This is a genomic window from Sphingomonas sp. IC081, from assembly GCF_006874585.1.
Classification (GTDB): Bacteria; Pseudomonadota; Alphaproteobacteria; order Sphingomonadales; family Sphingomonadaceae; genus Novosphingobium.
Window position 1 is genome coordinate 472,094 of sequence record NZ_CP029761.1, and the last position, 54,520, is coordinate 526,613.

General features: G+C 62.0%; 62 protein-coding genes and 1 pseudogene (1 of these 63 only partly in view). 24 read left to right on the forward strand and 39 right to left on the reverse strand.

Annotated features, from left to right (window positions below; all coding sequences use genetic code 11):
* Positions 1–161: 161 nt before the first annotated feature.
* The 4 genes from DM450_RS02350 (at position 162) to DM450_RS02365 (ending at position 2,888) form a co-directional block, all read left to right on the forward strand.
* Positions 162–1,115, forward strand: coding sequence for a DUF2493 domain-containing protein (locus DM450_RS02350; RefSeq protein WP_142632419.1), 954 nt, complete (start codon positions 162–164; stop codon positions 1,113–1,115).
* Between the two features lie 122 nt (positions 1,116–1,237).
* Positions 1,238–1,699 carry a DUF6878 family protein gene (locus DM450_RS02355; protein WP_046766053.1) on the forward strand — a complete coding sequence of 154 codons (462 nt, stop codon included), beginning with the start codon at positions 1,238–1,240 and terminating at the stop codon, positions 1,697–1,699.
* A gap of 10 nt (positions 1,700–1,709) precedes the next feature.
* Positions 1,710–2,138: a DUF6915 family protein gene (locus DM450_RS02360; protein ID WP_142632420.1), complete on the forward strand. Its 429-nt coding sequence runs from the start codon at positions 1,710–1,712 to the stop codon at positions 2,136–2,138.
* 360 nt (positions 2,139–2,498) lie between these two features.
* The gene (locus DM450_RS02365; RefSeq protein WP_007688363.1) at positions 2,499–2,888 is read left to right on the forward strand and encodes a single-stranded DNA-binding protein; all 390 of its coding nucleotides are present in this window, start codon (positions 2,499–2,501) and stop codon (positions 2,886–2,888) included.
* A gap of 115 nt (positions 2,889–3,003) precedes the next feature.
* On the opposite strand, the gene DM450_RS26105 is transcribed toward DM450_RS02365, so the two are convergent.
* The gene (locus tag DM450_RS26105) at positions 3,004–3,234 is read right to left on the reverse strand and encodes a DUF6437 family protein (RefSeq protein WP_260610096.1); all 231 of its coding nucleotides are present in this window, start codon (positions 3,232–3,234) and stop codon (positions 3,004–3,006) included.
* 323 nt (positions 3,235–3,557) lie between these two features.
* Here DM450_RS26105 and DM450_RS02375 point away from each other — a divergent pair, with 323 nt between their 5' ends.
* On the forward strand, positions 3,558–3,794 hold the full coding sequence (locus tag DM450_RS02375; protein ID WP_007688359.1) for a hypothetical protein: 237 nt from the start codon (positions 3,558–3,560) through the stop codon (positions 3,792–3,794).
* A gap of 102 nt (positions 3,795–3,896) precedes the next feature.
* On the opposite strand, the gene DM450_RS02380 is transcribed toward DM450_RS02375, so the two are convergent.
* The gene (locus DM450_RS02380; protein WP_142632422.1) at positions 3,897–4,091 is read right to left on the reverse strand and encodes a hypothetical protein; all 195 of its coding nucleotides are present in this window, start codon (positions 4,089–4,091) and stop codon (positions 3,897–3,899) included.
* Between the two features lie 439 nt (positions 4,092–4,530).
* Between DM450_RS02380 and DM450_RS02385 the strand changes: the two genes are divergently transcribed.
* From DM450_RS02385 to DM450_RS02400, 4 genes are all read left to right on the forward strand, one after another.
* The gene (locus tag DM450_RS02385; protein WP_066275457.1) at positions 4,531–4,863 is read left to right on the forward strand and encodes a hypothetical protein; all 333 of its coding nucleotides are present in this window, start codon (positions 4,531–4,533) and stop codon (positions 4,861–4,863) included.
* Complete coding sequence (locus DM450_RS02390) at positions 4,853–7,249, forward strand: type IV secretion system DNA-binding domain-containing protein (RefSeq protein ID WP_142632423.1); 2,397 nt, start codon at positions 4,853–4,855, stop codon at positions 7,247–7,249. The genes DM450_RS02385 and DM450_RS02390 overlap by 11 nt, the downstream gene beginning before the upstream one ends.
* A gap of 37 nt (positions 7,250–7,286) precedes the next feature.
* Complete coding sequence (gene mobF, locus DM450_RS02395; protein ID WP_142632424.1) at positions 7,287–10,214, forward strand: MobF family relaxase; 2,928 nt, start codon at positions 7,287–7,289, stop codon at positions 10,212–10,214.
* 70 nt (positions 10,215–10,284) lie between these two features.
* The gene (locus DM450_RS02400; RefSeq protein WP_142632425.1) at positions 10,285–10,524 is read left to right on the forward strand and encodes a hypothetical protein; all 240 of its coding nucleotides are present in this window, start codon (positions 10,285–10,287) and stop codon (positions 10,522–10,524) included.
* 24 nt (positions 10,525–10,548) lie between these two features.
* Here the strand turns inward: DM450_RS02400 and DM450_RS26110 are convergent, their stop codons facing one another.
* The 8 genes from DM450_RS26110 to DM450_RS02445 form a co-directional block, all read right to left on the reverse strand.
* On the reverse strand, positions 10,549–10,746 hold the full coding sequence (locus DM450_RS26110; RefSeq protein WP_142632426.1) for a DUF6961 family protein: 198 nt from the start codon (positions 10,744–10,746) through the stop codon (positions 10,549–10,551).
* Positions 10,746–11,051 (reverse strand): DUF5818 domain-containing protein, encoded by a 306-nt coding sequence (locus DM450_RS02410; RefSeq protein WP_142632427.1) that lies wholly within the window; start codon positions 11,049–11,051, stop codon positions 10,746–10,748. Before DM450_RS02410 ends, DM450_RS26110 begins: the two co-directional genes overlap by 1 nt.
* Positions 11,048–11,473, reverse strand: a complete 426-nt coding sequence (locus DM450_RS02415; protein ID WP_142632428.1) for a thermonuclease family protein — start codon at positions 11,471–11,473, stop codon at positions 11,048–11,050. Before DM450_RS02415 ends, DM450_RS02410 begins: the two co-directional genes overlap by 4 nt.
* Positions 11,474–11,485: 12 nt before the next feature.
* A complete protein-coding gene (locus tag DM450_RS02420) occupies positions 11,486–12,127 on the reverse strand; it encodes a S24 family peptidase (RefSeq protein ID WP_142632429.1) in 642 nt (213 codons plus the stop codon).
* 348 nt (positions 12,128–12,475) lie between these two features.
* A complete protein-coding gene (locus DM450_RS02430) occupies positions 12,476–12,736 on the reverse strand; it encodes a DUF3489 domain-containing protein (RefSeq protein WP_142632431.1) in 261 nt (86 codons plus the stop codon).
* A 4-nt stretch (positions 12,737–12,740) separates the two neighbouring features.
* The gene (locus tag DM450_RS02435) at positions 12,741–13,805 is read right to left on the reverse strand and encodes a BsuBI/PstI family type II restriction endonuclease (RefSeq protein WP_142632432.1); all 1,065 of its coding nucleotides are present in this window, start codon (positions 13,803–13,805) and stop codon (positions 12,741–12,743) included.
* The gene (locus DM450_RS02440) at positions 13,802–15,601 is read right to left on the reverse strand and encodes a class I SAM-dependent DNA methyltransferase (RefSeq protein ID WP_142632433.1); all 1,800 of its coding nucleotides are present in this window, start codon (positions 15,599–15,601) and stop codon (positions 13,802–13,804) included. The genes DM450_RS02435 and DM450_RS02440 overlap by 4 nt, the downstream gene beginning before the upstream one ends.
* Positions 15,598–15,900, reverse strand: a complete 303-nt coding sequence (locus DM450_RS02445; protein ID WP_142632434.1) for a HigA family addiction module antitoxin — start codon at positions 15,898–15,900, stop codon at positions 15,598–15,600. Before DM450_RS02445 ends, DM450_RS02440 begins: the two co-directional genes overlap by 4 nt.
* Positions 15,901–16,123: 223 nt before the next feature.
* On the opposite strand from DM450_RS02445, the gene DM450_RS02450 reads away from it, so the two are divergent.
* Complete coding sequence (locus DM450_RS02450; RefSeq protein WP_142632435.1) at positions 16,124–16,354, forward strand: hypothetical protein; 231 nt, start codon at positions 16,124–16,126, stop codon at positions 16,352–16,354.
* 3 nt (positions 16,355–16,357) lie between these two features.
* On the opposite strand, the gene DM450_RS02455 is transcribed toward DM450_RS02450, so the two are convergent.
* The 18 genes from DM450_RS02455 to DM450_RS02540 are packed head-to-tail and all read right to left on the reverse strand — an operon-like array spanning position 16,358 to position 34,326.
* Positions 16,358–19,060 (reverse strand): conjugal transfer protein TraG N-terminal domain-containing protein, encoded by a 2,703-nt coding sequence (locus DM450_RS02455; RefSeq protein WP_142632436.1) that lies wholly within the window; start codon positions 19,058–19,060, stop codon positions 16,358–16,360.
* A gap of 39 nt (positions 19,061–19,099) precedes the next feature.
* Positions 19,100–20,524, reverse strand: coding sequence for a conjugal transfer protein TraH (locus tag DM450_RS02460; RefSeq protein ID WP_142632437.1), 1,425 nt, complete (start codon positions 20,522–20,524; stop codon positions 19,100–19,102).
* A 1-nt stretch (position 20,525) separates the two neighbouring features.
* Positions 20,526–21,362 carry a conjugal transfer protein TraF gene (locus DM450_RS02465; protein WP_142632438.1) on the reverse strand — a complete coding sequence of 279 codons (837 nt, stop codon included), beginning with the start codon at positions 21,360–21,362 and terminating at the stop codon, positions 20,526–20,528.
* Positions 21,343–23,046, reverse strand: a complete 1,704-nt coding sequence (locus DM450_RS02470) for a conjugal transfer protein TraN (protein ID WP_142632439.1) — start codon at positions 23,044–23,046, stop codon at positions 21,343–21,345. The genes DM450_RS02465 and DM450_RS02470 overlap by 20 nt, the downstream gene beginning before the upstream one ends.
* On the reverse strand, positions 23,043–23,753 hold the full coding sequence (trbC, locus tag DM450_RS02475) for a type-F conjugative transfer system pilin assembly protein TrbC (RefSeq protein ID WP_260610098.1): 711 nt from the start codon (positions 23,751–23,753) through the stop codon (positions 23,043–23,045). Before trbC ends, DM450_RS02470 begins: the two co-directional genes overlap by 4 nt.
* 50 nt (positions 23,754–23,803) lie before the next feature.
* A complete protein-coding gene (gene traU, locus DM450_RS02480) occupies positions 23,804–24,832 on the reverse strand; it encodes a conjugal transfer pilus assembly protein TraU (RefSeq protein WP_013832768.1) in 1,029 nt (342 codons plus the stop codon).
* Complete coding sequence (gene traW, locus DM450_RS02485; RefSeq protein WP_142632441.1) at positions 24,829–25,473, reverse strand: type-F conjugative transfer system protein TraW; 645 nt, start codon at positions 25,471–25,473, stop codon at positions 24,829–24,831. Before traW ends, traU begins: the two co-directional genes overlap by 4 nt.
* Positions 25,470–25,994, reverse strand: coding sequence for a S26 family signal peptidase (locus DM450_RS02490; RefSeq protein ID WP_142632442.1), 525 nt, complete (start codon positions 25,992–25,994; stop codon positions 25,470–25,472). The genes traW and DM450_RS02490 overlap by 4 nt, the downstream gene beginning before the upstream one ends.
* Complete coding sequence (locus DM450_RS02495) at positions 25,981–26,376, reverse strand: type-F conjugative transfer system protein TrbI (RefSeq protein ID WP_260610099.1); 396 nt, start codon at positions 26,374–26,376, stop codon at positions 25,981–25,983. Before DM450_RS02495 ends, DM450_RS02490 begins: the two co-directional genes overlap by 14 nt.
* An 8-nt stretch (positions 26,377–26,384) precedes the next feature.
* On the reverse strand, positions 26,385–26,780 hold the full coding sequence (locus DM450_RS02500) for a hypothetical protein (protein WP_142632444.1): 396 nt from the start codon (positions 26,778–26,780) through the stop codon (positions 26,385–26,387).
* A gap of 32 nt (positions 26,781–26,812) precedes the next feature.
* Positions 26,813–29,359 (reverse strand): type IV secretion system protein TraC, encoded by a 2,547-nt coding sequence (traC, locus tag DM450_RS02505; protein WP_142632445.1) that lies wholly within the window; start codon positions 29,357–29,359, stop codon positions 26,813–26,815.
* Entirely contained in the window at positions 29,359–30,105 is a 747-nt protein-coding gene (locus DM450_RS02510; protein WP_142632446.1) for a conjugal transfer protein TraV, read from the reverse strand. Before DM450_RS02510 ends, traC begins: the two co-directional genes overlap by 1 nt.
* Before the next feature lie 5 nt (positions 30,106–30,110).
* Positions 30,111–31,001 (reverse strand): DsbC family protein, encoded by an 891-nt coding sequence (locus DM450_RS02515; RefSeq protein WP_142632447.1) that lies wholly within the window; start codon positions 30,999–31,001, stop codon positions 30,111–30,113.
* Positions 30,998–32,332 carry a TrbI/VirB10 family protein gene (locus tag DM450_RS02520; RefSeq protein ID WP_142632448.1) on the reverse strand — a complete coding sequence of 445 codons (1,335 nt, stop codon included), beginning with the start codon at positions 32,330–32,332 and terminating at the stop codon, positions 30,998–31,000. The genes DM450_RS02515 and DM450_RS02520 overlap by 4 nt, the downstream gene beginning before the upstream one ends.
* Positions 32,325–33,083, reverse strand: coding sequence for a type-F conjugative transfer system secretin TraK (locus DM450_RS02525; RefSeq protein WP_142632449.1), 759 nt, complete (start codon positions 33,081–33,083; stop codon positions 32,325–32,327). The genes DM450_RS02520 and DM450_RS02525 overlap by 8 nt, the downstream gene beginning before the upstream one ends.
* The gene (locus DM450_RS02530; protein ID WP_142632450.1) at positions 33,083–33,655 is read right to left on the reverse strand and encodes a type IV conjugative transfer system protein TraE; all 573 of its coding nucleotides are present in this window, start codon (positions 33,653–33,655) and stop codon (positions 33,083–33,085) included. Before DM450_RS02530 ends, DM450_RS02525 begins: the two co-directional genes overlap by 1 nt.
* 12 nt (positions 33,656–33,667) lie before the next feature.
* A complete protein-coding gene (gene traL, locus DM450_RS02535; RefSeq protein ID WP_007013892.1) occupies positions 33,668–33,955 on the reverse strand; it encodes a type IV conjugative transfer system protein TraL in 288 nt (95 codons plus the stop codon).
* A 26-nt stretch (positions 33,956–33,981) separates the two neighbouring features.
* The gene (locus DM450_RS02540; protein WP_109807671.1) at positions 33,982–34,326 is read right to left on the reverse strand and encodes a TrbC/VirB2 family protein; all 345 of its coding nucleotides are present in this window, start codon (positions 34,324–34,326) and stop codon (positions 33,982–33,984) included.
* 348 nt (positions 34,327–34,674) lie between these two features.
* Here DM450_RS02540 and DM450_RS02545 point away from each other — a divergent pair, with 348 nt between their 5' ends.
* The 6 genes and pseudogenes from DM450_RS02545 (at position 34,675) to DM450_RS02570 (ending at position 38,483) form a co-directional block, all read left to right on the forward strand.
* On the forward strand, positions 34,675–35,136 hold the full coding sequence (locus DM450_RS02545) for a transcriptional regulator (RefSeq protein ID WP_054529585.1): 462 nt from the start codon (positions 34,675–34,677) through the stop codon (positions 35,134–35,136).
* A gap of 49 nt (positions 35,137–35,185) precedes the next feature.
* Entirely contained in the window at positions 35,186–35,437 is a 252-nt protein-coding gene (locus DM450_RS02550) for an AlpA family transcriptional regulator (protein WP_142632451.1), read from the forward strand.
* A gap of 378 nt (positions 35,438–35,815) precedes the next feature.
* Positions 35,816–36,337 (forward strand): annotated as a pseudogene (locus DM450_RS02555) (cytochrome P460 family protein).
* 45 nt (positions 36,338–36,382) lie between these two features.
* Positions 36,383–37,372 (forward strand): cytochrome P460 family protein, encoded by a 990-nt coding sequence (locus DM450_RS02560; RefSeq protein ID WP_142632452.1) that lies wholly within the window; start codon positions 36,383–36,385, stop codon positions 37,370–37,372.
* A 2-nt stretch (positions 37,373–37,374) separates the two neighbouring features.
* Positions 37,375–37,926 carry a cytochrome b/b6 domain-containing protein gene (locus tag DM450_RS26515; RefSeq protein ID WP_409529350.1) on the forward strand — a complete coding sequence of 184 codons (552 nt, stop codon included), beginning with the start codon at positions 37,375–37,377 and terminating at the stop codon, positions 37,924–37,926.
* A complete protein-coding gene (locus DM450_RS02570) occupies positions 37,923–38,483 on the forward strand; it encodes an anthranilate synthase component II (protein WP_142632454.1) in 561 nt (186 codons plus the stop codon). Before DM450_RS26515 ends, DM450_RS02570 begins: the two co-directional genes overlap by 4 nt.
* Positions 38,484–38,487: 4 nt before the next feature.
* Here the strand turns inward: DM450_RS02570 and DM450_RS02575 are convergent, their stop codons facing one another.
* The 11 genes from DM450_RS02575 to egtB all read right to left on the reverse strand — a co-directional run bounded on the left by DM450_RS02575 (position 38,488) and on the right by egtB (position 49,479).
* Complete coding sequence (locus DM450_RS02575; protein ID WP_142632455.1) at positions 38,488–39,087, reverse strand: sulfite oxidase-like oxidoreductase; 600 nt, start codon at positions 39,085–39,087, stop codon at positions 38,488–38,490.
* Between the two features lie 107 nt (positions 39,088–39,194).
* Positions 39,195–39,896, reverse strand: coding sequence for an aquaporin Z (aqpZ, locus tag DM450_RS02580; RefSeq protein ID WP_142632456.1), 702 nt, complete (start codon positions 39,894–39,896; stop codon positions 39,195–39,197).
* A 64-nt stretch (positions 39,897–39,960) separates the two neighbouring features.
* A complete protein-coding gene (locus tag DM450_RS02585; protein ID WP_142632457.1) occupies positions 39,961–40,923 on the reverse strand; it encodes a CorA family divalent cation transporter in 963 nt (320 codons plus the stop codon).
* Entirely contained in the window at positions 40,920–41,555 is a 636-nt protein-coding gene (locus DM450_RS02590) for a uracil-DNA glycosylase family protein (RefSeq protein WP_260610105.1), read from the reverse strand. Before DM450_RS02590 ends, DM450_RS02585 begins: the two co-directional genes overlap by 4 nt.
* On the reverse strand, positions 41,543–42,667 hold the full coding sequence (locus DM450_RS02595; RefSeq protein ID WP_142632458.1) for a DUF4331 family protein: 1,125 nt from the start codon (positions 42,665–42,667) through the stop codon (positions 41,543–41,545). Before DM450_RS02595 ends, DM450_RS02590 begins: the two co-directional genes overlap by 13 nt.
* Before the next feature lie 42 nt (positions 42,668–42,709).
* On the reverse strand, positions 42,710–43,345 hold the full coding sequence (locus DM450_RS02600) for a hypothetical protein (protein ID WP_142632459.1): 636 nt from the start codon (positions 43,343–43,345) through the stop codon (positions 42,710–42,712).
* Positions 43,346–43,479: 134 nt separating this feature from the next.
* On the reverse strand, positions 43,480–44,622 hold the full coding sequence (locus DM450_RS02605; protein ID WP_142632460.1) for a hypothetical protein: 1,143 nt from the start codon (positions 44,620–44,622) through the stop codon (positions 43,480–43,482).
* A gap of 31 nt (positions 44,623–44,653) precedes the next feature.
* On the reverse strand, positions 44,654–46,042 hold the full coding sequence (locus DM450_RS02610) for a mercuric reductase (RefSeq protein WP_185928686.1): 1,389 nt from the start codon (positions 46,040–46,042) through the stop codon (positions 44,654–44,656).
* Positions 46,043–46,061: 19 nt separating this feature from the next.
* Positions 46,062–47,237 (reverse strand): acetyl-CoA C-acyltransferase, encoded by a 1,176-nt coding sequence (locus DM450_RS02615; protein ID WP_142632461.1) that lies wholly within the window; start codon positions 47,235–47,237, stop codon positions 46,062–46,064.
* Between the two features lie 15 nt (positions 47,238–47,252).
* The gene (egtD, locus tag DM450_RS02620) at positions 47,253–48,227 is read right to left on the reverse strand and encodes an L-histidine N(alpha)-methyltransferase (protein WP_142632462.1); all 975 of its coding nucleotides are present in this window, start codon (positions 48,225–48,227) and stop codon (positions 47,253–47,255) included.
* Between the two features lie 4 nt (positions 48,228–48,231).
* Positions 48,232–49,479, reverse strand: coding sequence for an ergothioneine biosynthesis protein EgtB (egtB, locus tag DM450_RS02625; RefSeq protein ID WP_142632463.1), 1,248 nt, complete (start codon positions 49,477–49,479; stop codon positions 48,232–48,234).
* 230 nt (positions 49,480–49,709) lie between these two features.
* Between egtB and msrB (DM450_RS02630) the strand changes: the two genes are divergently transcribed.
* The 8 genes from msrB (DM450_RS02630) to DM450_RS02665 form a co-directional block, all read left to right on the forward strand.
* Positions 49,710–50,162: a peptide-methionine (R)-S-oxide reductase MsrB gene (gene msrB, locus DM450_RS02630; RefSeq protein WP_142632464.1), complete on the forward strand. Its 453-nt coding sequence runs from the start codon at positions 49,710–49,712 to the stop codon at positions 50,160–50,162.
* Positions 50,159–51,379 carry an alpha/beta fold hydrolase gene (locus DM450_RS02635; RefSeq protein ID WP_142632465.1) on the forward strand — a complete coding sequence of 407 codons (1,221 nt, stop codon included), beginning with the start codon at positions 50,159–50,161 and terminating at the stop codon, positions 51,377–51,379. Before msrB (DM450_RS02630) ends, DM450_RS02635 begins: the two co-directional genes overlap by 4 nt.
* A 10-nt stretch (positions 51,380–51,389) precedes the next feature.
* Entirely contained in the window at positions 51,390–51,698 is a 309-nt protein-coding gene (locus DM450_RS02640; protein ID WP_142632466.1) for an antibiotic biosynthesis monooxygenase, read from the forward strand.
* Between the two features lie 12 nt (positions 51,699–51,710).
* Positions 51,711–52,592, forward strand: coding sequence for a LysR family transcriptional regulator (locus tag DM450_RS02645; protein WP_142632467.1), 882 nt, complete (start codon positions 51,711–51,713; stop codon positions 52,590–52,592).
* Between the two features lie 107 nt (positions 52,593–52,699).
* A complete protein-coding gene (gene msrB, locus DM450_RS02650) occupies positions 52,700–53,161 on the forward strand; it encodes a peptide-methionine (R)-S-oxide reductase MsrB (protein WP_185928687.1) in 462 nt (153 codons plus the stop codon).
* 1 nt (position 53,162) lies between these two features.
* Positions 53,163–53,678: a peptide-methionine (S)-S-oxide reductase MsrA gene (gene msrA / locus DM450_RS02655; RefSeq protein ID WP_142632469.1), complete on the forward strand. Its 516-nt coding sequence runs from the start codon at positions 53,163–53,165 to the stop codon at positions 53,676–53,678.
* 90 nt (positions 53,679–53,768) lie between these two features.
* Positions 53,769–54,266 (forward strand): peroxiredoxin family protein, encoded by a 498-nt coding sequence (locus DM450_RS02660; protein WP_142632470.1) that lies wholly within the window; start codon positions 53,769–53,771, stop codon positions 54,264–54,266.
* Between the two features lie 103 nt (positions 54,267–54,369).
* Positions 54,370–54,520, forward strand: partial view of a protein adenylyltransferase SelO gene (locus DM450_RS02665; protein ID WP_142632471.1) — the beginning only. It continues 1,307 nt past the right edge of the window; the window shows 151 of its 1,458 coding nt (coding positions 1–151); it begins with the start codon at positions 54,370–54,372; the stop codon falls past the right edge of the window.

The following is a 54,520-nucleotide window of genomic DNA, read 5'->3' on the forward strand; positions in this document are numbered from 1 at the left end:
GGCCTTGCCCCTTCGGGCTCAAGGCCTGCCCGCGCCAGCCCGCCAAGCCGGGTTCCCCCTGACGGGTGCGCAATCCTGCCTGAATGCTGGCCCTGACGGGCTCTCGCTGGCGCAGCCATGAACGGATGCGCCGGTGTCACGTCAGTCAGGAGGACTTACCCATGCACACGTCATTTGCCGACCAACTCGCCGGGCTCGATCTTGCCGGTTTCTCGATCGGACCCGCTCCCGTATCGACAAGCGATTTTCCGGTCCGGGAGGCGGTCGTCCAAACGCTCGAAGCGGTCTGGTCCGATCTTTTCGCCATGGTGTCCGGGACCGCTCTTGAAGCCGACGCCGAGGATCTTGGCTGGGCCTTCGTCAACATCTTCCATCGCTCGGCGGAACGCAAATCGAATGCCCTCGACCGGGCGACCGACGAGGTCCGCGCGCTGATTGCTACGGCCGATGGATCCGAGGTCCACACCCATGACCTTGAGACCCAGGTTGAGCGGGCGCAATGCGCAGAAAGCGCGATGCTGGCACTCGAAGAGATGCGCGAAGTCGCAGCAGGCCTATACCTCAACGAGTTCGGTTCCTCCTGGAAGCCAGTCTCCAGTTCTCGCTTCAATCACAGTGCAATGCTGACCTCGGCGCTCGTCGAAGGTCGCGACTTCCTGCGCGCCCGCGCCGAGGCCAAACGCCGTGCGGCCGTGCCCGAAGGAACCCCGGTCGTGTTCGCCGGAGGGCGCACCCGTCATGCTACCGAAGACGATGCGCTGACCTTCGGCAACAATGTCTGGGCCACGCTCGACAAGGTCCGCGACCGCGTGCCGGATATGGTCTTGATCCATGGCGGCGACACCAAGGGCGTCGACCGTCTGGCTTCGAGCTGGGCTGAACGTCGCGGCATCCCGCAGGTGACATTCTCGCTGGATATGCGCCTGGGCGCCCGTGCCGGCTTCAAGCGCAACGAGCGGATGCTTTCCCTCGATCCGCGCTACGTCATTGCGTTCCCGGGTAATGGCGTACTCGAACGCCTGGTGATCGAGGCCAAGGCTCGGCGGATCACCGTTGTCGATCGCCGCGGGCCGCTCGGTACCAATCCGAAGAACACTTCGGCCAGGACCGACTAGGGCCCTGACGGTCTTCGCGCCAGCGCCGGATCGGCGCTGGCGTCGCTCATCAGAGGAAAGGCGTGCGCCTGTCGGTTGGAGCCAGCAAATGGTCGTTGGCTCCTTTCTACAGGAGGTATTCCATGATCGATATCGAGGCCGTGATGGCCGACTTTGCCGTTCTTCAGGCCCAGCGGCAGGCCCAGGTGGTCGCAGAGATTCAGCAGCTCAAGACCGTCATTCTCCCGCGCTTGCAGGAAGCCGGAATCGCCCGCGTCGAGATCCGCTTTGACGGCTGCGGCGACAGCGGTGCTGTTGAGGAATGCGCGTGCCTCGATGCCGCTGGTGCCGCGATCGCGTGCCCCGATGTCACCATTCTGGAAGACGAAGCAGGCAACTCGGATGGTGACGGTTCCGCGGAGCTGCACTCACTCGGCCAAGCTCTCGAGCAGCTGACCTATCTGGCGCTCGAACGTCACCATCCTGGCTGGGAGATCAACGACGGTGCCTGCGGCGAACTGGTGATCGATGTGGCTGAAGCGACCTTCGTGCTCGACTGCAGTCTGCGCTTCACCGCGACCGATGATCACAGGACCGAGCTCTAGGAGACCTGGCATGGCACATTGCTACTACCACGCCCTCTCATCGGTCCGAAAATGGGGCGGCACGGTCGATGACTATCTCCCGCTGCACCAGTGGTTCGACCAGTCGAAGGCTATTCTCGCAGACCCCCGTCATCGCGCGCTGCGGCACCATGCCGAGGGGATATTCATGCTCGAAACACTCTTCGGCGAGACCCTCGTCAATGCCGATGGCCGGGTCGTTCCGGTGCGTCTGGTCGGCGAACAGCACGTACGCGAAGACCTGGGCTCGATCCCCTCCTTTGCGGACTGGGCGCGCTTGATCACGCCGCAGTCTTGGATGCTTCGAGGCAACCCTCTGGACGGCGCTGAAGGGGTGACGATCGATATGCCTCTCCCCGGCGAAGCAGTTTCGTCCAGGAATGAGCCACCGGTTGGAGGAGCGGTTAGTACCGTGATCTAGGAAGGGGTTCTCCGGTGGAAGGTGGGGAGGGAATGATCCGGCCAAGACCGGAGGGAAACGAGGCAGGGCAAACCTGTTCAAGGCATCCAGCTCCACCCGACTTCGATGCAAACCTGTCCCTGAATCACCCCCCGTCGAGACGCGCAACCCGGATCAGGTCCGGCCGAGTTGCCGGGCACGATTTTGCGCATCGCTGGTGCCGAAAACCGGTTCCCACTTTTCGGCGCGATGCTGCGTGCCCGACTGCCCGCACCACCCGAACCAGTTCCGGGTTTCCCTTCGGTGCGCTTCGCCGCGGGGCGCTTCTGCTCGGGTTTTGCAGCCGGGATGGCCCCGGATTGCTCGATCAGGAGAAAGCCCATGACCAATCTCGTTATCCTCGTTGGCCGCATCGCTCGCGACCCCGAAACCCGCACCACCCAGGGTGGAACCAGCATCACATCGATCTCGGTCGTGACCGACCGTCCCGCCCGCAAGGATGGCAAGACCTACAAGGACGAAAACGGCTACACCGCCAAGGACAGCGAATTCCACCGGATCACCTGCTTCAACGGCCTGGGCCAGAATGTCGCCAAGTATTGCACCAAGGGCCAGCTCGTGACGGTCGAAGGACGCATCCACTACACCCAGTGGGAGGATCAGAGCGGCACCAAGCGCTACGGCTGCGAGATCATCGCCGACAAGGTCGACTTCCTCACCAAAGGCCGTTCGGGCAGCAACGAGGGAGCACCCGACATCGACGAGGACTGAATGTTCTTACCCCACGACAAGGCCCCGGTGGCACACGCCATCGGGGCCTTTTCTTTTGCTCTGGGGCTATGCGGCGGCGCGGGGCATCGAACCCCTTGCCGCCGCGGAGCGGACTTTACGCGGGAGCAATTCGCTTCAGTGTTTCCTCGATCCCGAGCACCATCGATGCGCGAACGATCTGGCGCAACTGTGCCGGTTCGATCGTCTCCGCGCCGCACTCGATCAGCAGCTTTCCGAGTTCGGTCGCTGCCTCTTCGCGGAGACGAGCCTCCTCGTTCTCGAGTTGAGCACGCTGTTCACGCAGCTTCCTCAGCGCATCGCGTGCAGTAGGTTTGGACCTGGCCATAGTGCTTCCTTCTTGCAGGCCGTTGGTCCCCTCCGCTCCCGATCTTGGCACTGCGGGGGCATGTAGGAAAATGGTTTGTGGGGCAGGCGTCTCGCTTCTGCGCAGGCGTTGGAGAGGTCTCTCTCGCAGAAAGACCAAGTCTGATGCGGGCTTTGGGGCTGCGTCAAGGACGACGGGGCCCCACCATTTTTACCGGGCAAGCCCGGCAAAAATCGTTGCCCCCATCGCCGCTTCGCGGCCGCTATCGCGGTCCCTGACCCAGCCCGTCACCCACATCCTTCGCAGCTCCTGATGCGACGCATCAAACATCAGGAGGAAAGATCATGTACGCTTCACTGAACATTGCCGCTGCTGGTCCCGCCGCCGATCAGGCAGCCTTCGTTGCAGCCCTGGATCAGGCCCATGCCCGGTCCTTTCACAGCTACTTCACACAGTACGTCCTGACCGATGACGAGGCAGGATACATCGCGGTCGATGAAGGAGATTACGGTGCCTTGCCCAAGGCCATGCTGGACCGTGTCATCGACACCGTGCCGGGCCGTCTCAGCGATGAATTCTGATCCGCCGGTTTGGGAGGAAGTCCGTCAGGGCTTCCTCCTTTCTTTTTGCTCGCAGACCGTTTCGGCATCACTCAGCCGGGACGGGAAGGCGGGTCGCAAGCGTCAGTCGGGGGTATCGGGACGGTCGAGATCGGTTAGCCGCTCTGGCATATCCAGGACCTTCAACGCCGCCGCCTCGATTGCCTCTGCCTGCGTCGGGAAAGCCTCCGAAGAACTGATCGACACCCCGTTCGAGTAAGTGACTGTCGCCTGGAAGCCGTTGCCCTTCGGTGTCGCACTCAATGTGACCTGGCCCATGCTGCGCTTCCTTGCTGCCCTCAACAATGCCCCCATCATAGGCATCGATCCCGTCTGTGCCTATCGCGATCCGAGGGGCGGCAACCTACCCAGCGCCCCAGAGATTGGGGTTTGCAAACCGCATCATCCGTTACAGGCTCAATGGCTGGTTCCTGTCCTTGCAGTTAGGGACGATTGAGCACACCCTACGCGACGGATCGCGGGAAAGGAGACGGAAAAATCACTTAATTACATTGGCATAGATCGAATTTTGTGAAATGGCAGCTTCTCCGTCAAAAGTGACGGGAGCAAGCGGAGTCACGTGGATTTGACCAAGGCCAGGTTGGAAATGGCGGAATTCCGCAGTCCTCGATGTTCTTGACATGTTCTTGAATCTGACTTAGCTTCGATGTTGCCTTTCGCAGTGTGAACCGGGCTCCTGACCACAAGGAGTCCGTGCATGACACGGCCAATCTGTCTCCAGGTTTACATCTCCAGCGAGCTCAGCTCGATGATCCGCAAGGCTGCCAAGGCCAAAGGGATCAGCATGAGCGAGTGGGTTCGCGCCTTGCTCGCCAATGCCTGCACCGAGGACGAGCTTGCCTCGCGGCTCGACGCTTCCATTGAGCGAATTTCCCGCCGCTCGGTGTTCCTCATGGTCGGGGTTGATGCGCTGCTGGCAGGGCACCCCGACCACGCGCTGCGCGGTCGGGCTCACCAGGCGTACGTGCGCAAATGTAAGGAACTCGGTCTTTCCACAGCCGCTGGCGAGGGAGGCTCCGATGAAGCGTAATCTCGTCAACTTCACGCGTGGCAGCCAGCTGCTCGGACACTTCAGCTTCATGTTCGCGGCGGGTCTCAAGGGCCCATTGATTGTCGCCGCGCTCGTAATCTCATGGACCTCTTGGTGGACCATTTCGGCAGGCCTCACCGACCATGAAGTCTACCTCGTCTGGATGCGGATCTATGCTGCCATCTACGGCTTCATGGAGTTCGATCCCGCCAAGCGGATCACCCTGGAAACTGCCTTTGGCGCGACCATCCAGTTTCCGATTGCCCAGCTCGAAAGCTACCCCCCGGTGGCCCATGCGTGGCAGAAGCTGATGGCGCTTCTGACCAGTGCCTTGTGGCGTTCCGGGTTCCTGCTGGTCCCCGCGTTTGCCATCTTCTACTGGTTCGCCGAGCGGTTCGGTGGCCGCTCCAAGGAGCGCAAACATGAGCGCGGCGCGATGCTCGTCACGCTCCCCGAGCTTGTCGATGAACTGACCGCGCACAACCGGCGCGAGCGCACCCGTGAGCTCGATTCCGCGCTGGGCTGGAAATGGCGGCTCAGCCTGCCGCGAGAGATCGCCCGGGTCTTTCCCTATCGGCCATCGCAGATCGCCACGGTCTCCTATCCCTGGCGGCTCGAACAAAGCCATGCGATGCTCATTGGCACCACCGGTATGGGCAAGACCGTGGCAATCTCCGACATGATTGCGGAAGCCAGAGCAAAGCGCCAGCGCTGTGTGGTCTTCGATTTGACCGGCGCCTTTATCGAGCACTTCCATGCGGCCCATTGCGACATCATCCTGAACCCGCTCGATGCGCGTTGCCCCCAGTGGAGCCTGTTTGACGAATGCCGTTCTGAAGGCGAGTTCTGGGCCGCGGCGGACGCCCTCGTCCCCCATGACGGGGGCGGAGAAGCCCAGTTCTGGGTGATCGCTGCCCGGGCCCTGTTCGTCGAATTCTGCCTCAAACTTGTGGCCGAAGGCAGAGCGACCAACGACGCCCTGGCGCGGGAGCTGATGACCGCGGACCTCTCGCGCGTTCATGCCATGATGCGCGGAACGATCGCCGATCCGCTGACCGCGCCGGAAGCCGCACGCATGGCGGAATCGATCCGCGCCGTCTTCAACGTGAACGCCAAGGCGCTCAAGCTGCTGCCCACTGCCGGACCTCGTTTCTCGGTTCGCCAATGGATCGAGGACGGGACCGCTAGCGCCCGAAGTGAAGGCTCGATCCTGTTCATTTCGGCCCGCTATGTCGACATGAGCGTCTGCGCGCAGTTGCTCACGCTCTGGCTCGACACGGCCATGAACACGCTGATGACGATGCCCCGCACCCGCGATCTCAAGTGCTGGTTCTTCGTCGATGAGCTGGGTGCATTGCACCGCCTGCCGGCGCTCGAGAAAGGCTTGCAGACAGCGCGCAATTTCGGCGGCGCGATTGTCCTTGGCCTTCACGCCTATGCCAAGCTCAAGGAGGTCTACGGCGAGAACATGGCGATGACGCTGGCATCGCTCGCCCGGACCAAACTGATCCTTGGAACCGCCGACCGCGAGACGGCCACCTGGTGCTCCGACTTCATCGGCCATCGCCAGGTCAGGGACATGGAAGAGGGTTACACCTATGGCTACAACAATGCCCGCGATGCGGTCAGCCTCACCCCGCGCAAGCACATCGAGCCGCTCCTGTTGCCCGACCAGTTGATGAACCTGCCGCGCCTGTCAGGGTACATCAAGTTCCCCGACGGCTTTCCCGCTGCACCGGTCAAGCTGAAACCCGTCGACCGACCCAAGCGGGCGGAGACCTTCATCGCGAGGGTCAAGGACAGCCCGAAGGCAAGCGTCACGGAGATCCATCCGGCGGCGGAGCGGGCAGAGCAGAAGGCAGCGCCGACAGGAGGTGAGCATCCTTCGTCGAACGACGACGGCGCCGGCAAGCCGGTCGTCCCGAAGCAGGGCGAGCTCGCCTTCGACCAGGGTGCGCGAGCTGCCTCGAAAAAGGAGCCTGAAGCGCCTGCCAAGGATCTTGGGCAAGCAGTGGAACGCACACCCGGCAAGACGTCGAAGGAGCGAGAACCGGCAACTCGTTCCGGGCAAGATAAGGCGGGCAAGGCCAAGAAGGACCGGTCGAATACCAGAACCGATGCTCCGTTGCGAAAGGCTGGACCTTCTGCCCGCCCACTTCTCCCGACAGGCGAAGCCGCAGCGGCGCGGGATCAGTCGGCTTCGCCTAAGGGCACGCCTCAGGCCAGCACGCCGGGAACGGAAGGGCTGCAACAGGGCAAGCCAGATAACCCGAAGAGCCAAAGCTCGAGTGATGCCGCCGCGCGCAAGCTGATGATCGAGGATGGTTTGCGGGAGCACGAGCCTCCGCCGATCACTGGTCCGGATCTTGGCGACATGGAGATGTGAGCATGTCGCCAACTGCCTTAGCGTTGGGGACCGATCGATGCTGTCGGTAGCCAATGTCCGCACCGCTGGCGGCGCGGCCAACTACTTCGCTGCCGACAATTACTACACGCGGGCTGATGCCGATCGCTCGGGTGAATGGCTGGGCAAGGGCGCTGCGGCGCTCGGGCTCAAAGGGGCCGTCGACGCGCGGCAGTTCGAGGCAATCCTCAAGGGGATGTTGCCTGACGGCAGCCGTGTCGGCAGTGACAACCGGGCGCACCGGGCGGGGACCGATCTCACCTTTTCGATGCCGAAAAGCTGGTCGGTCCTCGCTCTGGTGGGCGGCGACAAACGGATCCTCGACGCCTATGCTGCGGCCGTCCGGGAAACCCTGCGCTGGGCCGAGAAGAACCTGGCCGAGACCAGGATGGAGGTTCGCGGCAGGGAGCGAGCCGTCCAGACCGGCAACCTTGCGATCGCGCTGTTCCAGCACGACACCAATCGCAACCAGGAACCCAACGCCCACTTCCATGCCGTCATTGCCAATGTGACGAGAGGGACCGACGGCAAATGGCGGGCGCTGCGCAACGACAAGCTCTGGCAGCACAATACCCTCCTCAACGCCATGACGATGGCCCGGTTTCGTCTGAGCGTCGAAAAGCTCGGCTACCAGGTCGGCGAGTTCGGCAAGCACGGCAATTTCGAGGCCGTGGGGGTGCCCAAGGCGGTCCGCGACGCCTTCAGTTCCCGGCGAGCGGAAATCCTGGAAGCGGCTGCCCAGATGAACTTCTCAGGGCCAAGCGTGCTCGACGCCGCAACCCTGATGACCCGGGCCGACAAGGGGCGGATCGAAGACCGCGATGCGCTGACGCAGCAGTGGCAGGAGACCTCCGCCACCCTGGGGTTTGAACCCGCTATGGTCATTGCCAGAGCCAATGCTCGCAGCGCGCAGGATCTTGGCAATGTGAGCGGTGTTGGGCCCACGATGCGCGCGCTTGTCCGCAATGTTCAGGCCCTTGCAGCCTCCTTTGCCGAGCGCCTTGGCCTGCGGGAAGGTGACCAACTGATACCTAGCAGGCTGACCAATCGCAGCGTCGAGCAAGTCGCCGCAATTCATGCAGTCGCCTCGGCTGTCCGGCATCTCGGCGAGCGGGAAGCTGCCTTCACTCGGGCCGAGATCTACCGCGCAGCGCTTGGCTTTGCGCTCCCGACTTCACTTGCAGACATCGAGCAGCGCGTCGACCAGCTGCTTCGCCAGGGTCATCTGGAGAAGGGCAGGGGTGCCGACCGGGAATTGCTGACGACACGCGATGCCATAAGCCTCGAACAGCGCATCATTGCCGGGGTTGAAAAGGGGCGCGGGGCTGCGCCGGCGATTGTTTCTCCTGACCTTGCCGGGTCCCGTCTGCAGGCCCTGTCCCAGATCAAATATGGCCTGACCTTAAACGCTGGACAGGAAGGGGCAGGGCGTCTGCTACTTGGCTCGAACAATCGGATCGTCGCGATCCAAGGCGTCGCGGGCGCAGGCAAGAGCACGGTCCTCAAACCCGTCGCTGATATCCTGCGCGAGGAGGGAAGGGCCGTGCTCGGGCTCGCGGTGCAGAACACCCTGGTCCAGATGCTCGAGCGCGATACCGGCATTCCATCGATGACAGTGTCGCGGTTCCTCGCCCGGCACCGCGATCTCCTTGAAGGGGCCGATGCGGACCGTCTCGCCGAGGCGCGGGCCGAGATGCGCGGCACCGTCGTGCTGCTCGATGAGGCATCAATGGTCGGCAATGCCGACAAGGAGAAGCTTGTGCGGCTGGCAAACCTGCTCGAACTCGGCCGCTTTGCCAGCATTGGCGACCGCAAGCAGTTGGGTGCCGTCGATGCTGGAAAGCCATTCGATGTGATGCAGCAGGCCGGCATCGAGACTGCGGTGATGGGCACCAATCTTCGCGCACGCAGCGAAGGCCTGCGTGAAGCCCAACTGGCAGCGCAAGAAGGGCGCATCGAAGACGCCATGCGCCATTTGGCACCCCAGGTGATCGAGGCGGGGAATGATGCTGCTGTCGAAGCTGCCGCAGCCTGGCTGTCCCTGTCGACAGCCGAGCGCGAGGCAACCGCAATCTATGCCTCAGGCCGAAACCTGCGCAGCGCCGTGAACGAGGCTGTGCAGACGGGCCTTACAGCGAGCGGCGAGCTTGGTCCTGAAACCATGCGGCTTCAGACCCTGTCCCGCGTCAATGTGACCCGCGAGGAGCTGCGCTATGCGAGCACCTACGCCCCCGGCATGGTGGTCGATGTCGCGCGGCGTCAGCGCAGCCAAGGTCTTGCAGCAGGCGAGTACCGTGTGGTCGGAACCGATGTGGCGCGCGAGCGTGTCACGCTGGAGAACGAGCGTGGCCGCCAGTTCGAGTTTCGTCCCGGTCAGATCAGGCCGCAAGGTGAGCAGGATCCGCTGCGCCTGTTCGAAGTTCGCGCCCTCGACATTTACACCGGTGACAAGATCCGGTGGACCGAGACCGATCACCAGCGGGGCCTGCTCAATGCCGGCCAGGCCCGGATTGTTGCTGTCGAAAAAGGGGCTGTCGTGGTGAAGACATCCTTGGGCGCAGAGCACAGGCTGGAGCAGGGCGACCCGATGCTCCGCCGTCTTGATCTCGCCTATGCGCTCAACGCCCATATGGCGCAGGGGCTGACCTCCGATCGCGGCATTGCGGTCATGGACAGCCGCGAGCGCAATCTGGCCAACCAGCAGACGTTCCTGGTGACAGTCACGCGGCTGCGCGATGGCCTCACGCTCTATGTCGATAATGCTGGCAAGCTCGAGGCGGCGGTCGAGCGTAATGCCGGCATGAAGCGCTCGGCGCTTGAAACGGTCGATCTCCTCCGCGATGCGGCCGCCAAAGGGCAAGCCAAAGATCGCGTGGCTCCTGCACCGGAACGCAAGCCGCCAGAGCTTCACCGGTCGATCACGAAGCCGTTCGAGATCGGCATCTAGCGTCCCACTGTCCTCATGCGTCCGCACATGGCCGGTTGACGCGAAGTTCTTTATTTGTTCTCATTGACCCATGCCCCGAATCTCCGATGATATCCTCCTCACTCATCTCGAAGTCGCGCTGGCCGTTGCGCCGGAGAACACGCTCGTCCGTCTCAATGCGGATGATCCACGCGCCCAGCGCAGCGCCAGGGTCGATCTGGCTCGTCATCTTGTCGAGCGCATGCGCGCTTTCACCATCGAAGGCGACAACCATGGCGGTCCAGGCGCGCAGCCGTGCCTGTTTCCGGGCGATCTGTCGCCGATCGGATGAACTGATTGGGCTTGTCGAGGAGGGTTACTGGAGTGGCCGCTCCGGGGCCTTGGAGCTCAGCTGGACAATCCGCTCAGCGATAGCCTGCCATGTCCGAATGCCTGCCTCTTCGCCTGCAAGTGCGAGCGCCCCAATCTGCTCGGCGACGTACAAGGGAGCCTTGTCCCCATGAGTTTGCAGGACATGGTTGGCGCAGGCCCAGAGCTCCCAGTCGCTCAGCATCAGTCCAGCACGCTCACGACCCCGCCAACCGTCGCGTAAAGACCGTAGGCGACGAAGGCTGCGGCAAGAATGAATTCGAGCCGGAGTTTGAAGGCAGTCGGACGAGGCTGTCCGGCAGGCCATATCTGGTCGCAGGCAAATCCGTTGAACCCTGAACGCTCCCCGACCACTTCGACGCGAGCGCCTATGAATCTGCGGACCTGACGGGTGTTGTCGAGTTCCCAAGTCCCGTCACCATCGGTGCGCAGCACCGGCCCGTTTGCCGCCCATTCGACGATGCCGGTCAGATGCTTGGTGCTGCTCACCGGCAAGCTGGGCCTTTCCAGTAGCGATCCCAGCGCAGGACCGTGCCGGTCTTGATCATGGCGCATGACAGATCGGCACCTGACGGCAGGCGGCACCAGGCAGCGGTCCTGTTTCCGCCTGCGGACCCCTCGGAGCGGCATGTCAGCCGCGGACCTCTGACTACCACGTGACCTGTCGAGATCGTTCCGCACGCGCCGCCCATCAGCTGCACGAGGGCATCGCGTGCATCAATCGCCGTGGCATCGGGGCAAGGCTGATTGGTGCGGCAGGTGCCGTCCATTTCTCGGGCAGCGATACCGGCGATCCGCAGGTGAGGGCCCTCCGCACACCAGACCGGACCATCACCATCCCAGACATGAGTGGGCGTGCAGGTAAAGGTCTGCCCGGAAGCGACGATCGAAGCGGCAAGAAGGGCAAGCATCAGAAGGCCACCTTAGAGTGCTCGTCCGAACCAAAGAACCCGTCCGACGATATTGAGCGTGCGTTTCTCGAGGCCGCGCCAGCTTGGATAGGCCGGGTTGTCGCTCAGGACCGACGCGCGCTTGCCCTGCGGTTCGAGCGCAATGCGCTTTACGCTCAGCATATCGTCCATCCGCAGGACATAGATCCCGTCTCTAAGCCGCGCCTGGCCATCCCCGAGATCGACCATAACTTCGTCGCCATCATGAAGTGTGGGCTCCATGGAGTCGCCATGCACGGCGATGATCGACAGGCTCGATGCCTTGCTCGCGGTCAATCGCCGCAGCCACTTCTCGTCGAAGCCAAACTGCGCGGATTTGGCTTCCATTTCAGCCAGAGCGCCATGGCCAGCTGATGCCTCGACATTGAGCAAAGGTACATGGACCAGCTCTACCACCGGGCCTGAGCGGCGGGCAGGGGCTCCAAGAACCTTCTCATCGACTCCGAAAAATCGCGCCAGGACCGAGCGATCCTGCTCGTCCAGCTGCCGCGGACTGCCGCGCCGAATATACTGCTGGATGTAAGCGGCATTGCGCCCCAACAGGCGCGAAACCGAGGAGTAATTTACCCCTCGTTGCTGGATCAGTTCGTCCAGGGTTCTCCGTGCGTCGTCCATGACTGCCAGTCCTATCGCGGGCACCTAGGAAAATCGATCCTAGACTCTAGGAAGCCTTCCTAGTAAGAACATAGCAAGAACGCAAGCTTAAAGCGAGTCGAGGGCGATGGAGCTACTGGAGCAGATCGAGGCATATCTGGCACAAACACGCACGCCGCCGAGCACCTTTGGTCGGTTGGCGGTTGGAGACCCGCGATTTGTGAAAGATTTGCGAGAAGGTCGGCGACCGCGCTTGACAACTCAGGCGAGGGTGAAGGCGCTCATAGCTCCGTCAGGAAATTCCAAAAATTAAAGTAGTGTTCCAAATATATCGAGAATGTAGATATTATTAATGAAACCTTCTATTATTCAGCATTGGCCTTTGTTGTGGATGCGATAAATCCGCCTTGCTGAGGTATTTTCTACAACAATATTTTTTCTAGATTTTCGGAAAGTTGAGAGTGCGGCATGTACCGTATTGGTTTTCCAGCCCGTGGCATCGACGAGTTCTGAAATAGTCACGCCGGTCTTCTGTGACAGCATAGCGACGAGCAGTGCCTGTTTGGTTCCCTCGCGCGGCTGACGCTCCTCGGCGCCACCGCTGTCGAAAGTAAGGTCTGAGTAGGCCATGCCGTTAGCCACCCTCAATCTGAAGCGGTTTGCCACTGAACACCATAAGGCTTTCAGGCTCGGATGCGAACCAAGCGTAGCTGCCCCAAGCCAAGCTGCTCACAGTCTTTCGAAAAGTTGCTGAGGCGCGATCCAGATATGCGGTCACAAACGCGACGTGTTGGGGTGCAAAACCCGCGCCCTCTGCGATTTGCAGGAGCGCAGTCTTGCGCGCATCATTCACAGGACCATCCGTATGTACAACTTCGACGAACACCAATAGCGGATGCGCTGGGCCAAGATCGACTAGCACAATGTCGGGCAAACTCTTGTCGGCCGGGATGGTCAGGCCGATTGCCTTGGCGAGCTCGTCGTCCCGTGCGACCACTTTGTTCCCGCTCTCGCTCAACGTGATCACGCCAGGCTTTTGCAGGAACTTTGGCGCAAAAACCTCAACAACCGCTTTGGAGATATCAGCGCTCGGCCCGGTCGCCATGCGGCGGGTTTCACCATTGGGGAACGTGACCAGCTCGTAAGTGCCGCTTGCGGCAGCACCCTTGCGCACAATCGCGATGCGGGCGAGAGCACCCGCATTGAGGTGTTTCTCGCGCCACGCGGCTGCTTTGGCGATAAAGGTCGCCTCGTTCAGATCAGGTGAAAATAGCTCCGCGAACTCCGCCTGTAGGGCATACCTCCCTGCCGACGATGTGGTGGCCACCGGCCGATCGATGACGGCGCCGTTTTGGAGCAGAGCGTAGCGGATCGTATCGTCCCGGATCGATTCCCGCGTGTTGACCGCATACCACCGGTCAGGGATGTTCAAGCCTTTGCTGGATTTCATCGAGACGGGCACCCAAGCTGCGCGATCATCAGCACTTGTCAATGCCGCCTGCGCGTCCGTCATTCGCGTCACCTGATCAGGCCGGAGCCAAGCTCCCATTCCTTCCACAGCGCCGACGTAGAGCATCACAAAAATCGTCTTGGCTGCGATCTCCCAGATCGAATGCTCGCGGTTTGCGGAACCTTCGGGGAAAATTTCCGGTAAGCGCGCGTGGATTTCCTTCCACGGTAGGAGTGGAGGGAGCGTCATGCTTTGAGGCCATAGAGGCCGCGCAGAGCCCTCTCGATTGTTGCACGCGGAGCGTCCTTTGCGACAAGCCGCTCGATTTCCGCCATGGCCGAGGCAGGCGGCAGCGGAATGGCCTCCAATTCAAACGCCGACACAGCGACACTCCCGCTAATGCAGCGAAACACCTGATCGACTACATCGCTGTTGATCACGGCGGCAACGGCAGCGGGGGTCACTTTCGGCTTTCCGATCGCGCGCACCATATTCAAGTGGTTTTCGACGATGACGCCGCCCTGCGCGTCAATGAACTCCTGTGGTAACTCTGCGGCGATGAGGCGACGCGCTTGCTCCTTGGCCGTCGTCCGCTGCACGAGGACGCACCCCTGATCGACAATGAGCCAGTCATGACTGGCCTCCGTCTTGAAGTAGGGCGCATGATTCTTCTTCTGCGCACGGAAAACGAAACGCCCGTCGGTTGTCACCGCCTCTGCCCAGATCAGTGGAAGCAGCCCACGCGCCGCGCGAGTCCGCATCTGCGGCTTGAACCTGTTCCAGACGAGCGGGCCGGTCGAAACACCATATCCCCAGTCAGAGAGGCGCGAGGCCATGCCCTCTGCCGCCTTGATAAGCCCAACATGACCGGGTTCGCGCGGCGCGAGCCAGGGCGCGCCTGCGGCCTCCGGCAAACCGACCTTGCCATTCTTAGTTAAGCGCGCCTCGCGCTCATTATCAACATGGAGATAATGGACCTGGAAAGCATTGCGCTTTCCGCCCTTCCGGTAGAGCGCGAGGAGGGTTTCTTGGAGCACATCCTCGAAGACGCCTCGGCGCGCATGCACGAAATCAATCGCGACAGGCGGAGCCTCGGCTGCGAGAAGCTGGCGCAAGGCAGTGTAATACTGCCCGCCCAGGACGCTTGTGGGCGTCAAGTAAGCGATAACCCCGCCCGGCCGCGTCCATCGCAGCGCAACGTCTGTGAACACCCCATAGAGATTGGCATGGCCGTAAAGGCTGCGTGCATAGCGCGAGCGTTGCGCGGCGGAGAGCGTCACGCGCCCATAAGGCGGATTACCGATTACCAAGTCATATTGTGCCACCGGCGCTTCTTCCAGCGAGTCACAGACTTTCACGAAGACGGGCGCGTCGCGGCCGCTCGCCATGCTGAGATCAGATAGGAAGATTTCAAGCGCGGCCTGGGAGAGTGACGCCGCATGCGGATCGAGTTCGAGGCCCGAAAGATGAGTCCCGAGATGAGCAAGTACAAAAGGCGGCTCGCACTTTTCAAGCGCCCGGCGCTTGCGTGCGGCAACTTCCAACAGGAAGGCACCCCCACCACTCGCCGGATCGAGCACACGTGCACTTGACCAATCTACGCCCCCTTCATCTGCGAGATCGAGCAAGCGCTGAGTCAGCGCCGGGGGCGTGTAAAATGCCCCGAGGGCGCTGCGCTCCTTCCCTGGTAACAGGGTCGTGTAGAGACTGGTTAGGAAGTGGCAACCTTCTAGGGTCGGCAGCGTCGCCGCCTCGCGCCCGATGGATGTGGCGAGCTGGCGCGGGGTCGCGTCCAACCTTCCACGCACAGTCACGAACGGAGGACTGAGGGTCAGTTCAGGCGCGACGCAGGCGGCAAATGCCTCAATGGCTGTTCTGGCAAAAAGGGCTGCCTGGCTGGTGCGGCGTGTCTCCGGGATTGTTTCTGCCCAAGCCCTCGAAATAACACGGGCGCGCGCCAGCTCGACGCGTTTAACGTCGACCGCTGCGGCTGAATCGGCCGTCGCGGGCTTTTTCAAGCGTGCAGCTGATATGGGATTTGTCATATCTTCCCCCTTGGCCGTGCCCTAGCCGTTTTCGGCCTGAATGGCGCTACAATGATTTCGTCGGCTCGTTTTCGGATTTCCGCGATGTCATAACTTGTCTGCATCTCCATCAGCTGCTCGATGGAGACGCCGAACGCCTTCTCTATTCGAATCGCCATTTGAGGCGTGAGATCCGAGCGGCCATTAAGCAGTGCAGAAAGCGCAGGGCGAGTCACCCCAAGAACCTGAGCGGCATCCGTCACTGACAAGCCATTGGCCTCGATGATTGCGCTTTTTAGGAAGTCTCCAGGATGCCACATAACAATGGATTGCTATCGGTTTGCATACATAGCCTTTCCGCCCCGAGCTGATTTGGGGCAATGTGGCCCGTAAAGAGACGCTTTACAAGCAAAATGTGTTCCCTCTCTGTTCGCATCTCTATCGCGGAAAGCTTGGAAGTTGAGGAGAGGTTGCGGCAGCTGCTGGGGGTCAGAATTTCCTGTCCCTCGGCCTCGTTTCTGCTATGTTCCAAGGAGACCTGAGATGAACGCCATCATGACGAATTTCGACATTGAAAGCGCCGAGGCGCACGGAACCCGCAAGTGGGAAGGGCTGTCTGAAATCGATCAGGCAATCCGCGAAAACCGTCTGACAGAATATCGGATCAAGAAAGCTTGGGCTGATCCGTGGTCGCGGATCCTGAGCATCGTCGTCGTAGTTATCTTCGCCCTTTTTGCGGGGTTCGTGATCTACTGGGACCTCCTCAGGGGCTGACGCCTACCACTCTTTGACGTCATCGGCGGCCTCCGCACTTGCGCCCTGCGCTCCCTTAGTGACCGCGTCGAGGCGTCCCCTGGATCCGCCGATCTTCTGGCGACCAGCAGCCTGAGCCTTTTGTACCTCATCATGGAGATCGCCGGCGCCCACTTGGGGCACTGAGCCGGAACCGCCTCCGCCAGTCTGCGCGCGCCCGCGTACTGATCCGGCGTCAGAGATAGCTGGACGGGACACGGACTTTCCGGGGGCAAGAACCAGGCGATCTTCGATCCCGTCCCGAAGCTGCTCGGCATAACCTTCAATGAACTTGGCCTGCAAGGCTTGGCCTTCCGGACTGAGCTGGAAGGTCACGTCGTCGAACCGCACATCGCCGTAGAAGTCTCGGTTGCGCTCAATCTCGGCCAATCCCCATTCACGGTAGGCCTGGGACAAATTGAGGCTTCCTGCCGCGCTGTTGCCCTTGAAGAAAGACGCCTGGCTTTCGAGGCGGTTGGCAAGCTCCTCGGCGCGCCTTGCCTCACGGCTGTAGCTTTGCGCTTCGGTGAGGGACGCGTTCATGCCGCTTGCCGTGCTCGAAATTGAGGAGCTGCTCGAGGTGCTGACCGATCGAACGAAACCATCGCGGGTACTCGACCAATTCCTGCTGTCGGACATCTGGGCCAAGCTACCGAAGATCCGCGAGCGATCCTCCGATGCGATGCCAATGTCGCTGTCTGTCCACGTTTGGTTGCGCCCTCCCTTGGCGCCGATATTGGCGGACGCGACGCCGTTCGTTACACCGGCGCTCGCGCCAGCTTCTCCGTTCAAGAACCACGCTACAGTGATGTCGTCCGCTGCTCTGCGCGACAGCCCGAATTGCCGCTGCAGACTGGTCGATGCCTGATCGACCTCGCTGAATGCGGTCTGGATGCTGTCGGAATTCGAGGTGCCGGTCGCGCTCTCGAAGGATGAGCCGCGGCTGAACTGGTCCCTGAGCTCGCGGAACTTCGTGACAGCGCTGGCCGTCGATTCCGTGGCGACATTGGCATAGGTCTCGCTGTTGGCGCGGGCCTGCGATGCCATCGTTGAAAGGCGCGCCGTGAACTCCTGGCCCAGCGTCGGCGTGAAGGGATAGTTGGAGGTCGGAATCTGGTCGTAGCTGCCGTCCGGAAAGCTCGTGGTCATTGCCCCGGTGTCGCTGAAGGTCCGCGTCTGCGGCGCGCCGTACGTGAAGCTCGGCGCGATCGTGCCTTGTGCGAATTGGCGGGTGAGGACACTCGAGTTTTCGAAGCTGGTGTTGCCGAGCGAGACGTTGCCGGTACTTGCCTCCCGGGCCGCTTCCTCGGCCGCGTTCTGGCTCGGGTTGAGGTAGCTCGTGGCGTGGTGAGAAATCGCCATGGCACCCTTGGCCACACCGCCTGCCAGAAACGGCACCGAGGCGATGAGATAGCCTGCGAGCAGCCCGATATCGCTGTTCACATCGGCCATGCCGGTGAAGCTCGCGAGGCTCAGGCCATTGCTTCCAGCAACCGCGCTCATGTCCGCGGCGCCTTTGTACATCAGCATCATATGCAGGATCACGAACAGCGGTCCCCATGCCGCCAGGTAGAAGAAGCCCGTCACATAGCCTTTGAGTGCCAGCGGTCCGGTCTTGGGCAACAGGAACAGGGGGAAGAGGACAGGAAACAGTGCGTAGAAGAGGACGGTCAGCACGACATTGAGGAGCGGCACCCACTTCATCGCGTTGCTGGCAATCGAGCCATAGGTCCGCTCGGTCTGAATATCGGCGCGCGTCTGGGCGTAGACGTCGACATTGCCCGCGCCGCTCGTTGCCGCCATCGAATGCATGGCTTGGCTCATCGCGTTGATCGTCAGTGTCTGCTTGAAGATCTCGGTCGCATTGGCCGAGACCCCGGTGAGGTACTGGTAAACCACCGGCAGGTCAGCAAAAAGCTTGGCCTTGGCGAGGGCGGCGGTCTGGTTGGGATAGAGCTGGCGTCCGAAGACCGTCCCCATGCCGTCGATCAGTCCGGCCCACTGCGCGTTCAGCGCATCATAGGCTTCGCGGCAGGTGATGATATTCGAAGTCACCTGACCTGTCCCTGTGTCGCGGGTCAGAAAGCGCTGGGCCCGCGCCTGGCTGCCGGGCGCGATGGTTGTCCAGATGTCGTTGGTCTCGGCGAGTTCCTTCATCGAATATCGGCCAAGCAGCACGTCGTAGAAGACGCATTGCCGGAAATGCTCGTCGAGATTGGCGGCAAATTCCGGGTCGGAAATGCGCAAGGAGCGCGTGGCATCATAGAGCCGTGCGCCATAGATCATGCCATTCTTCGAGTAGTTGAGGTCGCCCGGCAGCCCGAACACCACCTCGGCCGAGCCAGTCAGATAGTCGCCGACCTGGCTCGTAAAGCTCGCCATCAGTGCAAGCCCCAGCGGCACATTGCTGACATTGGCCGGAGCAAGACTAGGGTTGAGCCGGTCGGTCACATGGACGTCGAGCCGCGGCACCATCAGGCACGAATAGATCAGCGTCGCGCCGAGGAACCAGTTGATCCAGGCCCGCCAGTCCTGATTGAACGCCAGCGTGATGGCGGACAGGCCAAGCCCCATGACCATGACAACCTGCAGGAGGCTCTTGTAGCCCCCATTGCCTGTCCAGGCGGCGACCGCCTGGAAAACATTGACCAAGTAGTCGCCGCCGCCAACTGTGAAAATCTCGACCATGATGCTGGGCTCCCGCCGCTTTCGGTGCGCTGAAAGGGATCAGTGGGTAAGGGCGCGCGATTGCACGCCGCGCGACCAGTCGAGCGAGGCGGCCATGCCGGGCGACATCGATGCGGCGAGCACGTTCTCGATGAACGCGGTCTTTTCGATGATCTGCATGATGGCGTTGACCTTCAGATGCGTGTTCGCCTGCCTGTCGGCGAGCGCCTGCCGGACGACATTCACCTGACCCTGCCACATGGCGATCTTGGCCTCGTCCGCGCCGATGAAGCTCGACATCGAGCGGCCCGCTTCGCTGACGATCCGGTCGAGGACGGCGAACAGAAGATCGACACTGGCGATCTCCGCCAGCGTTTCGCGATCGTCGGTCGGCATGCCGCGGCCATAGGCCGCCTGGACAGTCAGGATCTTGTAAAGCGGGATCGAGGCAACCTGCAGAAGTTCCTTCTGCGCGTCGGTGATCGCGGTGTCGTCATGGATCGCCTGGACCATGCCGGCAATCAGGGCTGCAACGCGCGGGCGCAGCGCTTTGGATGCGGGAAGGCTGAGCGACTTGAAGCCGGGATCGAGGCACTTGTCCGGCTCGTCGCAGTCGAAGATCAGGACGTTTCCGTTGCTTGTCCCATCGAGCAGTGAGGTGACCAGCGTTGAGGACGCTTCCCCGACGATCGGCACGAACTTGCCCGGCTCGTCATCCTTGGGCGGGACATAGATGATCGTGCCCAGCAGCGTCATTGCATATTCGGCGAGTTCCTCGTCGAAAGTGCCATTCGGCGAGAAAAACGCGGACTTCTTGAGGATCGTCCAGGTGTAGTTTCTCGCCACGGCGGGATTTACGTCGTCATATTTGCCCGAGCCCTGCGCTGTCGTACTCGACCGCTGGCCTTTGGTGCCGCACCCGTGCTTGGCGGCGGCATAGTCGGTGAAGATGCCTTCCGAGTTGCCGATCGCCTCGCAGATCGCCTTGTCGGCCAGATCGCCCTTGGGCCAGATGCCGCCCACAAGCCCCTGCGCCATTTCGCAGGAGTTGATGTTGAGGTTGTTCATGAGCTGAGCCTTCTGGCTGAACTCCTGCATGATCTTCGAGCATTCCGGGCAGACCGTGTCGATCGCCAGGCTGAAAGCGAAGCCCACCGCATTGTTGGCGACAGCCTTCAGCATCGCGACGATCTCATTCGCGTTGATGAAGCTGAAGGATCCGGCAAAGATGTCGATGCCGCCGCAGCCCGCCCGGGCGCGCGGTAGTTGCAGATTGGCGATGTTGGTCGTCTTCTGAGGGAAGCGCGTCCAGACGTTGCCGAGGCTGTAATAGCCTGCCGACTGACCCTCGAACGCGGTCGGCCCATTGACGTTAGCGGCGCCGCCAACATCGTTGAGGAACGAGTCCATCGAACTGCCTACATCGGCCGATGCGCTGGTAAGGGGGAGGGTAGCCGCGAGGATTGCGGCGACGGCACGTTTCATCCTAGTAGTCACGTCCGGCTTCCTTCGATGTGAGGAGGTAAATGCGGTCCTGAAGCTCGTCGGCACTCATCACGCCGTAGCCGATCGGGATGGGCTGGCCCTTGGCGGCATCCCAGAGCACCACCGCCGGCGTGACCTTGGGCTCGAGCCCCATACGGCTGCGCTGGTTGGTCTCGACTGTGTAATTTGGGAAATGGCGTGAGGGGCCGCCGTCCGTCGAAATCGCGCGCACCGTGATGTGCCAGGTCGACGCAACGCTCTGGACGATCGGCGACATGACTTCGCAGGCGCCGCAGCTCTGGGCGAAGAAGTAGAACAGCCCGTAGCGTTCGGACAGCTGCGCCATCACCGCATTGCGCTCGGCGTTGCGCGAGTCCTGCCACTGGCGCTTGCCGAGCGTCGAGACTGGCCGCTGGAGCGTGTAGTCGAGATCAGGATCCTGCCAGATCGCCCGCTGCCAGACATCGCTGAACAGCGATGCCCGGTCGAGCTGGGCGCGCTGAAAACGGATATAGGCCGTCACATTGGCCGGCGTCGGCTCGAGAATCGCCTTGGCTTTCAGTTCGCGCAGATTTGCAGTGATGGCATCGAGCTGGCTCGTCGCACTCGGAGCAGGCTCGGATGTCTCCTCTTGCACTTCGGGCGGCTTGGGCCTGGCGCAATAGAACCAGTACCCAAGGCGTCGCTCCTCGCAGTAGAAGCTGTCCTGGCTGTCGCTGGTCGTGACCAGCGGCGGTTCCTGCCCGTGTGCCGGAGCACTGAGCGCGGGCGCAACGGCGGTGAGCGAGAGGCAGGCGGCAAGCAGCCGCCGGGCGGCCTTATTGGCTGGCGCGGGCATAATAGTCCTCGATTTTTTGCTGGATTTCGGTGGCGGCCTGGAGCTCGTCGGGCAGGCGCGCGGCGTCGGTGAATTCGGCGTAGACCTCGCTGAAATCCATCTTCGAGAGATCGAGCCGCGAAAACTCGTCGATGGTAAAGCCAAGGCACTGCTCGGTCTTGGGCTTGCCCCATGGCTTGTTCAGCTGCTGGCGGCCCTGTTCCTGCAGGATCCGCGAAAGCTTGGATTCAAAGCAGCAATAGACCTTCTTCTTGGTCAGGCAGACGCCCAGGAAGCTGTCCGAGCAATAGGTCCCGACATAGGCGCACAGGCCCTGCGCATCGCGCTGGTGAAGCAGCATTTCCTCGCGGCTGCAGCCGAGCGCGACGAGCAGCTGGATACCCGGAATGAGCGGGAAGCCTTTGCCCTTGCAGCAATTGAGCACGCCGAAGACTTTGGACGAGCAGGTATTGCGCGTGCCCTTGAACAGGGTGAGCGTGTCGGGATCGAACTCGCGCCGTGCCTGGTCCATCGCGTTGAGCGCGACGACTGCATCCTTGAACTCGTCATTGGCCTCGCGCTCGATCGTCTCGCACGAGCCATCGATGCAATAGACGTCGCCGTCGCAGATGAACTGGCTGGTATCGGCAGGCTGGTCCGGGACCGGGCAGTCGTAGACCCGCTCCCAGGTCTTACAGGGCTCACCCGAAAGGCAGTCCTCGCGCACCAGCGAGCAGCCGGGCGTGCTTTCCAGCGTCTGGCAGTCCTGAGCTTGCGTAAATTGGGCGCAGGTATAACTGCGCGACCATGCCCAGCAGGGCTGGGTGACCGCGATGCCGTCGACGATCCGGGTGACAGGATCGCTGTCGGTGCAGGTCTCGGTGTCCTGCTGACATGAATTATCCGCAGCAAGGCCTGCGCACTGGCTTTCGTCCTTGGTTGTGGAGACCGACTGGCGGGTCGAAACACGGATGGGCGTTTCACCCGTGACGGGCGCAGAACAGGTATATTCGTCGACCGGGTCGCCGGGCTCGAAACACTTGAACCCTCCAGGGGTATCGACGCCTTGAAGGCACTTGCCTGGGTGACTTCCAGTCCGCCGGCAGGTCGGAAGCTGAAATGCCGTGCAGTCGGGATCGAGCCTGGAGCAGTAGTAGAGATAGTCGGTGACCGTGGTAACGCTCGTCTGGAGCGTCACCGCGCAGCTCTGGGTGCTGCTATCGACGGTATAGCCGGTATTGCAGGTTGCCTTGTAGCGCGCGGCGGTCCCGCTCGCGGGCGGAAGCGGCACACAGCGGCCCTGCGTCCCGCTCACGCCCATGCCGCTGGTATAGGACAGCGGATCCTCGGCGATCGTCTTCGAGCGCGCGATCGCCGCGTCGAGATCGACCTTGTTGAACTTGGCACGGCGATCCATGGAATCGCGCATGGTCCGGTATCCGGTGTTCGCCGATGCCTGGCTCGCGGCTTCACGCGCCATCCGGTCGGGATCTTCGAAATAATCCGACTGGTTCGGCACACCCCCGAAATTGGGAATGCGGTTTGCATCCGGGTCGGTTGTCGCCGCGCTCTGCGTTGCGGCCGCCTGGTCGCGTCCGAACGCCTTGCCGTCCGCCTTGGCGGCATCGGTTGTGGTTTGCGCCGAGACGCTTGTCGGCAGACAGGCACAGGCGAGGCAGAAAAGGGGGAGGAGAAGCCGCTTCATGGGTCACTCCGTTGCAGGCGGGCAAGATGCTGGGATGCGAGAAGGGCGCCGGGACCCCCGCCTTGGGCGAAGGTTTCGAGCGCATAAGACACGCTCACATTGCCGCTCATCCGGTCGTGGGGCGGAACCTGGGTCCGGCAATCGAAGCCATCGCAGAGATCGAAATCGCTGCTGGTCACCACATAGGTGGGGACCGTCTCGATTCCGAAGGCGCGAAACAGGCGCGGATCGATGCCGACCGCGTCGAGCTTGCCGCCGTCTCCTGCGACTTTCGCGAGCGCTGCGGTCAGGGTCTTGGCGCTGCCTCCTGGCAGCCCGCGAAGCACGACCACACCGCCTGCAAGGGCGACGTCGTCCGCCATTGCGCGCAAGGCCGCCGGCGGCATCGAGAGCGAAGCGAAGGCGATGAAGCGGGGTGCTTCACCCAAGCCCTCGCTGGCCATGGTGCCCGCGTCGGCCACCATCTTGTCGAAATCGAAGACGTCCTCACTTTCTGGCCGCGCGGTTCTTGCCGCCTGCTCGGTGTAGCGCTTGCCGTGCGCCTGGGCTTCGGCGGCGCTGGCATTGGCTTGGCTAAGGACCGCTTCGGCGCGCGCGCGGGCACTGGCGGCAAGCGCATCGGCTTCGCTCGCCTCGACCTTGGCGCGGGCGCGTATCGCTTCGAGATCGAGCTCCGGCTCGCTCGTCTGCGCTGCGGCTCCCGCCATGGCGGCGGCGCCAGTGATCGACGCGATTACAAGGAGATGAGGGAGTATTTTCATAACGCGCAGCAGTTCCGTTTGCGCCAGACCAGATAGCCCATGTCCTCGCCGATGGCGGGATAGACCTGGCCTGCCGACATGAAGGTTGTGGATGCGCCAATGGGCGCGCAGGCGTAGCGGCCCTTGGTCTGCGGATTGGGATTGGTGGCCTGGAAGCGGTATTGCTGCTTCCTCATCACCGGCATCAGATACTTGCCGCAAAGCCCCTTGCTGCCCATCGTGCCCCAGGCGACGAGTTCGCGGTGAAGCTTGTAGGAGAAGCGGGCGAGGGCGAGCCGGGATGCCTGGACGTGCCCGATCGTCGCCGAGACATTGCCATTCAAGGGATACATGCTGCCCTGGCATCCCGCGCACCAGAAGAGTTCGTCGGTCGGGAGCTTGGCCGTCGCAGCAACGCAGTCAGCCGCACAGGCCGCAAGCGCGAGCGGATTGGCGAAGAGAACCGCTTCGGGATTGATGATCGCGGTGAGTTCGCTGTCCTGCCAGAGCGGATCGATCTCGGTGATGTAGAGAATGTCGACCGAGCCCTGCTCGAGGCACAGGAAATCGGCAACGATCTCCATCCAGTAGATCAGCGGATAGGCATACCAGTGGACATGCCACTGCGAATTGTACTGCGTCGCGCCGCCCACCGCCGAAGGACCCGCCATCGACTTGAACCCGATGTCGAAGCCGGGATCGAGTTTCATCCCGCCGAGATTGACGAAGCACCAGGGCTTCATGCTGACGTCGGCAAGTCGCACCGGCTCCCAGAAGCCCATGGCGATGCCCGGCCGCAAACCGCACAGGCAAACGGGAAGCGTCGGATTGCTCGTATCGGGACGGCTCGACGGCCAGATCTTCAGGCCGCCAACCGAAATCGGAAACAGGCACGACCAGCAGATGTCGGTGATCGGATTGACGAACTTGCCCGTGCAGCGGCCCGGACCGGCAGATGCCTGCGCTGGCGAAGCCACGGCAAGGCTGAGGCTGCAGGCAAGGATCGCGCAGCATATCCATGAGAGAAGACGATTTTTTCTGCTCATGACGACGCGCGCTCCTTGGGTCGAACCGGCTGCTCGGTGATGATGAGCACGCGGCCCTGCTGCTCGACGGTTGCGGGCACGGCGCGGATGCCGAAATGCTTCACGAGGCTGCCGCCCTGGTCGAAATAGAAGCGGCGCTGGCGGGCCTTCATCAGTTCAAGCGGCGCGCCGCGCACGAGGATGAGTTTGGCCTTGGTGCTGGCATAGCGCCGGGCTGCCCAGGCAAGCTGCTCGGGGTCGTCCCCGTCGAGGAATACCAGCGGCACACGCAGCGGTACGGTATCGAGCGGATTGACCCGAGTTCCGGCAGCGACGATCACCCGGCCCTTGTCGTCGGCAATGTCGCGCTCGACGCTGATCGTCGGATCAAACCGCCAGCTACGCGCCGCCGCCGCGGCACTGATCCCCGCGACCGGCTCAGGGCGGTTGACGCGCGCGATCGTGCGCCGCTTCAGCTCCTCGTTGAGCTTGGCCGTCTCGCCGGTCTTCTCGAGATGGGTGAGGCGCGCATGGATTTGCTCGAGCAGGTCAGGCTCAATCACCGACCAGACCGTGCCTTGCTGGCCGTAGTCGCGGGCGCTTGCCGGCGCGGCCATCAGAACACCGGCTACGAGGAATGTGGGGGCGCGCAGCGGTGTCACAGGATCGGCCTCCCGACCCCGAGAATGCGCCTGGCGCAGATCCACCCGATTGCCGCATAGCGGCTGTCGAAGCCGTCCTTGTGCGCGGTGGTGACGAAATAGCAGCCTTGAGGCACCACGCCTGTCGGACCGAGCGCCAGTGGCTCGCCGAAACGGCTTTCGCGCTTGGCTACCGCAACCTTGCGGCCATTGACGAAGAAGCTGCGCTCCTTCTCGGTCACGATATCGCCTGGCATGCCGCTCACCTTCTTGCCGAACGGCTTGGGCTTCTTGCCGAAGTGCCTTTCGAGCAGCGGCGAGGCGGGCGGATCGAACAGGATGATCTCGCCGCGCTGCGGCAGCGCGCTGCGATCGAGCCAGATCGCCCAGTAAGGCAGGCTCGGACTCGCGTTGATCATCAGCGCGTGGTCCTTCGAGAAGGCGGCGAGCGAGGTGAGCGCGAGCGCTACCGCGCCAAGCCCTGCCCACAGCGCGAGGCGCCGCCCGGTTGGCGAGTGGAGGACAAGATCAGCGGCGCGCATCGGGAATGGCCCCCACGCGGCGCGCGACATCGGCGCGCACGGCTTCGGTGAAATCGGGCGTGCTGCCGGCTACCACCGCTTCGGCGACAAGGACCGTGCGGCCCTCACGGCCCAGATGTTCGACCGAGGCTTCGACCGCCTGGAGATAGGCCTGGACGCGCATCTTGGTTTCTTCTGGCGGTCGGCCTGCGCGCGCTTCGGCTTCGATGAAGTCGCCCATGATGCGGCTCAGCTGCACGGTCACCACTTCGCGCTTGTCGAGCGCGAGAAGCTTGTCGGTCGCCCAGACGCCCCAGAGCGCCGAGCCGACCATGCTCAAACCGAGCGCGACGGCAGTCCAGTTCACCGCACTCATGCGGCCGCTCAGGGACGGTGTTGCCAATATGTTCTTCACAGCTTTTCTCCCGAGAGTTCGCGCTCGAGATCGTTGATGAAGCGCGGCAGGCGCCAGACCACGACGAGCGTCGCGACGCCGATGAGGACGAACTTGAACTCGTCGAGGAAGCCGACCTGGCGGCCCTGCTCGGCGCCCAGGAAACGGTCCGCAATATTGGCGAGATGGGCGAAGAAGACCCCGGCATCGCCGCCGGAAATCAGGAGGAAGAAGAGCAGCGGGAGCCCGAGCGCCATGAGGTAGCTCGAGGCGAGGAAGGTGCTGCCGCGAAGCACGATGTAGCAAAGGTCGGCGGCATGAGACCGCCAGCCCTTGGCCGGCAGATCGAGGTTGTCGCTGTCGGCACGGGCATCCTGGGCCCGGTCGATAGGCGTGACGAGATGGAGTGGCATCGGTTTTGGGTGTCCTTGGATGGAGGGAGAAGTCAGGTTCGATTGGCAAAGGCGATCCGTTCGATCGCGTCGGCAAGCTGGTGGCCGCGCGCGATTTCGGCATCGATCGCGGCAAAGGTCTGGGGCGAGCTTGAGAACAGCGTCGCCGAATAGTCGTCGAGGACGAGCCGGCCGATGGCTTCGGTCTCCGGGCCCTTGATGAAGACTTCAGAATAGTCGCTGCCCGAACGCTTCAGGCTGCGGATCAGGGTCTCGGTGCGGTCGTCCATGTCGAGGCGCTTCGACGCCTTGAAATCGGCGATCGTCTCGGGCTTCTGCTGGAGGATCAGCATCCAGTCGCTGTTTTCGAGCGCAGCGGTCGCGCCGTCGGACTTGTAATAGTCGTTGAGTGACTGCGTCGCGGTTGCCAGCGCCCCGCCATATTTGCGGCAGGTGCGGGCATAGGTTTCGACGAACTCGCCCATCGAGCCGCCCTTGAGCATCGACCACGCCTCATCGATCAAGAGCAGCTTCCTCACCGAGCGCGGGCTGCGGGTCATGGCCTGGCTGGTCATGAACATGATCGCCGAGAGTACGACGCTGCGCAGTTCCTCGCGGGCGGCAAGGTCCGACATCTCGAAGACGGTAAAGTCGGTGTCGAGATCGAGGCTCGCCTGGCCTTCGAAGAAGGCGCCATAGGTGCCGCCCGCCATGTATGGCGCAAGCGCGGTGGCGAGGTCGCTCGCGGCTTCGTTGCCGAGACCGGCCAATGCTTCGCCGACGCCGGTGATCGAGGCATCGACGCCCCGTTCGCTCCAGACCATGTTGACCGCCCGGTCAATCAGGCCGCGCTCGGTGTCGTTAAGCTTTGCGCTGTGCCGCGCCATCTGGCCGACAATGGCCTTGACCATGCCGAAGCAGTCGAGCCGGTAGTCCTCGTCTTCGGCCGCGCGCTCGCCATCGATCATCGAGAAGGGATTGAGGCAGAAGCCCGCCTTCATCGTGAACTCGACGAACCGGCCGCCTTGCAGCTTTACCGAATGCTCGAAGCTGCGTCCGTCGTCGATGACCACGACCTGAGCGCCAGCGCCGCGAAGCGCGGCGCACATTTCCTGCAGCAGCACAGACTTCCCCGAGCCGGATTTGCCGCAGATCGCGACATTGTGGTTGCCAGCATCGTTTTCGAACGGCGACCAGAAGAAGGGCTGGCCGCGCCGGCCCACGAACAGCAGGTGCGGATGGACGCTGCCGAGATACTCGCCCTGCATGGGAGCGATATTGGCCGCTGTCGTCGAAAGCACGGTCTTGAAGCGCTTCAGGCGCTCCATGTCCGCGCCTAGCCCATCGGCCAGCGTCATCGGCATGGCCGCCAGCAGCCCCTGGATCTGCAGATATCGCTCATCGGCAAGATCCCAGCCCGCCGCCTTGTAGATCGACTTGATCGCGCGTTCGTCGCGGTCCCCGCGGCCGAGTGGGGAGTAGGTCGTCAGGCCATAGAAGACCCGCACCAAACGCCGGCCTTCCTGCAGCTCGGACTGCACATGCTGCCACTCGGCTGCCTGCTCGCCGATGCGGGGCAGAAAACGCGCGCTGCGCGTTCCGGCAAGGCTCGTCGTACGCATGAATTTGAAGCCGGCCTTGGCCGAAGCGGCTTCCTGGTCCGGATAGACGAGGCACAGCATCGTCGCGGCCGGGCAGGGGAAGCGCAGCTTGTCGGTGAACATGTCGCCTATGAGACGCGCGCATTCCCACGGCGCCCAGCGCTGGGGCATGTTGCGCGAGGAAAAATGCCGAACGTCGAACGCGTCGGGATAGACCGTGCCGATCTCGGGAACGCCGTCTTCGATCTTGCCCGTGGCACGAAACCGCTCGGTGACGAGCCGCATCCGGTCTTCGTGGATGACGAGCTCGATATCGTGCCGGATCGCCTGGGCCGCGATCGCGTCGTTGGGATTGTAGGGTACAGCATCATCCTGCGGCGCGGTGGTCGGCGAGGTCAGGTCGTCGATGATTGCGATCAGTTGCTGCGGCTCGACTTCGGCCACGCCCAGATTGAGCGATTTCAGCATGGCAACAAGGCCGTCGCGGGTCTGCTTGAGATCCTCGTTGCTGACCGCCTTGGCCGCAGGCACGCCGACCGAAACGATGACCTGATGGTGCCGGGCGTGGAAAGGCGCATCCTGCGAGCCCGATTCCCAAACGAGACCGTAGAGCCGCCGGGCGCGGTGACGGGCAATCGCCTCGTAAACGCCGCCCTGGACATAGCGCGGCGCAAACCAGGGTGCGACGATCCGGCTGATGCGCGGGGATGCGAGATGCAGGACCTGGAGACAGGCGCCTGCCGGAAGTCCTTCGGAGAAGAACGACCCGAGGATTTCACCGGTGCGTTCGTCCGCCCCGATCAGAGGAGTAACCGAAAGCACGAAGCCTTTGGAGCGCGCGTTGAAGTAGAGCCGGCTCGCCGGATCGTAGACCCGGTAAGGGAGCCAGTCCGACAGCAGGTCGAGCATCAGGGCAGGCCGGTCATGTTCAGCGTGCTCGGCATCGCCCAGAAGCCCGGTGAGGAGCCTGTCGACAATCGTCTTGAGTTTCTCGGCCATCACTTGGGCTCCTTGTGTGCCTTGGCGGCGGCGTTCTTGGCGGCATCGATCGCCTCGATGGTCGGGTAGATCAGCGGGGCCTTGTCGGCAGAGGGCCGAGGGGTTCGATCATGCGGGGGCTGCGCCATGTCGAACCCCTCGACCGCCGGTGCGCTCGCACCGGCAACCGCCTCGCGCGCCGTGGAGGGGAGGGCCAGCGGCGAGGCAGAGGGGATGTCCTCGATCGAGGACGAAGGCTGAAAGGGCTGTCCGAGATCGAACGTCTCGGCTTCGGGCCGTTCGGCCGCGGGAAGGGTGGCGGTTTCCTTCAGGAGATCGCTCTTGGCCTGTGCGGCCTTCAGCTGGCGCCTGAGCTGCCGCATCAGCGGCGGGGCGGTATCCTCGCCTGCCTTGCGGCGCAGTTCTGCGGCCCAGCGCGGATTTTCGACCACCGCCCAGGCGACCGCATCGTCGTGCAGAGTCCCGGTCTCATCGATATGGGCCGGAAAGACGATCCTGAGCGTACGCTCGGATGTGCGGGCCTGATCGCCGGATGCGACGGAAACAGGGGGACGCAGACCGTCATGGACCGGTCCGCTCGCGGACAAATCCTTGGTCGCGCGCGCATCGATCACTTGGCTGGGTGCGCAGTCGCCCTTCGGGGCACGGCAGGTGAAATCGCCTTCGATATTCGTGCCGAAGGTGGCGCAGCCGCTGGTCAGCACGGCAAGGCAGGCAGAGGCGAGAATACGGTGGGAAAATCCCATGACGATTATCCTTTCTTGGCCGGAACTGGGGCAACCGCTTTCGCGGGCTTGAGGAATTCGCGGAGCACGGAAGCCGGGCGATACCCTTCAAGGATCGCGCCGTCGGACGGGCGTACGATCACCGGCGTTCCGTTGAAGCCATGGGCCTTGGCAAAGGCCTCGTTGGCATCGAGCCCGCTCGTGTCACACGGCTTTGGATTGGCGAGGGCGAGACCCGAATAGGCCATATGCAGTGACACCTCAGGGCGCGGCGAGCACAGCACCCGTTCGGCATCGCGGCGGCTGTCGGCCCCGAAGATCGAAATGGGCCGCTCCTCGACGCGCGCGCCGATCGCCTTCAGTTCGGCTTCGAGCTTCTTGCAGTAGCCGCAGTGGAAATCGGAGAAGACGACGACCTTGGGGCCGTTCACCGGTCCCCAGGTGATCGCGCCGTTCGCGGGCAGGCCGGCGAGCGATACCTTCTGCGGGGTGGCGCGCGGGGCGGGCTGGCTTTCTTCGTTGGCATTGCTCCGCCGTGCCCCGCCCGCTGCCAGCAAGTCTGGGTTGAGTGCGAGGAGACGGGCTGCCGTCAGGTCTTGCCGCGCCTCCATGTCGTAGATGCGCCCGATCACCAGATATTTGGCCGCGCGATCGACGTAGAACAGCGTCGATTTCGAGGCGACTTCGCACAGGCCGCCAAGGCCATCGCAGGTGATGGCGTCGATCGGCGTCTTCGGGAGGCGCAGCTTGAGCGCGGCGCGCACCTTTGCCGCGTCGGGAGCCTGAGCCGGGGAGGCGAGGCCGGCCACGCCCCAACCCGTTGCGGCTGACAGGGCGACGACGGCAGCAACGGTCGCCACCGGTCGCAGCCAGCGCCGCGGCTTGGTGGGGGTTGGATCATTTGTGGCGGGGGTCATTGGGAGTTCCTCACGTAGACGCCGTCGAGGAAGACGATCTCGACATCGATGCCGGTCGGCATCTCGACGACGGGTTGGTATTGTTCGGCGCGCTCGATCAGATATTTGCTGACCGTATCGGCGGCATCGGCAGCGCCCTGGCCGAGCCCACCGCCGAGGATGTCGCCGGCAGAGAGCTTCGAGCGGGTGCCATCGGCATTGGTCGTGACGCCGGAGAAGACGCTGTTGGCGTTCGCCGAAAAGCCGCGCCCGAACCCGCCGACAATCCCGGCAAGCAGAGCCTGGCTGACAAGGCTGCCCTCGCGGCTGACGACACGGCCACGCACGCCCGATTTTCCAGCAAAGCTGATGAAGCCTTTGACCTCGCTCACCGCGACGCGCCCACCGGGCTGGTCGCAGGTCATCCGCGCCAGCTTCACGTAAACCTTTTCGGACGAAAGATCGCCGCGCGCTGCGCCATTGACGATGCAGCCCTGAAGCCGCGTGGTCAGAACCTTGCCGTTCTGCATGACCGATCGCGCCGGACCGGTAATGCGCAGCACCACGGGAAGCGGATCGGTCTGGCTCGCGACGCCCGCCGACGCATCGACGCCGACGATGACCTTGGCAGGAGCATAGGAATTGGGCGGCAGATAGTCCGGCGAGTCCTCGACCACCACCGGCGGCGCTTCCGGGCGAGCCGCCCTGAGGCCGCTGGCTCCTGCTTTGTCGGCGGTGAAGCTCATGAGTTTGACTTCACCGGGACCGGGAAGGCCGGTTTCGCTTCCGCCAAGCGCAGAACCCGCAGGGGCAGGCTGAACCGGTCGACCGCGCGCATCGTAGCCACCCGCCTGCGGGCCATAGGCCGGTGGCGGCAGGCTTGCGGCTGCCGGGGCGGCCTGGCTGGCAAGGCGTGACTTGAGATCCGCGTTCTCAGCGGAGATCGCATCGATTGCGGCCTGGCCGTCGACGCGCATCGCCTGGTTTTCCGCCTTGAGTGCGGCCAGCTGGGATTCGATTTCCTCGCGCGGGAGGCTCGCATCCTTCATGGCCTTCTGCTCGCGGGTCACGGCATCGAGACGATTGCCGTAGGTCGCGACGAATTCACGCTGCGAAAGGTCGCGATTGATGAGTCCTGCCGTGTCGATGGTCTGCGCGGCGGTGGGATCATCGCTCTTCGCGCTGTCATCGCCGCCCAGGATGAACCAGCTGCCACCGACAAGCGCGAGTGCGCCCAAGGAGCCAAGCAGAAGCTTTTGCCGCCGTGCGGTCTTCTCGTTGAGGCTGGTTACTGGCGACGGCGATGCCGGATCGGCCTGTACCGGGGTTGAGATCGAGGGAGCATCAGTCATGGCCCAACCCTCCGTTTGAACCGACGATGAAGGCGACCGTGCTTTCTCCCGATTTGAGAGTGGGCTGGGCAATCGAGATTGCGAGTGTCTGGGAGGACGCGAGATCAGCTTCGGCAAGCGTCAGCGGCTTGCGGCCACGGTTCGCCAGGCGGATGACCTTTCCGGCAAGCGCGCTGCCGCGGTAATCGGCGATGAGCTGGATTTCGAGATCGCCGACCCGTGCCGGAAGGGCGGAGGACTGCCTGACTTTGAAGCCATCGACCGTCTGGTCATTGGCCATGGCCTGGATGAGCCGCACTGCGCTCGTCTCCAGCGGCGTTTCGCTTTCCCAGCCAGATGCCTTGTTTGTCGCGATCGCCGGGTTGGTGATGAAGACCTGCACTGCCGGGACAGGCTCGACCTGGCAGGAAACCTTGTAGACGAAGCCCTTCTTGGTCGTGGCGAAGAAGCTGATCGACCGCGCCGCATAGGTCTCGGTCACCGACACGTAGATGTCGCCGCGCAGCGGTTCGTTGGTGACCGCAAAATCGTTGTAGGGCGTGCCGGTCGAGATCTTCGAGACGCTGGCAAACTGGTCGTCGATAAGCGCGAAGCGCGTCAGCTCGCGGGCCGACACGGCGCATTCGATGCTTGCTCCATCTGCAGCCTGTTTGAACTGATCGGCGGCCTGAGCGCCGCTTCCTGAAAATGCGAGGATGGTACTGGCACAAAGAGCCAGGCTCCACGCGCGCGTCTTGCGTCGGTAAGCCATTACTGGGCCTCCTTCGTTGGGTCTTTGGGGGGCAACTGGCTGAAGCCTGACAGCGCGAGACGCAGGCCCCGGTAGGTCCAGTTGAAGCGGAAACGGCGTTCGTCGCTCGCGATAACCTGGGCGCCGACAAAGGTCTTGAGCGTGCCCGTCACATCGGAAGTCAGCCTCTTGGGGTCGACGGTCATCGACCGGATGACGAAGGCCTGGGTGACATCCGAACCCCGTTGCTCTTCGACAATCCGGACGAGATCGGCCTTGAGGCGCCCGTAGCTTGCCGGATCGGCGAGCTTCAGGATCTCGTCCATCCAGTAGTCGAGGCCCTCGGGGCTGCGATTGAGGAGAACGAGCGCGGCATCGCGGGTCACGAGTTCGAGATAGTCGGCCTCGACCCCCGCGCTGCTGACAGTGAGCTGCTTGGGGAGCGTTGGAAGGAGGACGACTTCGCGGTCGCGGGTGGCAGCAAGGCTGACCGCTACGACGAGCGCAATGCCAAGTCCGGCGCTGGTGAGCGCAAAGAGGTTGCGCTGGCGCAGCAGCGACTGCTGACGCTCGTGTGAAATGTCGGCAAACACGGATATCTCCCCTCAACCGGCAAGCAGGCGGCAGTGGGAAGGCGGCGTCGATTTCAGGCCCAGCAATCCGGCCGGCAGATACCAGTAGGCGGCATGGGCTACCCAGGAGCTGGCGCGTCCTGCTTTTGCCTTTCGCAGCGCGAACCAGGCGCCGAAGGCAACGATGATGCCGATAAAGATATGCTGGCTGAGGATTCCCCAGGTGAAGGGGATGAGCATCCCGGCGAACTCGTCGATGGTCCAGAAGCCGATGAGCTCCGGATCGTCGAGCCGACGCGGGATGATATATGGGTCTGCCATGGCGACGCGCCTTCCCGTCCGATGCGTCAGATGACCGCGGTCACGACCGAGGTGACGATCGGAACACCCGTGCCAACGCCGATGCCGACGCCGACCGGAACAGCGACCTGTCCGAGCGAGAACCGGCCCGAGGCGAGACCGATGAGGCCGCCTGCAAGGCTGAGGACGGTGATGATCTTGCCGCCCGAGCCTTCGAGGAAATCCGTGAATTTCGTGAGGGCAGGGGTGAAGGTCGTGTCGGCGCCAGCGTAGGCAGCGCTGGCGGCCAGTGCTGCGACCGCAAGCGGTACTGCAATGGTCATGGCCCGCCCGAACTTCGAGGGGTTGTGATCAATGGCGCCGGAACGCCGGGAGAGGGTGAGAGACTGCATATGGAGCTCCATCTGGAGGGGTGAACCCAGCGTTCTTTCGTTCGCTGTGTGTTCCACATGCATCTAGGAAATCGATGTAGGAAAGTCGGATTGCCTCTGGGGCTGAAGTGGCGGACGGATATGGACGCATCAATTGGCCGACGTCGGCGATAATACGCAGAAACAGCGGCTTATTTGGTAATCAACGTCGACGAATCCCGACAAGCGTGGCGGTGATTGTCAGCGACTCGGGCCTAGAGGATGATTCGCCTAGAAACGAGATATTCCGTAAATGTTCTTTTCATTTTCCTACATGGATCATGCGCGATATGGCTACGACTCAGTTCCTCATCGTTGGAGTTTTTGTCGATGCACCAGCCCGCGCCATTCCGAGGCGAAGCCAACACCAGCCTCGCGCACATTCTTGCCCATGCAATCGAGTCGTCTGACAAGCCCAAGCACCAGATCGCTCGAGAAGTCGGGATCCACCGCGAGACGTTGCTTCGTGTCATGCGCGGCGATCGGCCGATCGGCCTTGATGAAGCCGCGCGCGTTCTCGATGTCTGCGGCGCCTTTCCCCGCGCCAGCATGATCCTCGCCTTGGCTGGTCAGGAGGATCTCGCCTGCGAATGGATGCGCAGCGAAATGGGAGAGTTTCTTGAGGACTTCTTCACGGCCTTGCCAGGCCAGCTCGAACGCACGCTTGGGCGACGCGTCGAAGATTTGCGGCCCCGGTGGGCGAACGGCACTTCGCAGCTCGTCGCCCGCATGCTTGCCAAGCACATCGATGATTTTGCCAACCGCGACATTTCGATGGCGCTGCCGCGCTGATCCAATTCACGTCGGAGGGGACCGAGAAATTGACCCGACAGGAACGATCATGAAAGCAAATCCACAGCTTGCCGAGAACGACGCCGACGCAGATCAGACTTCACCGCAAGTCCCTCCGCCGGCCCGGCTTTTGCGGCTGCCTGAAGTCATCGACCGCGTCGGCTTACGTCGTTCGGCTATCTATCAGCGGATGAGCGAAGGCCGTTTCCCGAAATCCCGTTCGCTTGGCCCCAAATGCGCGGTGTGGATAGAGGCGGAAATCGACGCGTGGATCAGATCAATTGCGGACAAGCCTCATTGAGACGTTCCGTGAACTATCGTGGAGGAAATCATCGCGCTAAGCCGCGTGCATGATTTATCGATACCTGTAGGACACGGTCAGAAGTCGAAGCCATCTTGCCCGATACTCATTCCGTATGGAAAGTATCCGAACCAGTTATTGGACAGTAGCCCTGATCGCCGGATATCTCACACTTGATCCATCGACAATCGGGCAGGGGGAGAGAAAATGGTTCGCAAGTTTTCGCTACTAATCCGGAAACTGGGCAGTCTTGCCTGTGCCACGGCCTTGATTTCGGCGTGTAGCAGCGGCGAAGGAAATTCAGCGTCTGGATCCGCGAGTTCGAAGAACGAAACGGCAGGCACGGCAGCCGCCGCGGCCGACCCGGCATATCCGGAGATGGATATTCCGCCCGTGTGGGACAGGGATGGCAAGCTTTTCCAGCCGAAGGATTTCCGCGAATGGGTATTCATCGGCGCGCCGTTGACTCCTAATGGCCTGAATGACGGCAAGGCGAATTTTCCTGAATTCCACAATGTCTACGTCCAGCCCGCCGCGTTCAAGGCCTATCGAGCAACCGGCAAGTGGCCAGAAGGCACGATGATGGTGAAGGAACTGCAGCTTGTCGGAGGGAAGGCGGAATTTTCGGATGGTTCCCGCTATGAGCCATCAGGACGTGGCTACTTCCCCGGTGCTGTCAATGGACTCGATGTTGCCGTCAAGGACAGCAAGCGGTTCTAGGAAAGCAACAACTGGGGCTATTTCAACTTCAACCATTCGGCGCCGCCCTACCTCGCTTCGACAGAGGCCAAGCCGATCGGCGAATGCGCGGGATGCCATATCGCCAATGCCGACGAGGATATGGTCTATGTCAGCCTTTACAAGCCCATCCTCGATCCGCTGCCACTGCCCGGCAAGTAACACGGCAACGCCGATCGTATGGCAGAAGACACGAGCGACCGGGATATGAGCAAGATGAATCGCAATCGGACGGGACAAGGCGCCCTCATGCTCGTGGCAGCGGGGCTTCTGGGCCTGTCGGCCTGTAAGGACACGCAGGATACACCTGTCGAAGCCGATACCTACTCGTCATTGGTCAGCGAGAGAGGGGAAATCAGCTTTCCGGCTGATTTCCCCGACGGTTTTCGTTTCATCGGTTCCTGGGCCGTTGCGGGAGAAGGCGGGGTGGCGGACATCCATTCGGTCTACGCACGGCCATCCGATGTCGATGCCTTCAGGCAAGCGGGCAGGTTTCCTGACGGTGCCGTGCTGATCAAGGAAGTTTCGGCCAGCCGGGGTGCCAAACACACGACCGGGGAGGCTTTCTGGCCGACCGACACGAAAACCTGGTTCATGATGGTCAAGGATGCCAAAGGCCGTTTTGGCGATAACCCGTTATGGGGCGATGGCTGGGGCTGGGCGCAGTTCGACCCTGCGGACACGACCCGCCAGATCGCCACGGATTACAAGACCGATTGCCAGTCCTGCCACATACCGGCGCAGGGCAACGATTGGATCTATACCTATGCCTATCCGGCGCTTGGTCCCAAGGGCCAGGTCAATTTGCCGGAAGGGGCGAAAACCGCGGCCATGACGCCGGATGCTGCCGGGCATGAGGCATCTGCCGCAACTGACGGAAAAGGCGATCCGGCGGCCGGGAAACTCGCTTTCGAGACGACCTGTGTGGCGTGCCATTCGACCGTTGCCGGGAAGGGAGGCGTCGGTCCGTCGCTGGCCGGCGTCGCGGGCCGCAAGGCGGGCACCGGGCCAGGTTATGCATACTCGCCGGAGATGACCAATTCCGGTGTGACATGGACACCAGAGAACCTTGCGAAGCATCTGGAAAAGCCGAGGGAATTCATTCCCGGCAACCGCATGGGCAATCTCTTCCCCAATGGTGTGCGCAACAGTGGGCACCGTATGGATATCGTCGCCTATTTGGGAACGCTCAAATAGATGTGAGCGGCGCAGGGCGTTCACCTTCAGCACGGCAACGGCAATGTCGTGCCCGTGCCCGATTTCACTCGATCATCGCGATTTCCTGTGCCGTCTCGCTGGGGACCGGCCTTGTCACTTTCGATTGGTCGTGGGAGGTGAGCTTCCCGCTGCGGGAGGATCTGTTCGCGGTTCACCGCGCGGCAGGTATGATTGGAATGGCCACGTCGCTGGCTTGGCTGCTGTATTATCGCCTTCCCCGAAACAGTTTTGTGCATGGCGGCAGGCGGCATCTGCTTGTGAGGGGATATCAGGTCGGTCTCGCCGTTCTGGCGGTGGCGATGGGCATGCTGGCCTGGATTGGACGGGCGCTGGACGGGCGCTGGATCGAACTCGTCTCTCCGCTGCCGGTCTATAATTTTGTGTCGCGGCCCGATGCACCGCTTGCTCATGCCCTGTTGTCATTCCATGCGCGCCTGTCCGGAGTCATGCTGGCCGCCGTCATGGTCCATGCGACATTTGCCGGCGCACACTGGCTTCGAGACCGGACGAGAAGGCGCACCAGAAAAAGATGATACTGCTGATAGACAATTACGACAGCTTCACCTGGAACATCGTCCAGTATCTTCAGGAAATCGGGCGGGACGTTCAGGTGGTGCGCAACGATGTGCACACTGTCGATCTGCTGATGGCAATAGAATCGGACGCAATAGTCCTTTCACCCGGACCAAGAACCCCCAGTGAAGCCGGCGTGTGCCTCGATCTGGTCCCTGCATGCGCGCGCTTGGGGAAGCCGCTGCTGGGTATCTGCCTTGGCCATCAGGCAATCGGCCAGCACTTCGGCGGTGAAGTGCGGCGCGGCGGCCTGATGCATGGCAAGGTATCGCAGATCAGCCATGATGGCATCGGCATTTTCCAGGGGCTGCCATCTCCCTTTCCTGCCGTCAGGTATCATTCGCTGGTGGTCGAGGATGTGCCTGCCAGCCTGATGATCACGGCCATGTCCGACGACGGACATGTCATGGGGCTGCAGCACCGACAACATCCGATTTTCGGTGTGCAGTTTCACCCGGAAAGCATCGGCACGGATCATGGCAAGGATATCCTTGCGAATTTCTGCGACATGCTGTGATGGTTCAGGAAAACCGCTCCTCAGCCCATGGATCGCCGCGTTGGTGATATCCGCGCAGTTCCCAGAAGCCGCTTTCTTCCTTCTGCGTGAACTGCATGGCCTTCACCCACTTTGCCGATTTCCAGAAATAGAGATGGGGCACCAGCAACCGGGCGGGGCCGCCATGCTCGCGTGTCAGGGGTTGGTCATCGAAACGGGTGGCGATCATCGCCTTGCCATCGGTGATGTCTGACAAGAGCAGGTTGGTGGAATAGCCTTCATAGCCTTGAAACAGGGTATGGGGGGAGGGCGGCTCGATTCCGGCACTCGCGAGCAGGTCGTCGATAGTCACGCCCTGCCAGTCGGTATCGAACTTCGACCAGCGTGTGACGCAGTGAATATCGCCGCGCCACCGTGTTTGTGGCAGGGCATTGAATTCCACCCAGTTCCAGCTCGCCAAAGTGCGCGGACCGGACTTGATCGAGAACGACCATGCTGCCGTGTCGATATCGGGCGTCTTGCCCGCCGTCATCACCGGGAACTTGCGGGTAACCGCCTGGTTGGGCGGTATCCGCCCGTCCAGACCTTCGCCGTATTTTCCGCCTGCCTGTCGTTCGTCGGTCATTGTCGTGATCCTTCATGGCAATCGACCAGCGCACCCCCGGCATGCATAAGAGTGCGCCGGGGATAGGAGTTCGCCGATTCATCTCTCAGAACGTTGACGTTTCCCGATCAGGCGTTTTCCGCACCATCAGGTCTGAGCAGCAAACGCCAGACAAGCGCACCGATCGCCGCGCCGACGACCGGCGCCAACCAGAACAGCCAGAGCTGCCCCATCGCTGCGGTTTCGGCGAACAGCGCCGCACCGGTCGAACGGGCGGGATTTACCGATGTGTTCGTGACCGGGATCGAAATGAGATGAATCAGCGTCAACGCCAGACCGATCGCAATGGGTGCGAACCCGGCCGGAACGGCGTTCGATGTCGATCCCAGGATCACGATCAGGAACCCCGCCGTCAAAACAATCTCGATCAGTAAAGCTGCCTGCATCGAATACCCGCCGGGCGAGAGTTCGCCGAAACCGTTGGACGCAAAACCGCCAGCGGCGAAACCGGCCTTGCCGGAAGCAATGGCATAGAGTGCGGCCGCCGCCACGATTGCTCCGGCGATCTGGGCAATCCAGTAGGGGACGAGTTCCTTCCACGCGAACCGTCCGCCAATTGCCAGTCCCAGCGATACGGCGGGATTGAAATGTCCCCCGGAAATTCCGCCAACGGCATAGGCCATGGTCAGGACGGTGAGGCCGAACGCCAGCGACACCCCGACAAATCCGATGCCCAGCTCAGGAAATGCGGCGGCCAGCACCGCCGAACCGCATCCGCCAAAAACCAGCCAGAATGTGCCAAAAAACTCGGCAGACAATTTTCGTACCATGACTTTTTCTCCCGATCCGAACCGAATTTTCTAACCGACCCGTAGGTCATTGAATGCCCATGTCTTATAGCCAACGTCCGCGACGGATCATCAGATAGCTTGCCCCGATCAACGCCAGGCAGATAAGGCCGATAATTGCAAAACCCGTCGGTTCGTTCATCCATGGGATGCCGCCGACGTTCACTCCGAACAGGCCAGTCAGAAATGTCGCCGGCAGGAACAACGTGGCGGCGACCGCGAACACCAGATTGGCCCTGGTTTGCCGAAATTCCTCGATCCGCTGGATGCGCTGATCGATGATGAGCGCGCGTTCGCGGATATCGCGCAGAGCCTCCAGAATGCCATGCAACCGGCTGTCCAGTTCGTTGAGGTGATCGCGATCGTCATCGCTGACCAGCGGACAGCTGTTCGAGGCGACCAGCCTGAAGATCGCGGCCTGCGGCGCAAGATGGCGATTGAATATCGCCGTGCGCCGCTCAAGTGCTGCAAGCCGGCCGCAGACCGCCTCGGTTTCCTCCCGCTCGACTAGCAGCTCCAGTGCGTCGATCTCCACTTCCATCGCGTCGATCAGCGGTTCGAATTCGTCATAGACGTGGCCGATCATCTCAATCAGAAAATCCGCGGTTGACGCCGGGCCGGTGCCCGCCTCCATTTCATCACGGATGGTCAGCAGCGCATCGATATCGCGCTCGCGCGCGCTGACTACGCGGTGCGGTTCGATCCACAGCCGCAGCGACACCATCATCTCTGGATCGGCGCCATCGTGCTGGTGCATAGCCTTGAACAGCACCATGATGCCCTCGGGCCGGACGATCGCGCGCGAGCGGGTTTCGTCGGCCACCATGGCCTGCGAGATGAACATCGGCAGGCCGAGTTGATCGTTAAGGATATCCTCGATGCCTTCATGGCGGGCGCAATAGTGCAGCCATTCGAAATTCGCGCGTTCGCCGACCGCTGGCGTGCGATTGACGATGTGGTGCACAAGCGCACCCGGTGGGCATGGGAGTTGCGCCGGATCCGGTTTCATGGCCTTCCTCCACCGGGTGAGAGTACCCTACCGATGCGTTCACGCAAGGCTGGCAGCACCTCCTCCTCGAACCACGCATTGCGCTTCATCCAGCCGGTTACCCGCCACGAAGGGTGAGGCAGGGCAATAAGATCGCCCCCGGACGCAAGCGAATTGCGGATGCGCGGTTCGAGCGAGGTGCCAAACTCCTTCGGCAGGCCGGTCTTTTGTGCATAGGTTCCCACCAGCAGGGTCAGTCGCCGGGGCGGCAGGACGTTCCGGATGCGGCCGTGCCACTTCGGCGCGCATTCGCGACGAGGCGGCAGGTCACCGGATTTGCCCGTGCCGGGAAAGCAGAACCCCATGGGCACCAGCGCAACCTTTGCTGGATTGTAGAAATCCGCATCACCGATGCCCATCCATTCTCGCAAACGGATGCCACTGGGGTCATTCCACGGCACGCCGCTTTCATGCGCCAAACGCCCTGGCGCCTGCCCCGTGATTACGATCTTCGCCGTGGCAGAAATCGCCATAATCGGGCGAGGGGGATTAGGCAGGTGCGCCTCGCACACCCGGCAGGCCAGGATGTCCCGTCGCATCCTGTCGATCTCGTCGGCCTTATCGTCACCAGCTGCCATCGTCAGGACGCGCAACTTGTCTGTTGCCCCTCGAAACCGACAGGCAAGCCTCCGGGCAGCGAGGCGAGCGGCATGACATAAGGGAAGGCATTTTGCCGGCGTGCGGCGTTTTCATTCGCTCCGTCGCTCTGCTGACGCCCCCAAAGCAGCGAGATCTGCGTGTCCATCACGTCATCGGCGATCTTGCGTCCACCCAGTGTGCCGGGCACATAGCTGGCAGGCCCGCCGACGGCATAGCCCAGCAGGTCGGGGAGGAGGCGGTGCGCCACGTCGTCAGCATAGGCGACTTCGGCGCCAGGCTTGCTGCCTGTGAGTGTGACCGTGCGCAGTACCGCCCCCCGAATTGTCGCGACGCGCATGCCGTCCGAATCCGGGCGATGCTGCACATGCTCCAGCGTGTTGGCGATATCGGCCCGCGTGAACATATGGGTCAGCAGAGGGTTGGCCATGCGGTTGACCTGGACCCAAGTATCGCCAAGGTGCCGGGCGCTGGTGGCAAAGACATGCACGTCCTTGCCCAGCATGGCATCGGGCACTTCCACCACGATCGAGCCGACGGCCTTGCCGATGAAGAAATCGCGCTTGCCGTCATAGACGGTGGGATCGAACTTGCCTGCATCGACGGCCGCATCCTGTCTGACCAGCCCGGCGCAGTTGCCCATGAACGGATCGCTGATCGGACCGATCCACAGCCGCATGCCGTTTGGCAGAGTGGCCGCGGTGCCGACTGCGGCAAGGCCGATCTCTTCCCCGGCCGAGCCGACCCCTTCGTTGGCACCCAGCACCTTGCCGACGCGGACCTTATCACCGGCCATGCGGAAGGTCAGCGTCATGCCCTGCGACAGGTCGGCCGATCGGGCGATGTGGATGCTGTAGAGCCCATCGGAGGCCAGCGGCGACTTGTCGTCAAGTTTCGCCGTCGGATTGAAATCGACGACAAACGCGGTGTATCCCTTGCGCTCGGCCGGAAAGACGAAAAGGTCGGTCAGGTCGAGAGCCGGGTTGCCTTGCGACAATGAGGAATCGAAGTGGTGCGATGCCATCGCCGGTCCTGGCGATGCCATCACCATTCCTGCCGCGATCAGTCCGCAGGTCAGGCGCGCTGCAAATGGTCTTGTGCCCTTCATTGAATTTCTCCCACTTTCCAGTTTCGAATTGTGTGTGAACCATCACGATATCGCCTGCGCGCGAAACGGTGCTTCGCGTTCCAGCCAGTCGGCGAAGCGCCGGTGCATGTCTTCCTTGCCGAAACAGACCGCGGTCTCGGATGGTTCGATTTCGATCTCGTCTTCCAGGCGCGAGGGGTGCCGTGTCTCTGCCCCCCTGATCATGACGACGGACAGGTCGATGTGATCGGGGATCAGTTCGCCCAGCATGACGGGGCCTCGCGGCCGCAGATGATGTTCGGCGATGGTCATTTCATCATCAAGGCTGAGCAGGCGGACGAAGCGGCGCTTGCCAAGGCTTGTCGTGCGCAGAAGAAACCAGCTCAGGAACCGGCACAGCAGGCCATCGACCACCGGATTGGCTATTATGACGAAATTGAGAGCGAGCGCGGCGAGAAGCCACAGCGCTTGTTGCAGGATCGAGCTCCTGTCCGGGCCCATCGCCGAAAACGTGACAACGAAGGTCGAGACCACCGAAACCAACCCCAGATTGCCGATGATCATCAATGTCATCAGCACCCTGCGCCTGATCGGGTAGTTCACGATCAATTCGGATTCGCGGGTTGTGAAGCCGGTGCCCGTCATGGCGGAAAGGCTCTGGAAGCGCGCCACGTTGTCGGGCAGGCCGGTCAGCCGCATGATGGTTGATGCGATCCGCACGATAATGGTCGAGAGCGTAAAGATCGCCATGACGGTGAATGCCGCTTCCATCTACTCCCCCATCTGCAATTCGGTCTCGTTTCGAGAACCCATTCCACCTCGCGCGATGCCAGTTAGCCGACCGGTATGGCAAATACAGTGATCGCGAACATCACAGCCGCAAGCATCGTGGCGCCCAGCCGAATCCGGGTGTCACTGCTGATTATCGCGGCAACAGCGCATTGCAGGCCATAGTAAAATGCGAAGGCCTTGGACGCGAGGACGAGCACCTGGGCCGTATCCGCGCTCCACGCCAGGATCAGGGCAACCGACAGGATTGCCGCATAGATTGCGCGTTCCGAAACCTTGCCGTCGGTGCGGTCGCGCACATTGCCTGTCCCGCCGATGGTATCGGCAATGGCCGCGCTGAATTGGCTGAAGATAGCGGCGCCGACCAGCGGCAGCACCAGCCAGGTGGCGACCTGCTTGACAATGTCCAGCAAGCCACTGTCGCTCATCACGCCATCGAGCAGGTGGGTATGCGGTGTCACCAGCGCGATGAAGGCGACATAGACCACGGTGGAAATGATCTGTGAAAGGCGCGATGCGCGGATACGGGTTTCGGGGCAGTAATGTTCCCCCAGATAGCGCGTGGTCTCGAAACCCTGGACGACGATGACCGTGCCGCCGAGCAGCAGCAGGGCATGCAGCGGTGTTTCCGCGCTGGCCTGCGGGAGCTTCAGCACGCCTTGCGTCAGCACCGAGGCATCCAGTTTCACGAATGTCGCCAGCAGGACCAGGACAATCGCCATTGTCAGGATCAGCGCCCATTTCTCCAGGAACTCAAGCGACTTCAGTCCTTTCCACAAGGCAAAAGCCAGTATCACGGCGATGCAGCCGCTGACCAGCAGGGACTGGTTGTACTGCGAGTCCGCGCCGGCCAGGTTGAGCGCGAACGAAGCCATGATCCGCAGGTACAGCGTGACCGAAATCACATAGGCCAGCACCAGTGCGAAATCCGAAACAAGTTCAAGTCGTGCGGGCCAGGCTGGCAGCTTGCGATTGAACAGCAGCGGTTCGACATGCCGGATATTGTGCCGCATCACCATGCCGATCGCGAAGGCCAGAGCGCAGATGCCGACCATGGCGAACACCGCATAGCGCCCGACCGCCGCCGACAGGATCGCGGCGATCACCAGAAAGCCGCTGCCGAAGATCGAAGCCAGCGGCGTTACCGTTGCCGACAGCAGCCCGCCGGGAACGGTCTCGCGGTGCATGTCGCAGGCAAGGGTTTGTTCCGTCATTCACTCAGGCCTTCGTCAACGGGGCCAGCTTGGCCAGGATTGTCGGCATGAATTCCGTGACCGTCGGGTGGACGGGCAGGGCATTGCGCATCGCCTGCCAGTGGCCGCCCGCTGCCATGAAATTGGAGAAGACCTGGATGATCTCATCGGCATTGATGCCCAGCATTGTCGCACCCAGCACCTTGCCATCATCGCCATCGACGATGATGCGGATGCGCCCGGTCAGTTCGCTTTCCTCCTTGGCGCGGCTCACGTCCTTCATGTCGTGTTCCGCGATCAGGATGCTGCGCCCTTCGTCGGCCAGTTTCTGCGCCTCGTAACGCTGGATGCCGACATGGCCCAGTGGCGGATCGGTAAACATGGCATAGGCCATCACCCGCGCGTCCGCGCTGCGCGCGCCGCCCGCGAGGTTTTCCGCGACGATCTCGAAATCATGATAGCTGGTGTGTGTGAAGGCACCGCGACCGTTGATGTCGCCCAGCGCCCATACTCCAGGTGCAGCCGTTTCGAGACGTTCGTTCGTTGCGATGTGACCGCGCGGCCCGGTTTCGATGCCGATGCCTTCAAGCCCCAGCCCATCGGTATTGGGCAGGCGTCCGGTGGCCACGAGCAGGTGCGTGCCACTTGCAACGCCGGTGTCCATACGCACCGTAATGGTCCCGGAAGCACCGGAAACTCCTTCGATCTTCGCACCCGTATGGAAGGTGATGCCCTCGGCTTCGAGAAATTCGCGGATCATCGCCGAAATGTCGGGATTTTCGCGCGAGGCGAGGGCGGGGCCACCTTCGATGACGGTTACATCGGCCCCAAGACGCCGGAAGATCTGCGCCATCTCCAGCCCGATATAGCTGCCGCCGATGATCACCAGATGCCCAGGCAATTCGTTCAGCGCCAGCAGCGAGCGGTTGTCGAGTGCAGGCACTCCGTCCAGTCCGGGGATCGGTGGCATGAAGGGGCGGGTTCCGGTGTTGAGAAAGACCTTGTTCGCCAGCAGTGTTTCACCGCCCGCGTTGACCCGGAACTGCTCGCCCTCGCGCCCTTCGATCTTTCCGTGGCCGATCACGACCTCGACCCCGCTGCCGCGCACCCAGCTCTCCAGCCCGGCGCGCGAGGTATCGACCCGCTCGCGCATCCGCGCCATCGCGCGGGGGAAATCGATCGTGACTGACCCGGTGTCGATCCCGAACTCGGCCGCGCGCCGCGCGATATAGGCGACCCGTGCCGACTTGCGCAGGGTCTTGGTTGGCGTGCAGCCGTTGTTGATACACGTGCCGCCGAGCCGTTCGGCCTCGATCAGTGCGACCTTTTCGCCCCGTTTGGCAAGTGTGACCGCCAGCGAAGGGCCAGCCTGGCCCGCCCCGATGACGATCGAGTCGAAGCTGCGATCTCCCATTATTTTTTTCCTTCTCGATTCAGAGTGTTTCGAACAGGACTGCGGCACCCTGACCGCCGCCGACACACATGGTGACGACGACGTATTTCGCACCGCGCCGTTTGCCTTCGATCAGCGCATGACCCGTGCAGCGCGAACCGGTCATGCCATAGGGGTGGCCAATGGCGATGGAACCGCCGTTAACGTTCAGCAGTTCGTCGGGGATACCCAGTTTGTCACGGCAATAGAGGACCTGAACCGCAAAGGCTTCGTTCAGCTCCCACAGCCCGATATCGTCCATGGTCAGGTCGAAGCGGTCCAGCAGTTTCGGGATCGCGAAGACGGGGCCGATCCCCATCTCGTCGGGCTTACAGCCTGCGACCGCCATGCCGACATAGCGGCCGAGCGGTTGCAGTCCGCGTTTTTCAGCCAGCTTTTCTTCCATCAACACACAGGCCGAGGAGCCATCGCTGAGCTGACTGGCGTTGCCCGCGGTAACTGATCCGCCAGGGATCACCGCCTTCAATCCGGCAAGGGCCTCGATCGTGGTCTCCGGCCGGTTGCCCTCGTCCTTTGACAGCGTAACTTGTTCATGGGTGACTTCGCCGGTTTCCCGGTTCTTCACCGCCTTGGTCACGGTTACGGGCACGATTTCCTGGTCGAAAAGTCCAGCAGCCTGGGCAGCAGCAGTGCGCTGCTGTGATTGCAGGCCATAGGCATCCTGCGCCTCGCGGCTGATGCCATAGCGGTTCGCCACGACTTCCGCGGTCTGGATCATCGGCATGTAGATGTCGTCGTGCAGCGCGATCAGCTCGGCATCGAAATCGATTCGGAATTCCGGCGTTTCGATCAGCGAGATCGATTCCTGGCCGCCACCGATCACCACATCCATGCGATCGACGATGATCTGCTTGGCCGCCGTGGCGATCGCCATGACGCCTGACGAACATTGCCGGTCCATCGATTGTCCCGCAACCTCAACGGGCAAGCCGGCCCGCAGCGCGACAAGTCTGCCAATGTTGTTCGCCGCCGCGCCTTGTTGCAGCGCGCTGCCATAGACGACATCGTCAACCTCGCTGGGATCGATGCCGGCACGCACCACTGCCTCGCGCACGGAAAGCGCGCCCAGCGTCGGCGCCTTGGTCATGTTGAATGCACCGCGCACGGCCTTGCCGATCGGGGTGCGGGCAGTTGAAACAATTACGGCGCTGCGCATGACTTGTCTCCGATTTCAGGAATCTCGCCGGGCGAGGAACAGGGTGAAATGGTCCGCCGGATCGGACCAGGCATCGATTGGCTCCCAGCCCCCACAGCGCAGCAGCATGCGTGCTTCCTCGAAGCGGTACTTGTGGCTGTTTTCGGTGTGGATCGTGGCGCCCTTGCCGAATGAAATCCGTTCCCCACCCAATGAGAACTCCACATCCCGCAGGGCTACGAGATGCATCTCGATCCTGGTGCGCGGTTCGCTCCAGCGCGCTTCATGGGCGAAGGCTTCGACCGGGATGTTGCAATCCAACTCCCGATTGATCCGGTGCAGCAGGTTGAGGTTGAACGCGGCCGTCACGCCCCTGGCATCGTCATAGGCAGGCAGCAGCACATCCAGCGATTTGACTCGATCCATGCCGATCAACAGCAGGGCATCGTCCCCCAGCGTTTCACCCATTCGGCGCAAGAGATCGGTGGCTTCGAACGGGGTGAGGTTGCCAATCGTCGAACCGGCGAAAAACCCAATGATGGGCAGACGCCGAGGGCAGTGCGGCAGCGGCACCGCGCGGTTGAAATCGGCCTCGATGGGTTCGATTTCGAGATCTGGAAACGCCTTTGCCAGTTCGGCCGAAGATTCGCGCAGGTAGTCGCCCGAAACGTCGATCGGCACATAGCGCGCCGGCCTGATCGCCTCGATCAGGGCAGGGGTCTTGTGCGCGCTGCCGGCCCCGAACTCGATCAGCATCCGGCCTTCGCCGATCGCCTCGTGCAATTTCGCGGCGGCATCGCGCAGGAGACCCAGCTCGGTGCGGGTGGGGTAATACTCCGTCAGCGTGGTGATTTCTTCGAACAGTTCGGAGCCGCGATGATCGTAAAGCCAGCGTGCGGGCATGGTCTGCCGCGTATCGCGGCAGCACCGAATGAAATCGTCGCGAAGTTCGACCTGCTCCGGGGTGAGTTGGGCAAGCGACTGGACGAGAGTCTGTGATGCGGCTGTCATGCCTTCAAATGTCCTTTGCAAGGCGCAGACCGCAGAACTGCCAACGCTGGTGCGGGTAGAAGAAGTTGCGATAGCTGGCCCGGGAATGGCCACGCGGGGTGGCGCAGCTGGCGCCTTTCAGGACGAATTGTCCCGACATGAACTTGCCATTGTATTCGCCAACCGCGCCCTCGGCGATGCGAAAGCCGGGGTAGGGACGAAAAGCCGAACCGGTCCATTCCCAGACATCGCCGAACATCTGGGCAAGGCCGCCACCCGTGGCAGGGAGAGGTTTGACGGCGTGCCCGGAATCGAGCTGGTTGCCCAGCAAGGTATCGGCATCGCGCGCTGCCCATTCCCATTCGTGTTCGGTGGGAAGACGTGCTCCTGCCCAGCTGGCATAGGCGTCCGCCTCGTACAGGCTGATGTGGCAAACGGGTGCATCGGGATCGAGCAGGCCCTCGCCGCCAAGAGTGAACGATTTGCGCCCGCCACCACCGTGTTCGCCCCAGTACAGCGGCCGGTCGATCGCGTTCTCCCGCACCCAGGCCCAGCCATCGGAAAGCCAGTGGCGAGGGTCGCGGTATCCGCCCTCGGCGATGAACTCCTCCCATTCCCGGTTCGTGATGCAGCGGTTGGCGAGGGCAAAAGGGCGCAGAATCACCTGATGCGCGGGCGTTTCCGCGTCGAACGCAAAGCCAGATCCTTCATGGCCGACCTGAACCACGCCGCCATCGAATTCGTTCCAGATCAGTGGTTGCTGCAATCCTGTTGGGGCATCGCCACCCGGTGCGGCCACAAAAGCGGGCTTGAGCGGGTTCTGCGCAAAAGCGTTCAAGATGTCCGTGAGCAACAACTCCTGGTGCTGCTGCTCATGATGGATGCCCAGTTCAATCAGGTCCGCCGCGCGGCCGGCGAGTTCATCGGATCCCGCCAGGATCGCCTGATCCACATGACGACGGTATTCCCGAATTTCATCGAGGGAAGGCCGGGACAGCATCCCGCGTCTGTTGCGCGCCAGCCGAGCGCCCTCGGCCTCGTAATAACTGTTGAACAGGAACGGCCAGTTCTGATGAAACGACGCGTAGCCCGGCCCATAGTCGCGCAGCACAAAGGTCTCGAAGAACCAGGTTGTGTGCGCAAGGTGCCACTTTGCCGGTGAGGCATCGGGCATCGGCTGGATTGTCGCATCCGCATCACTCATCCCGCCGACGAGCGACATCGTCATACTGCGGGTGCTTGCAAAGCGATCCATAAGGCCTGTTTCAGTCATTGAAAACTCGAGATTCCGTTTGATCGCCCGTTCGGTTGCGACCTTAGGAGTTGGGGACAAAAATGGGCGGCATACATTCTATGCAGATTTCGCATGACTCTGGATAAGCTTCTGGGAACTACAGTTTTTCCTACTAATCGGCTCCTGGTCCAGTCTCAAGTCATGCCTTCCGCCAGCACGGCGAATATGGCAGGAATTTCGAGATGTTACGATACGAAGCCGGAGGAAGCATGAACTGGAACGACGTAGTTAGGTTTGCAAGGGAAGGAAACCTGCAGCCACCGCGCCGGGTGGAGCGGAGCGACGACGAATGGCGCGCGCTGCTGCCTGAAGACCGTTTCTACGTAACCCGGCTCAAGGGCACCGAACGTCCACATTCAAGCGAGATGTGCAGCCTGTTCACGCCGGGGCGCTATGCCTGCGGCTGCTGCGGGACGGAGCTGTTCGATTCGTCCAGCAAATTCGAGAGCGGCACGGGTTGGCCCAGCTTCACGCAGCCCGTCGATGATGCGGTCATCGCCCACCATGCGGATACCAGTCACGGAATGACCCGGATCGAGACGACCTGCAACGTCTGCGATGCGCATCTGGGCCATGTCTTCCCTGACGGCCCCGAACCGAGCGGCTTGCGGTTTTGCATGAACGCTCTGGCCCTGGACAAGATTTCATCGGACGAGGCATGACTGCGCGAAAGACGGAGCGCTTCGCTTTCCCCGGGAGTCAGGGCGATCTGGCGGGCATCCTCGAACTCCCTGCTGCCCATCCGCATCGCGGCGTCGCGGTCTTTGCCCATTGTTTCGCCTGTGGTCGCCAATCGCTGGCCGCCACGCGTGTCGCACGGTATCTCGCCGAACGCGGCTTTGCCGTGTTGCGTTTCGATTTCGCGGGGGTGGGCGAGAGCGAGGGCGAATTTGGCGAAACGGGCCTGCTGGGCAACGCGGATGATATCGTGTCCGCCATCGAGGCACTCGCGCAACGCGGCTTGCAATGCAATATGCTGATCGGGCACAGCTATGGCGGGGCGGCAGCCATAGCTGTGACGAGCAGACTTCCGCAGGTGGAACATCTGGTTACTATCGGTGCACCGTTCGAAGTGGATCATGTGCTGGATACCATCGGTGCCGATCGCACGGAACTGGCTGAAACCGGACGCACAACTGTGACGCTTCTGGGGCGCGAGACAGTGATTACCGATGCTTTCGTCAAACAGGCATCAAACGCGGAGCAGGCTACCCGGTTGGCCACACTGAAGGCGCGCCTGCTGGTTATGCACGCACGCGAGGATAACGTCGTTGCCTACGAACAGGGCGAGCGCCTGTTCGTTGCTACTGGCGCCGAGAAGGACTTCGTGACACTGCGCGATGCTGACCATCTGCTGGGTGCACCTGGCGCATCGGTTCAGGTGGCCGAGAGTATCGACCACTGGTTTTCACGCACCAACAGCCATTTGCCGGCAGGAAAGAGGCCGCTCCCCGGCACCGTCAGGGTCGCTACCAGCACTGGAAATTTCGTGCAGGATGTTCAGTCACAATCCCATGATTGGATCGCGGATGAGCCAATCCACGTGGGCGGTGACGATCAGGGCCCGACGCCTTACGATCATCTTTTGGCTGCGCTTGGTACCTGCACGTCAATGACGCTGATGATCTATGCCCGCCGCAAGGGCATTCCTCTCGAACGGGTCGAGATCGAGCTCGAACATGGGCGTGAACATGCTGCCGATTGCGCCCAATGCCCCGACATGAATGCCGGGGTGCAGATCGACGTTTTGGATCGGTCCATCAGGTTGCATGGCCCGATCGATGATGGGCAGCGGGCCGATCTCATGCGCATCGCCGATCGATGCCCGGTTCACCGCACGCTTGAAAACCACATCGAAATCAAGACAACAGCATTCTAGGGAGATAGTCATGCCGGAAGGTGGAATTATAGCCGCGTTCAGAACGCGACCAACGCAGGAAACACTGGCGGAGTTCGAGACGCTCTACGCCGAAATGAGCGCGATCGTTTCCGCTATGCCGGGATATGCCGGGCACAAGGTCTTCACGGCAGACGATGGCGAGATGGTGGTCATTGCCGAATGGACCGATCGCGAGGCATTCCTCGCGTGGGACAAGCATCCCGATCACGAACGCGCCAAGGAACTGGGCAAGGCGCGACTACTACGGGAATATGATGTCGCCGTTGGCGAGATATTCGAACACCATCGCAAGGGCTGAAGATCAATACCCATGAACATATCCCAGATACGCCATTTTCTGGAACTGGCCGAGAGCCTGAACTTCACGTCTGCCGCCCGTGCGAGTGGGGTAACCCAGCCGACACTGACCCGCTCCATCCAGCGGTTGGAAGAGCAGCTTGGCGGCAGGCTGCTCTATCGTGATGGCAAGGATACGCGCCTCACCGCGCTCGGTATGGCGGTACGCGATGAGTTCGAGGCCATTCTGCGTTCGGAAGAGCGGATTCATGGCATCGCACGTGACAGCCGCGATGGACATCTCGACAAGCTTTCGATCGGGATCGTCAGCTCAATTGCGCCGATCCGCTTTGCGCGGTTCATCCGCCGCGTGCTGGAACAGCTTCCCATGGCGGAGGTGGTCATGCATCCCATAAGCCGGAGCAGTGGCATAGAGCTGGTGCTGGCCGGTACGCTGGACGGTTGCATCATCGGTGAGATGCCGGAAAGAAATGACAAGCTCGATGCCATTCCCCTGTTTGCCGAACGCCTGTTGCTTGGATGCGGCGCCGAGCACCGTTTTGCGCAAATGGACATCGTTCCACCGCATGAGCTGGCGAATGAGACCTATATCGACCGACTCAATTGCGAGTTTCGCGAACGAGTGACCAAGTTCCTTGAAGCAAAGGGTAGCCTTCCCGCCGCGCGCCTGCGTTCGGAGAGGGAAGACTGGCTTCAGGAGGTCGTTGCCTCGGGGGGCGGAATTTGCATGCTTCCGGAGCATTCCCGGATTGCAGTCAATATGCTCGTGCGTCCGGTCGAGGGCCTGGAACTGTCCCGCGAAGTTTCTTTCGTTTCGGTCTCGGGGTCGGGAAATTCAAAAGTCCTGCAGGATTTCCGCCGGATGCTTGCCAGGGAGGATTGGGATCGGGAATAGGCAGGAGCCATTCGAACAACCCTATAGAATCTATGCATCACGGCTATTGGTAATTTCCGATCTGTGCGGCCATCTTCCGAACAGTAACCATGACGGGAGATGTCATCATGGCGCTCGCCAGAACTTTCAAGAAGACCAGTCAATCCGTCGATCGACTGACACCGATGCAGTTCGAAGTAACCCAGCGCGGGGGCACCGAACCGCGCTTCCGCAACGAATTCTGGGATAATCACGCCCCCGGCCTTTATGTCGATATCGTGAGCGGTGAACCACTGTTCGTGTCCACCGACAAGTTCGAATCGAAGAGTGGCTGGCCCAGTTTCACGCAGCCGGTACGGCCCGGCGCGGTAGTCGAGCATGACGATAGCAGCCACGGCATGCGCCGGATCGAGGTGCGCTCCACTCATGCCGACAGCCACCTGGGTCACGTCTTCCCTGATGGCCCGAAGGACCGGGGCGGTATGCGTTATTGCATCAATTCAGCGGCCCTGCGCTTCGTTCCGGCCGATCAGCTCGAGGCAGAAGGCTATGGCGATCTTGCCAGCCATTTCACAGAGGAGGTAGGTTGACATGGTCACTAGTGAACGGGCCATCCTGGCTGGCGGCTGCTTCTGGGGCATGCAGGGCCTCGTCCGCAAGATGGACGGCGTAATCTCGACCAGGGTTGGATACTCCGGCGGCTCCACGCCCAACGCTACCTATGCGACGGTCAAGACCGGCACCACCGGCCATGCCGAGGCACTCGAAGTTGTGTTCGACCCTGCGAAAATGAGCTTTCGCAAGCTGCTGGAATTCTTCTTCCAGATCCACGATCCCACCACGCAGAACCGTCAGGGCGGCGATCGCGGCAGCCAGTATCGCTCGGCGATCTTCTTCACCAGCGATGAACAACTGGCCGAAGCACAGCGGACTATCGCGGATGTCGAGGCTTCCGGGCTGTGGCCTGGCAAGGTCGTGACCGAATTGGCCCCGGCCGGCGATTTCTGGGAAGCCGAGGATGTCCACCAGGATTATCTCGAACGCTATCCCAACGGCTATTCCTGCCACTTCCCGCGCAAGGACTGGGTCCTGCCGCGAGCAGCCTGAGGGCCAACGAGCCCGGAGGGTCGAAGTGGGTTGGTCCTCAACGATCACCCCACTTTACGCCCGTGTCAGGCAATTCAGGAGCACGGCATCATGTCGATTGGAATTAGTTCGCATCAGGCACCTGAACTCAGAGTGCCCTATTGGATCGATGGCAAGGGCAACCAGATCGAACCAGTCAAGCTGGCCGACCTGGGTGATGGCTACAAGGTCATCTACTGCTTTCAGCACTGGTGCCCTGGCTGCCATTCGCGCGGCTTTCCGGCACTGAAGCGGCTGGTCGATGGCCTGTCGGACAAGGGGTTCGGCTTTGCCGTGGTCCAGACCGTGTTCGAAGGTGCGGATCAGAATACCGTGGAAAGACTTCGCGAAACCCAGCTGCACTACGGGTTGGATCTTCCGTTCGGGCATGATCTGCCGCCCAGTGGTGAACGCTATCCGACCGTGATGGAGGATTACCGCAGCGGCGGAACGCCTTGGTTCATCGTGATTGATCCCAAGGGCGAAGTGATCTTCAACGATTTCCGGCTTGATCCGGAACGGCTGATCGCGGCCTTCAAAGATGCACCAACGGTAGAACTCGTACGCTGAGCGCAGGCTCACCCCCTGCCTGTCGCTCGCGCGCCGCCGGGTGGATTGCAACGCTGCCTCTCCCGTTGCAACAACCACCCGGCGGCCATTTATCAGGTGAAAAATGTCGTTAAATTTCGATAATTCCTATTTCCGCGACCTGCCCGGCTTCTACGCCCCGGCGAACCCAAGTGCGGCGACCGATCCGGAACTAGTGGTCTGGAATGGGACCTTGGCCGAACGGCTGGGATTGGCTGAACTGGAGGACGGCGCTG

Bases quoted from the DNA above. Each gene is read 5' to 3' on its own strand.
- DM450_RS02350 (WP_142632419.1), top strand. From the start codon at position 162: ATGCACACGTCATTTGCCGACCAACTCGCCGGGCTCGATCTTGCCGGT.
- DM450_RS02355 (WP_046766053.1), top strand. From the start codon at position 1,238: ATGATCGATATCGAGGCCGTGATGGCCGACTTTGCCGTTCTTCAGGCC.
- DM450_RS02360 (WP_142632420.1), top strand. From the start codon at position 1,710: ATGGCACATTGCTACTACCACGCCCTCTCATCGGTCCGAAAATGGGGC.
- DM450_RS02365 (WP_007688363.1), top strand. From the start codon at position 2,499: ATGACCAATCTCGTTATCCTCGTTGGCCGCATCGCTCGCGACCCCGAA.
- DM450_RS26105 (WP_260610096.1), bottom strand. From the start codon at position 3,234: ATGGCCAGGTCCAAACCTACTGCACGCGATGCGCTGAGGAAGCTGCGT.
- DM450_RS02375 (WP_007688359.1), top strand. From the start codon at position 3,558: ATGTACGCTTCACTGAACATTGCCGCTGCTGGTCCCGCCGCCGATCAG.
- DM450_RS02380 (WP_142632422.1), bottom strand. From the start codon at position 4,091: ATGGGCCAGGTCACATTGAGTGCGACACCGAAGGGCAACGGCTTCCAG.
- DM450_RS02385 (WP_066275457.1), top strand. From the start codon at position 4,531: ATGACACGGCCAATCTGTCTCCAGGTTTACATCTCCAGCGAGCTCAGC.
- DM450_RS02390 (WP_142632423.1), top strand. From the start codon at position 4,853: ATGAAGCGTAATCTCGTCAACTTCACGCGTGGCAGCCAGCTGCTCGGA.
- mobF (WP_142632424.1), top strand. From the start codon at position 7,287: ATGCTGTCGGTAGCCAATGTCCGCACCGCTGGCGGCGCGGCCAACTAC.
- DM450_RS02400 (WP_142632425.1), top strand. From the start codon at position 10,285: ATGCCCCGAATCTCCGATGATATCCTCCTCACTCATCTCGAAGTCGCG.
- DM450_RS26110 (WP_142632426.1), bottom strand. From the start codon at position 10,746: ATGCTGAGCGACTGGGAGCTCTGGGCCTGCGCCAACCATGTCCTGCAA.
- DM450_RS02415 (WP_142632428.1), bottom strand. From the start codon at position 11,473: ATGCTTGCCCTTCTTGCCGCTTCGATCGTCGCTTCCGGGCAGACCTTT.
- DM450_RS02420 (WP_142632429.1), bottom strand. From the start codon at position 12,127: ATGGACGACGCACGGAGAACCCTGGACGAACTGATCCAGCAACGAGGG.
- DM450_RS02430 (WP_142632431.1), bottom strand. From the start codon at position 12,736: ATGGCCTACTCAGACCTTACTTTCGACAGCGGTGGCGCCGAGGAGCGT.
- DM450_RS02435 (WP_142632432.1), bottom strand. From the start codon at position 13,805: ATGACGCTCCCTCCACTCCTACCGTGGAAGGAAATCCACGCGCGCTTA.
- DM450_RS02440 (WP_142632433.1), bottom strand. From the start codon at position 15,601: ATGACAAATCCCATATCAGCTGCACGCTTGAAAAAGCCCGCGACGGCC.
- DM450_RS02445 (WP_142632434.1), bottom strand. From the start codon at position 15,900: ATGTGGCATCCTGGAGACTTCCTAAAAAGCGCAATCATCGAGGCCAAT.
- DM450_RS02450 (WP_142632435.1), top strand. From the start codon at position 16,124: ATGAACGCCATCATGACGAATTTCGACATTGAAAGCGCCGAGGCGCAC.
- DM450_RS02455 (WP_142632436.1), bottom strand. From the start codon at position 19,060: ATGGTCGAGATTTTCACAGTTGGCGGCGGCGACTACTTGGTCAATGTT.
- DM450_RS02460 (WP_142632437.1), bottom strand. From the start codon at position 20,524: ATGAAACGTGCCGTCGCCGCAATCCTCGCGGCTACCCTCCCCCTTACC.
- DM450_RS02465 (WP_142632438.1), bottom strand. From the start codon at position 21,362: ATGCCCGCGCCAGCCAATAAGGCCGCCCGGCGGCTGCTTGCCGCCTGC.
- DM450_RS02470 (WP_142632439.1), bottom strand. From the start codon at position 23,046: ATGAAGCGGCTTCTCCTCCCCCTTTTCTGCCTCGCCTGTGCCTGTCTG.
- trbC (WP_260610098.1), bottom strand. From the start codon at position 23,753: ATGGCGGGAGCCGCAGCGCAGACGAGCGAGCCGGAGCTCGATCTCGAA.
- traU (WP_013832768.1), bottom strand. From the start codon at position 24,832: ATGAGCAGAAAAAATCGTCTTCTCTCATGGATATGCTGCGCGATCCTT.
- DM450_RS02490 (WP_142632442.1), bottom strand. From the start codon at position 25,994: ATGCGCGCCGCTGATCTTGTCCTCCACTCGCCAACCGGGCGGCGCCTC.
- DM450_RS02500 (WP_142632444.1), bottom strand. From the start codon at position 26,780: ATGCCACTCCATCTCGTCACGCCTATCGACCGGGCCCAGGATGCCCGT.
- traC (WP_142632445.1), bottom strand. From the start codon at position 29,359: ATGGCCGAGAAACTCAAGACGATTGTCGACAGGCTCCTCACCGGGCTT.
- DM450_RS02510 (WP_142632446.1), bottom strand. From the start codon at position 30,105: ATGGGATTTTCCCACCGTATTCTCGCCTCTGCCTGCCTTGCCGTGCTG.
- DM450_RS02515 (WP_142632447.1), bottom strand. From the start codon at position 31,001: ATGACCCCCGCCACAAATGATCCAACCCCCACCAAGCCGCGGCGCTGG.
- DM450_RS02520 (WP_142632448.1), bottom strand. From the start codon at position 32,332: ATGACTGATGCTCCCTCGATCTCAACCCCGGTACAGGCCGATCCGGCA.
- DM450_RS02525 (WP_142632449.1), bottom strand. From the start codon at position 33,083: ATGGCTTACCGACGCAAGACGCGCGCGTGGAGCCTGGCTCTTTGTGCC.
- traL (WP_007013892.1), bottom strand. From the start codon at position 33,955: ATGGCAGACCCATATATCATCCCGCGTCGGCTCGACGATCCGGAGCTC.
- DM450_RS02540 (WP_109807671.1), bottom strand. From the start codon at position 34,326: ATGCAGTCTCTCACCCTCTCCCGGCGTTCCGGCGCCATTGATCACAAC.
- DM450_RS02545 (WP_054529585.1), top strand. From the start codon at position 34,675: ATGCACCAGCCCGCGCCATTCCGAGGCGAAGCCAACACCAGCCTCGCG.
- DM450_RS02550 (WP_142632451.1), top strand. From the start codon at position 35,186: ATGAAAGCAAATCCACAGCTTGCCGAGAACGACGCCGACGCAGATCAG.
- DM450_RS02560 (WP_142632452.1), top strand. From the start codon at position 36,383: ATGAGCAAGATGAATCGCAATCGGACGGGACAAGGCGCCCTCATGCTC.
- DM450_RS02570 (WP_142632454.1), top strand. From the start codon at position 37,923: ATGATACTGCTGATAGACAATTACGACAGCTTCACCTGGAACATCGTC.
- DM450_RS02575 (WP_142632455.1), bottom strand. From the start codon at position 39,087: ATGACCGACGAACGACAGGCAGGCGGAAAATACGGCGAAGGTCTGGAC.
- aqpZ (WP_142632456.1), bottom strand. From the start codon at position 39,896: ATGGTACGAAAATTGTCTGCCGAGTTTTTTGGCACATTCTGGCTGGTT.
- DM450_RS02585 (WP_142632457.1), bottom strand. From the start codon at position 40,923: ATGAAACCGGATCCGGCGCAACTCCCATGCCCACCGGGTGCGCTTGTG.
- DM450_RS02595 (WP_142632458.1), bottom strand. From the start codon at position 42,667: ATGAAGGGCACAAGACCATTTGCAGCGCGCCTGACCTGCGGACTGATC.
- DM450_RS02600 (WP_142632459.1), bottom strand. From the start codon at position 43,345: ATGCGGCTGACCGGCCTGCCCGACAACGTGGCGCGCTTCCAGAGCCTT.
- DM450_RS02605 (WP_142632460.1), bottom strand. From the start codon at position 44,622: ATGCACCGCGAGACCGTTCCCGGCGGGCTGCTGTCGGCAACGGTAACG.
- DM450_RS02610 (WP_185928686.1), bottom strand. From the start codon at position 46,042: ATGGGAGATCGCAGCTTCGACTCGATCGTCATCGGGGCGGGCCAGGCT.
- DM450_RS02615 (WP_142632461.1), bottom strand. From the start codon at position 47,237: ATGCGCAGCGCCGTAATTGTTTCAACTGCCCGCACCCCGATCGGCAAG.
- egtD (WP_142632462.1), bottom strand. From the start codon at position 48,227: ATGACAGCCGCATCACAGACTCTCGTCCAGTCGCTTGCCCAACTCACC.
- egtB (WP_142632463.1), bottom strand. From the start codon at position 49,479: ATGACTGAAACAGGCCTTATGGATCGCTTTGCAAGCACCCGCAGTATG.
- msrB (WP_142632464.1), top strand. From the start codon at position 49,710: ATGAACTGGAACGACGTAGTTAGGTTTGCAAGGGAAGGAAACCTGCAG.
- DM450_RS02635 (WP_142632465.1), top strand. From the start codon at position 50,159: ATGACTGCGCGAAAGACGGAGCGCTTCGCTTTCCCCGGGAGTCAGGGC.
- DM450_RS02640 (WP_142632466.1), top strand. From the start codon at position 51,390: ATGCCGGAAGGTGGAATTATAGCCGCGTTCAGAACGCGACCAACGCAG.
- DM450_RS02645 (WP_142632467.1), top strand. From the start codon at position 51,711: ATGAACATATCCCAGATACGCCATTTTCTGGAACTGGCCGAGAGCCTG.
- msrB (WP_185928687.1), top strand. From the start codon at position 52,700: ATGGCGCTCGCCAGAACTTTCAAGAAGACCAGTCAATCCGTCGATCGA.
- msrA (WP_142632469.1), top strand. From the start codon at position 53,163: ATGGTCACTAGTGAACGGGCCATCCTGGCTGGCGGCTGCTTCTGGGGC.
- DM450_RS02660 (WP_142632470.1), top strand. From the start codon at position 53,769: ATGTCGATTGGAATTAGTTCGCATCAGGCACCTGAACTCAGAGTGCCC.